The sequence below is a fragment of the Peribacillus muralis genome (assembly GCF_001439925.1).
Taxonomy (GTDB): domain Bacteria; phylum Bacillota; class Bacilli; order Bacillales; family DSM-1321; genus Peribacillus; species Peribacillus muralis.
Genome location: NZ_LMBV01000013.1, coordinates 1 through 45,289, shown reverse-complemented (window position 1 = coordinate 45,289; position 45,289 = coordinate 1). Strand labels below are relative to the sequence as shown.

Annotated in this window: 28 protein-coding genes and 3 riboswitches; of the genes, 24 read left to right on the top strand and 4 right to left on the bottom strand. The window is 42.2% G+C overall.

Translation table 11 applies throughout. The annotated features are described in order from the left end of the window. The first annotated feature begins 1,408 nt into the window (after positions 1-1,408). From ASU00_RS15815 to pbp4b, 3 genes are all read left to right on the top strand, one after another. Entirely contained in the window at positions 1,409-2,101 is a 693-nt protein-coding gene (locus ASU00_RS15815) for a coiled-coil domain-containing protein (protein ID WP_057914444.1), read from the top strand. 37 nt (positions 2,102-2,138) lie between these two features. Beyond that, positions 2,139-5,324, top strand: coding sequence for a biotin/lipoyl-containing protein (locus ASU00_RS15810; protein WP_057914443.1), 3,186 nt, complete (start codon positions 2,139-2,141; stop codon positions 5,322-5,324). Positions 5,325-5,939: 615 nt separating this feature from the next. Next, positions 5,940-7,316 carry a penicillin binding protein PBP4B gene (gene pbp4b / locus ASU00_RS15805; RefSeq protein WP_057914442.1) on the top strand — a complete coding sequence of 459 codons (1,377 nt, stop codon included), beginning with the start codon at positions 5,940-5,942 and terminating at the stop codon, positions 7,314-7,316. A gap of 348 nt (positions 7,317-7,664) precedes the next feature. On the opposite strand, the gene ASU00_RS15800 is transcribed toward pbp4b, so the two are convergent. Then, entirely contained in the window at positions 7,665-8,666 is a 1,002-nt protein-coding gene (locus ASU00_RS15800; protein ID WP_057914441.1) for an ABC transporter substrate-binding protein, read from the bottom strand. Positions 8,667-8,802: 136 nt separating this feature from the next. Between ASU00_RS15800 and ASU00_RS15795 the strand changes: the two genes are divergently transcribed. From ASU00_RS15795 to ASU00_RS15765, 7 genes are all read left to right on the top strand, one after another. Next, positions 8,803-9,843 (top strand): FecCD family ABC transporter permease, encoded by a 1,041-nt coding sequence (locus tag ASU00_RS15795; RefSeq protein WP_057914440.1) that lies wholly within the window; start codon positions 8,803-8,805, stop codon positions 9,841-9,843. Beyond that, positions 9,843-10,868, top strand: a complete 1,026-nt coding sequence (locus ASU00_RS15790) for a FecCD family ABC transporter permease (protein ID WP_057914439.1) — start codon at positions 9,843-9,845, stop codon at positions 10,866-10,868. The genes ASU00_RS15795 and ASU00_RS15790 overlap by 1 nt, the downstream gene beginning before the upstream one ends. Positions 10,869-11,264: 396 nt before the next feature. Further along, positions 11,265-11,714, top strand: coding sequence for a hut operon transcriptional regulator HutP (gene hutP, locus ASU00_RS15785; protein WP_057914438.1), 450 nt, complete (start codon positions 11,265-11,267; stop codon positions 11,712-11,714). Positions 11,715-11,828: 114 nt separating this feature from the next. Next, complete coding sequence (gene hutH / locus ASU00_RS15780) at positions 11,829-13,346, top strand: histidine ammonia-lyase (protein WP_057914437.1); 1,518 nt, start codon at positions 11,829-11,831, stop codon at positions 13,344-13,346. A 269-nt stretch (positions 13,347-13,615) separates the two neighbouring features. Next, the gene (locus tag ASU00_RS15775; protein ID WP_236712753.1) at positions 13,616-15,010 is read left to right on the top strand and encodes an amino acid permease; all 1,395 of its coding nucleotides are present in this window, start codon (positions 13,616-13,618) and stop codon (positions 15,008-15,010) included. 981 nt (positions 15,011-15,991) lie between these two features. Beyond that, positions 15,992-17,197: a quaternary amine ABC transporter ATP-binding protein gene (locus ASU00_RS15770; protein ID WP_057914436.1), complete on the top strand. Its 1,206-nt coding sequence runs from the start codon at positions 15,992-15,994 to the stop codon at positions 17,195-17,197. Positions 17,198-17,201: 4 nt separating this feature from the next. Further along, on the top strand, positions 17,202-18,929 hold the full coding sequence (locus tag ASU00_RS15765; protein WP_057914435.1) for a glycine betaine ABC transporter substrate-binding protein: 1,728 nt from the start codon (positions 17,202-17,204) through the stop codon (positions 18,927-18,929). A gap of 68 nt (positions 18,930-18,997) precedes the next feature. Here the strand turns inward: ASU00_RS15765 and ASU00_RS15760 are convergent, their stop codons facing one another. Beyond that, positions 18,998-19,180, bottom strand: a complete 183-nt coding sequence (locus tag ASU00_RS15760) for a hypothetical protein (protein WP_057914434.1) — start codon at positions 19,178-19,180, stop codon at positions 18,998-19,000. A 279-nt stretch (positions 19,181-19,459) separates the two neighbouring features. Between ASU00_RS15760 and ASU00_RS15755 the strand changes: the two genes are divergently transcribed. The 7 genes from ASU00_RS15755 to essA all read left to right on the top strand — a co-directional run bounded on the left by ASU00_RS15755 (position 19,460) and on the right by essA (position 30,898). Further along, the gene (locus ASU00_RS15755) at positions 19,460-20,380 is read left to right on the top strand and encodes a nucleoside hydrolase (RefSeq protein WP_057914433.1); all 921 of its coding nucleotides are present in this window, start codon (positions 19,460-19,462) and stop codon (positions 20,378-20,380) included. 620 nt (positions 20,381-21,000) lie between these two features. Further along, on the top strand, positions 21,001-21,291 hold the full coding sequence (locus tag ASU00_RS15750) for a WXG100 family type VII secretion target (RefSeq protein ID WP_057914432.1): 291 nt from the start codon (positions 21,001-21,003) through the stop codon (positions 21,289-21,291). Between the two features lie 98 nt (positions 21,292-21,389). Further along, positions 21,390-21,629 carry an ESX secretion system protein YukD gene (gene yukD, locus ASU00_RS15745; protein ID WP_057914503.1) on the top strand — a complete coding sequence of 80 codons (240 nt, stop codon included), beginning with the start codon at positions 21,390-21,392 and terminating at the stop codon, positions 21,627-21,629. Between the two features lie 69 nt (positions 21,630-21,698). Further along, positions 21,699-23,000: a type VII secretion protein EssB gene (gene essB, locus ASU00_RS15740; protein WP_057914431.1), complete on the top strand. Its 1,302-nt coding sequence runs from the start codon at positions 21,699-21,701 to the stop codon at positions 22,998-23,000. Positions 23,001-23,030: 30 nt separating this feature from the next. Beyond that, positions 23,031-27,512, top strand: coding sequence for a type VII secretion protein EssC (essC, locus tag ASU00_RS15735; protein WP_057914430.1), 4,482 nt, complete (start codon positions 23,031-23,033; stop codon positions 27,510-27,512). Next, positions 27,505-30,435, top strand: a complete 2,931-nt coding sequence (gene esaA, locus ASU00_RS15730; protein WP_057914429.1) for a type VII secretion protein EsaA — start codon at positions 27,505-27,507, stop codon at positions 30,433-30,435. The genes essC and esaA overlap by 8 nt, the downstream gene beginning before the upstream one ends. After that, the gene (gene essA, locus ASU00_RS15725; protein ID WP_057914428.1) at positions 30,422-30,898 is read left to right on the top strand and encodes a type VII secretion protein EssA; all 477 of its coding nucleotides are present in this window, start codon (positions 30,422-30,424) and stop codon (positions 30,896-30,898) included. Before esaA ends, essA begins: the two co-directional genes overlap by 14 nt. A gap of 777 nt (positions 30,899-31,675) precedes the next feature. Here the strand turns inward: essA and ASU00_RS15720 are convergent. Both ASU00_RS15720 and ASU00_RS15715 read right to left on the bottom strand, forming a co-directional pair. Then, entirely contained in the window at positions 31,676-32,623 is a 948-nt protein-coding gene (locus tag ASU00_RS15720) for an ABC transporter substrate-binding protein (protein ID WP_057914427.1), read from the bottom strand. Positions 32,624-32,638: 15 nt separating this feature from the next. Further along, entirely contained in the window at positions 32,639-33,172 is a 534-nt protein-coding gene (locus ASU00_RS15715; protein ID WP_057914426.1) for an ATP:cob(I)alamin adenosyltransferase, read from the bottom strand. A gap of 161 nt (positions 33,173-33,333) precedes the next feature. After that, positions 33,334-33,551, bottom strand: a riboswitch (cobalamin riboswitch). 184 nt (positions 33,552-33,735) lie between these two features. Here ASU00_RS15715 and ASU00_RS15710 point away from each other — a divergent pair. From ASU00_RS15710 to ptsG, 7 genes are all read left to right on the top strand, one after another. After that, complete coding sequence (locus tag ASU00_RS15710; protein ID WP_057914425.1) at positions 33,736-34,692, top strand: AAA family ATPase; 957 nt, start codon at positions 33,736-33,738, stop codon at positions 34,690-34,692. Then, positions 34,692-35,888, top strand: a complete 1,197-nt coding sequence (locus tag ASU00_RS15705) for a DUF58 domain-containing protein (RefSeq protein ID WP_057914424.1) — start codon at positions 34,692-34,694, stop codon at positions 35,886-35,888. The genes ASU00_RS15710 and ASU00_RS15705 overlap by 1 nt, the downstream gene beginning before the upstream one ends. Continuing rightward, complete coding sequence (locus tag ASU00_RS15700; protein ID WP_057914423.1) at positions 35,885-38,083, top strand: DUF4129 domain-containing transglutaminase family protein; 2,199 nt, start codon at positions 35,885-35,887, stop codon at positions 38,081-38,083. The genes ASU00_RS15705 and ASU00_RS15700 overlap by 4 nt, the downstream gene beginning before the upstream one ends. Positions 38,084-38,119: 36 nt before the next feature. After that, positions 38,120-38,221: riboswitch (purine riboswitch) on the top strand. Positions 38,222-38,399: 178 nt separating this feature from the next. Continuing rightward, a complete protein-coding gene (gene guaA, locus ASU00_RS15695) occupies positions 38,400-39,920 on the top strand; it encodes a glutamine-hydrolyzing GMP synthase (protein ID WP_201786304.1) in 1,521 nt (506 codons plus the stop codon). A gap of 218 nt (positions 39,921-40,138) precedes the next feature. After that, a riboswitch (purine riboswitch) is annotated at positions 40,139-40,240 on the top strand. A 99-nt stretch (positions 40,241-40,339) separates the two neighbouring features. Continuing rightward, positions 40,340-41,671: an NCS2 family permease gene (locus ASU00_RS15690; protein ID WP_057914421.1), complete on the top strand. Its 1,332-nt coding sequence runs from the start codon at positions 40,340-40,342 to the stop codon at positions 41,669-41,671. A gap of 149 nt (positions 41,672-41,820) precedes the next feature. Then, positions 41,821-42,663 carry a glucose PTS transporter transcription antiterminator GlcT gene (glcT, locus tag ASU00_RS15685; RefSeq protein ID WP_057914420.1) on the top strand — a complete coding sequence of 281 codons (843 nt, stop codon included), beginning with the start codon at positions 41,821-41,823 and terminating at the stop codon, positions 42,661-42,663. A gap of 210 nt (positions 42,664-42,873) precedes the next feature. Then, positions 42,874-44,943 carry a glucose-specific PTS transporter subunit IIBC gene (gene ptsG, locus ASU00_RS15680; RefSeq protein ID WP_057914419.1) on the top strand — a complete coding sequence of 690 codons (2,070 nt, stop codon included), beginning with the start codon at positions 42,874-42,876 and terminating at the stop codon, positions 44,941-44,943. Positions 44,944-45,289 lie beyond the last annotated feature (346 nt).

Genomic DNA, 45,289 nt, shown 5'->3' with positions numbered 1-45,289 from the left:
CTGTATATGCTTGAAACGTTTGCCCCTTTTTTGCCATACAAAAATCCCCTCCAGATTGACAGTTAAGAAAATTTTATCATGTTCTCTTTTTTCTCTGTCTACCTGAAGGGGATAATACCACTTAGGCAGCTCTTTTTTTAAAAACTAAAGGGGCAGGGAGTGGATAAAGGAATTTAGTTATGGTAAAAAGATTCATTCTTGTGAGGTTTAATACTCAGGTTATGTGGTATATGAATGATATCGGATTATAGCATTTTATTCTCCTATCGGCCTAATTTTTATGGTCGGGGTTCATTATGAAAGAGTATCGTTTCTGAATAATTTCGGCAAGTGGCTCATATTCTTCTTTTGATTATTACCAATTACTTCAGGGTGAAAAAGGAGTGATATATCATGAGGCAAATGTGTATTTTCTGTTTGAAATGGACTGACATGGATACGATGACACCAGTCTTTGAACAAGGTAGAGAGTTCGTCAATTATTATTGTGAAAATTGTGTTACTGCTGCTATGGATAATTTGTTTAAGCTCCCATCCAAACATGCATGTGAACAATCAAGAGTCCACTAGGATCAAGCAATGCAATTTAAAAGTTAAGCGATTGTGCTAAAGTATCATAACTAGAGGCCATCTCAATCGAGAAGGGCTTTTTTTGTTCGGGTTTGTCATCTTCCTAATAATGTCGCATATTAAAATTAACCTAGTATAACCCTTATCAAAATATTTAAATATTCCTATTTTGTTTAAAGGTGAATGGAGGGCATTAAGACTCCTTATAATAGGGGAGGAATGGGAACTTAGTAATGAGTGATCACCTAACATGTGATTATCTTTAAAGTTGATGGCCTCCCACAATTTACTGGTGGAGGTCTTTCTTCATGTGAGCAGGATGTCGATACTGAATGGTAAGGTACTGCAAGTGATTATCCTCACCTAGATTTGTATCCAGTAACATAGTAATTTCAACCCACTTAAACAATATGATCATATCGTATATTTTAGATATAAATAATAAAAACAATAAAGAAACTAAAGCATATAAGGGGAAGATTAACCTGTTAAAGGAATTCAATGTTTGTTATACTCTTGACGCTGATGTTAAGTGGGAGAAAATAAAAAAAGGAGTGTGCAGTAAAAAAGAGGATGTTTTACAAGAAGTTCTGAAAAGGATGGAGCACTGTGAGCATATTATTGTAAAAAGTGATAGCAAGAATCATATTATCCATACATCATTAATACGGTATATACGCATTTTTGAAAATAAGTAATCTCACTACTGCTTTATGGAATATAAGTTATGATTGTATTCTCCTAACAGTCTATCTGCGAGGGGATTTTTCTATGGCAAAAAAAAGGATACATATACAGAGTGAGAAAAGTTTTTTAACACTTTAAAAGGAGTGTAAAGATGAATAATGAATTAGATGATGGTTTTATTGAGTCATTAATGGTTTCCCTTCAAGACGAAAGGGTCATTGAAAAGATAAAAGAAATAGCAGAAGCGGATTCGTTTAGTCAATTGGGGCAATATAAGGGGCTGCTGAGAGATAAAGAAAAAGAAATAGCAAGACTCCAACAAGAGATTGAGTCGAAGAACGAGGAAATTAGCGATTACCAAATAAAGATCACCCAGCTAAATGAGAAAATGGAAGCTTATTTTACTGAATTGCAAAAGAGAAGAGCTGACTATCGGGAAGCGGAAGAACTTTACGAAGTAGTTCAACAATTATCCGAACCCACGAAAAGTTCGTTGAAAGGAATTTTCAAGGGCGGGTCGGTGCAGGACTTCATTGTTTGTGGTGTGCAATATGAAAACATTTCATCATTGTGGGATTTTATTAAAAACGAGATTATGGAAGGACGGGAGCAGGAAAGAGAGATTTTGCTTGCCCTTTTTCTGTTTTTCTTTCAAGAACACGGTAAAACATACGATTCCCCTTTATACAAGCTACAGCAAGTGAAAATGGATGAAGTCTTCAGGGAAGATTTGCACATAAGGGCCCTCAATAGCAAAGTATCTGGGGACGTTACAGATATCCTGCTGCCGGGTTATATAAGCATTAATGGTAAAACCATTAAAAAATCCGTTGTGAGAATCTAGCAGGCAAAAACGAAATGATAGTAAAGGAGAAATAACAATGACATCGATTATTATCCCAGAGATTGAAGAAGGCATTGAAAAAATCCTTCTTGTGCAGTGGTATAAACAGCCAGGCGATTATATTACGGTGGGCGAAAGCTTAGCCAAATTAAGCTGTGAGGGCATCGAATTCGACCTCTTTTCAGAAAAAGAAGGTACTCTTAAAGAATTGAACGTAGCGGAGGACACAATAGTCAGGATTGGTGATCTGATATGTTTTTTGGATTCTGGTGAAGCAATTTCAGAAGAATTATTAATGGAAGTTGAAAAAAATGAAACGATAGAAGATAAAGAGCCGCTTGAGAACGTAACAAGTTTAGCTGATGAAAACAACATAGACAGTTCCATATACTTAATGAGTAAGAACGAAGAGCAGGCTTTATTCTCACCTGATTCCCAGACCGTTCCGATCTCTGCCATTTCAATGACTTATAAAGAAGTGAGATCTTTAATCAGCCATTTATATCAGAGTGCAGAAGAAACCTTCTTCAAGGATGAAGCGAGCTTCTTTCAAGACATAAAAAAGATGCTCCGTTCCAGATGGGTTTACATGAATAACGGGAATGCTATATATGATCACAGCATCGCAGCATTATTTCCTTATAGAAAATACTATGAATTAATGGACGAGGATTTTGACTATAAAAAGCATCTGGACGTTTCCGGTTTTAAAGGTGATGTGATGACACGGGAAGAAGCTGCAAAAAGTTTCAATACAACCGATCATCCTGTATATAAGAGGATACTAGCTTTAGATGATTACTCCACGAGTAAAAATCCTTCCATATCAAGGATATTTGCTAACCAAACGGTTAACTCTTCTAAATCCATAGCATTTATATCCAATGGGTACGACATTCAAAGCTTCGATGTAGTAAATCAAAAAAACAATTTGCTGGGAAAAGGATTTTTCGTTCCCGTTTTCCGTTTAAATGGTGAAAATGCCTTTGAAATCAATGACCGAATGGCTCTCCAATTCTGGCTGGAAAACCGGTTAGTACCAAGTGGATTAAGCGCAGAACGCCAGAAGGAGTATGATTATTTGCTGGCATTGTATCAATTGAAGGGTTTAGATCAGGAAAGTTTGCTAAAGGAATTGCCATCGATCGCTATCGATTCCAAGACGTTTTATGAGAAGCTTTTAAAATCTGAAAAAGTAAGAGCTGATATTGATACATATGATGAGAAGATGTTGACAGATCCAAACCGGGGACATTGGGATCTATGGCCTGTAAACTCTCCCGAAAAACCTTTAACGATAAAACTGAACGAAGAAATAATGGCTAGAAATCCTAAAATGGATATCAGGGAGGATGGCATAGTTGGTATTGATTTTGGAACAAAAAGTACAGTGGTCGTCCATCAAGAAGAAAGTGATTTTACCCTTCCCATGCGAATTGGGGTTGGTTACCTTAACACGGAAGTCCAAGATTGGCATTATGAAAATCCAACCGTGATCGAATTTATCGATTTAGAACATTTTCTGGAGCTTTATCACGAAAAAGAAGGAAGACCAGATACAAGGTGGCAGGATGTGACGGTTTCCCACAATGCGCTTAACAACTTGATGAATGGAAAGAGTGATCATTATTATTCCATATTGAATAATCTAAAGCAGTGGGCTGGAGAAAAGAGAAACGAACTCCGATTGAAAGACAAGAGGGGATATGCCGTTGTACTGCGCTCCTTTTTGGAATTAACCGATCAGGAAATCAACCCTATTGAGTTATATGCCTACTACCTCGGATTGTATATCAATAACCAGAACAATGGAATTTACCTGGATTACACCTTATCTTTCCCGGTGACGTATGAAAAAGAAGTAAGGGAAAGAATCCTGAAGTGTTTTGAGCGCGGGTTAAAAAAGACGCTTCCTATGCCAATTCAACAGGATGAAGAATTAATGAAAAAGTTTCGTGTCACCGCTGGGGCTAGTGAACCTGCCGCCTATGCCGTTTGTGCGTTACAGGAATACGGATTTGAACCGGAAGAGGCTGAAGAAACGTACTATGGCGTGTTTGATTTTGGTGGAGGAACGACAGATTTTGATTTTGGTATTTGGCGTGAAGCGGGTTTGAAAGAAAGCAGGTATGATTATGTCATCGAGCATTTTGCAGCGGGCGGGGACCGTTATTTAGGTGGGGAGAACATGCTAGAGCTTTTGGCGTTCCAAGTGTTTAAAAACAACCAAAGATCAATGCGTGAGCTAAACATTCCTTTTACTCTCCCAGCAGAATGTGTGAAATTTCCCGGAAGTGAACCACTGATTAATGAGTCACAAGAATCCTATTTAAATACGAAACAATTGGTGGAAAAATTAAGACCGCTTTGGGAAAGGCATGAACGGTATGAAGAAGAGTTCGGAAGGGGCATGATCCGGGCAGACTTGTTTGACAAAGCCGGCCACGCAAAACTCAATGTGGAACTTTTGATCGATCAAGATGAACTGGAACAACTGATTGAGAAAAGAATTGAAAAAGGCATCAAAAATTTCTTTGAGTCATTAAGGCGCGCTTTTGCCCGGACAGAACACAACAAAATTAATAAAGTGAATATACTGCTTGCGGGTAATTCAAGTAAATCCCCGGTCGTTATGAATCTATTTAATGAATGGATTGAAAGGGAAGTGCAGAACACTCAAAACTGGGGAGAAGTATCCAGTGACCTTTTTGAGATTCTTCCGCCACTAGGGACAGAAGGCGCTTTTTTAAAGCAAGAAGAGAGAAACAGAGTGGTTAACCGCGATATATTAACCGCTCCTACAGGAAAAACGGGCGTTGCCTTTGGACTTGTACAAAGCAGGAAAGGCGGAAGCATAAAAGTTATTGATCGCGATATGGTGAATGGGGAATCAAAGTTCAAGTATTTTCTTGGAATCGGGAGAAAAGGTAAATTAAAAACGATGATTGATCAAGAAGAAGAATATAACAAGTGGCATCTTTTCATTGATGCGTCAGAAGAGGATTTTGAAATTTATTACACAAGTCTCCCTGAAGCAAGTAACAACCAGCTTGATATTAAACAGGCACAGAGGAAAAAGCTTCGAATTGAACATGTAGACGATTCAGCTTTTGTTTACATTCGAACCATAAGCCCGACTGTTATTGAATATGTTGTTGCAGACGAAGACTCCATTATAAGTGGGGAGTATTTAGGTGTAATTACTAAGGTTGAATTAAGCTAATCTTTCGATATGAAAATTCAGGAAAAGGCCTCCCGTATATACTGAGGGAGGCCTTTTTTCTGCACAGCGTATTCACTTTGGTACCGTGTAATAGTTTCCCGTGGTACTTCACAATGTTTAATACTTATTAATGCTCGAAGCTCTATGTGTTCATCCCGCTGATTTATTTCTTGTTCCTCCTGATGTACCATTATCTTGGGTCATTAATTGGACAACTATGTGTTTCAGTTCAATCTTTTTGACTTTTTCTTCTACTTTCACTTTTTTTCAGAGGCTTTTCTGATCTTTTTAGAAACTTATTATTATAAGGGTTTTCCCAATTTACAAGTAGCCTCTCCGTTGATTCCATGTTTACAACGGTTTTTCATCCTTGAACTGGGAGAGACTTATAGCTCATGGTTTGAAATATAATTTTAAATATATCAATATCAAATTGAAATAATGCTAGAAATAACATATACTGAAAATTGAGAATTATTTGTAAATACAATCCTTCTTCGGGGATTGTCCACCTTTATAAAATTAAATATGAAAAAAGAGCGTAATGAATGAGATTTATCTTTCGGTAAAGTGGATCTTTATTTTCTAAAGTGATGATTTCAAAGGGGGAATATGATGAAAATATGGAAAAGTTGCACAATGAGTTCAATTTTGGCACTTTCTTTATGTGTACCTTTCACATCCTATGCACAAGCAAATTCAAACGAAGTGAGTGATGTGAGTAAGGAAGCGGGCAGTACATATCAGGTGTTGAAAAAAGCAAAAAACCCGGAAGAGGCGGGCTTTTCATCGGAAAAGCTGGAAAAGGTCGATCAGTTGATTGAAATGGAAGTGGCTTCCGGTTTCCCGGGAGCTGCCCTGATTGTCATTAAGGACGGAAAGATCGTTAAAAATGATAGCTACGGGTACAAGCGGAAGTTTAGTGAGCATACGCCTCTAAAGCGTTTTCAAAAAATGGAAAACGATACGATGTTTGACCTTGCTTCAAATACGAAGATGTATGCGACAAATTTTGCGCTTCAAAAATTAGTCAGTGAAGGCAAGCTCGATATCCAGGCAAAAGTTCAGCAATATATTCCTGAGTTCAAAGATGCGGAAGCGGATGTGATCAAGGGAAAGGATACGTTGAGGGTAGTAGATGTTCTCCATCATACAGCCGGGTTCAAACCAGATCCGCAATATCACAATCCACTTGTTTCAAAGGAGCTTTACTCACAGGAGCGGAATAAAACGATGTCGTTCATATCGAAAACGCCGTTGACTTATGTTCCGGGAACACAGAATGTATACAGTGATGTTGACTATATGCTGCTCGGTGCAATTATAGAAAAAATAACGGGTCAGCCGCTTGATACGTATGTTGAAAATGAATTGTACAAGCCGCTTAACTTGAAAAATACAAAGTTCAATCCGCTTCAAAAAGGCTTTAAGCCTAAAGATTTTGCTGCAACTGAATTGTTTGGCAACACGCGGGATGGCGTGATTGATTTTCCTAACATTCGCACATACACCCTTCAAGGGGAGGTCCATGATGAAAAGGCCTTTTATTCGATGGGAGGCGTCTCAGGTCATGCAGGGCTTTTTTCCAATACGAAAGATATCGCTGTCCTGCTCCAGGTGATGCTGAACGGCGGAGGATACGGCAAGCATGAGCTTTTTGATCAAGAAACGATCAATGAATTCGTAGCACCTTCCGAGATGAATCGGACCTATGGCCTTGGCTGGAGACGAAATGGCGATGATAGCATGAAGTGGATGTTCGGCCCTTATGCGAGTGAAAATGCTTATGGTCATACAGGGTGGACGGGAACCGTGACGATTATCGATCCTGAAAAAGATTTAGGAATTGTTTTGCTTACAAACAAAAAACATTCACCGCTCGTAAATCCTGTAGCCAATAGCAATCAGTTCTACGGCGACCTCTTTAAAACAGGAAGTTATGGAAGTGTCGTGACGGCGATCTATGAAGCGTTGGAAATTGGTACAAAATAGAGGAATTGTACTGACTCGCATTCCAGCAGCTTCCGTTTAAAAGAGATATATCAACGGAAACTGGACTATATCAACGGAAAACCAAGATATATCGACGGAAATTGGACTATATCAACGGAAAACTAAGATATATCGACGAAACCTGGAATATATCAACGAAAAACCGAGATATATCGACGAAAATAGGACTATATCAATGGAAAACCGAGATATATCGACGAAAATAGGACTATCAATGGAAAATCGAGATATATCGACGGAAATAGGGATATATCAACGAAATCCCGAGATATGAGTTTGGTCTATTAAAAAAATCAAGGCTATCACCTGAGGTGATAGCCTTGATTTTTATTTCACTAAACTTTTTACCACATTATCAATGATTTGTTCATTAGCGACAGATCCTGTGTATAACCAGCTTTCGTCGGCAGAAAACTCATGAACATTTCCAGATTTTACAGCAGGGATGCTTTTCCATAGTGCTTCATTAAGCGCTTTTGAGCCAGTGGATGTATCACTATTGATCAAGAATAGGTGATCGGCGTCCATTTCCACTAATTTCTCTAATGAAATGGCACTCCAGTTTCCTGTTGCACTAGCGGAGATTTCCTTGACAACATCCGGTTCCTTCAAGCCTAAGTCATCATACATGACAGCTCCGCTCGATAGGTTGTCGCTTACGACGAAGAACTTGCCGCCGACTAGCCAAACGGCTGCCACGGATGGATTGTCCGTTTCTTTTTCAAGCGTTTTTTTAGCCTCTGCAGCTTTCGCCTCGTAATTGTCTAAAGCCTTCTTGGCTTCATCTTCTTTGCCAAATACTTCTCCAACGCGCTTAAGCTCATCACGCCAGTCATTGTTCACTTCGGTACCGATTACATATGTAGGGGCAATTTTATTATATTGCTCATACTTCCCGCCTTCGACCATGCTTGCAGAGTCCATGATGATCAAGTCCGGTTTCATTTTTTGAACGGCTTCGAATGGAAGGTCGTGTGGAATGGTTGGAATCCCATCAAGGTCCTCCTGTAAATATCCTTGAATGCTTGCTCCATCTTTTACACTCCATTGCGCGACAGGTTTAACGCCCAATGTGACAAGATTATCTTCAAGGTATGACGCGATGACACGCTCCGGCTTGGCCGGAATAGTGACTTTATGTCCCATTGCATCCGTTAGCGTTCTTGTCTTCACTTCTTCTTTGTTATCTTTATTGGAAGTTTGATCAGTTTTATTTGTCGAAGATTGGTTATCCTTCGCTTCTTCATCACCACAGGCAGCCAAGGAAATGGCTAGCAATCCAGCGCCCAAAAGTTGCAGCATTTTTTTCTTGCTTATCACGTTATACATTTAAATCCCCCTAAATATATGATAAAATAATTTATGCATGATAATGATTCTCGATTTCAATTAATTTAAATATAGAAATTACTCATTGTCAATCGTTATTTTTTTGGGGATTTCCCTTTGGAGAGTAGTTGTACAGATGAATTCAAAAACAAAAATCGACAAGGTACCGCTAAATACATATAAAAATAGAGTAACCAGCTTGGTCATCATGATAGTGGGCCTTGCATGCTTACTCGTTTCAATTATTGCTTCAATCAATCTCGGTGCCGCCGATTTGAGCTATCGTGATGTATATAACGCATTATTTCAATTTGATGAAAATAATCCCGCTCATACGATCATTCGCCAATTAAGATTTCCGCGGGCAATCGCTGCAGTGTGTGTAGGAGCTGCGTTAGCCGTCTCCGGGGCAATCATGCAAGGGATGACGAGGAATCCCTTGGCTGATCCTTCCATACTGGGTGTAACCGCTGGATCATCGTTTTTCATTGCGATTGCGCTTGTGGTCATGCCGGGTGTAACGTATTTGGGGTTAATGATGTTCTCTTTTGCCGGTGCAGGGTTGGGCGCGGCATTGGTGTTCGGAATCACGTCGTATTCAAGGGGCGGCATAACACCTGTCAAGCTCGCACTCGCCGGCTCTGCCATAGCATCCTTGCTTAGCTCGCTTTCAACTGCGGTCGGGATCAAATTCAATATTTCAAAAGATATTAGCTATTGGTTTGCCGGAGGGGTTTCAAGTGTGCAGCCACAACATGTTTTATTTACGCTTCCATTTATCGTGGTGGGGCTATTGGTAGCCTTGGTTCTTTCCCGCTCCATTTCCATTCTTAGCTTAGGGGAAGACGTGGCAAAAGGACTTGGGCAAAATACCGGCATCGTGAAGCTTATAGGAACGATTGCGGTGCTGCTGCTGACTGGAGCTGCTGTATCGATTGCAGGCATGATTGGTTTCGTAGGCTTGGTTATACCCCATATCACCAGGTTTTTGGTCGGGAATGATTACAGGCTGATTATCCCTTGTTCCGCCATTCTCGGTGGCGTGCTATTGCTGGTTGCCGATATCGTCGGTCGGATGGTTAATGCTCCATTCGAGACGCCTGTTGGGGCCATCACAGCCATTATTGGCGTTCCCTTTTTCCTTTATTTAGCTCGTAAGGAAGGGAGGGGATTATGATGTCGAAGCAATCTGGCCCGAATGAGGGACGCTTTAAGAAGCTGCTTGCCTTAACGAGCATTTTAACCGTAATTGTATTTTTCATCAGTATTAATGCAGGATACCTAAAGATTCCGCTGATTGATGTTATATCAACATTATTAGGAAAGGGCACTGCTGAAAATGAATTGACGATTTTCGATTTCCGTTTGCCAAGGATCGTTCTGGCGATGCTTGTAGGAATGGGAATTGCCGTTTCGGGTGCAATTTTACAGGGCATTTCCCAAAATCCATTAGCTGATCCTGGCATATTGGGAATCAATGCAGGAGCAGGATTCACAGTCGTACTTTATATGTTCTTTTTCCAGGGTACTGCATTCTTCAATGGAGGATCTTCCGTGTTCATCATGCCCGTCACGGCCTTGCTTGGTTCTTTCCTTGCCGCATTTTTAATTTATGTTCTTTCCTGGAAAAAAGGGCAGGTGACGCCTGCGAGGTTATTACTGGTCGGAATCGGCATCAATGCCGCGTTCGGCGCAGGTTTGGTCATTTTCCAGATGAAAATGGAACCGAACAATTTCATGAAGGCTTTAATCTGGTTATCAGGAACGATTTGGGGCACAAACTGGACGTTTGTCTGGGCGTTATTACCTTGGTTGGTTGTCTTGATTCCCTTGGCCATTTATAAATCAAAAGTATTGGACGTTCTTCAGTTAGGTAATTCAATCGCCATCGGCATCGGTGTACGGGTAGAAAAGGAACGCAGGCTATTATTGATGGTTTCCGTCGCACTGGCGGGTGTATGTGTTTCTGTGGGCGGGGGCATTTCCTTTTTAGGTCTGATCGCCCCACATATGGCGAGAAGGCTAGTGGGGGCGAGACATGCAAGATTATTGCCATTGACTGCAATCCTAGGTTCTTTATTGCTGTTATCCGCGGATACATTGGGACGGATCATCATGGCCCCAATGGAACTTCCGGTAGGCATCATCGTATCGATTCTAGGTGCTCCGTACTTTATTTACTTGCTTGTGAAAAACATTTAGTTATCGAAGCGGTGCATGGCAAGATCCTGCTCTTTTAAAATCTAATTTTTGAATAGACATTTCTAATAATGAAGGAGATGCCGTCTGTATTTTGCAGGCGGCTTCTTTTTTTTGTTTCAATGCAGAGTGCGACTCCAAAGGAGCAGCGCAGGCACTAAAGCACCGAGGAGGACCGCGGTGGGCGGGATTTTATCCATTGTTTTTACACTGAATGAAGAGGTAAGAGAGGTCAAATTTTAATTCCTCCACTCCAAAGGGTGTAGCCCGAATATGGAGGCGGTGTGATGAAGTATCGCAAAAAGAAATCTAAAAAAGAGGTTGACCGAACGGCTTGTACCCGCTTACAATGATAATTAGTTATTAGTCAATTTAGAAAATTGAAAAAGAGGTCCTTGCATGACAAAGGAATTCGACAGAAGAATCGGGCGCCATGCAATCATGTACGCGTTTGCGGACGAAGAGGAAGAAGCTATATTAACGAATGATTTAAAGCGGATGGATTGGCTTTACGGAAAAGGTAAGGTCGGATCGATGGAGCTGCAGAAAATAGTAGCGGCCATTGAGACATCAGCTAAAAGAATGGGATTAGTCAATTCCGATATCTATCGTGAAATGCATGCGCTGTATCATGCGATCATTGAAGCGCTTCAAGGTGTGACACGCGGCCAGGTCGAGCTTGGCGGTCTTTTGAGGACGGCGGGCCTTCGGTTTGCAATCGTCCGTGGCAGGCCGTTCAAGAACAGTGACGAGGGCGAATGGATTGCAGTAGCGGTTTATGGAACGATCGGAGCACCGGTTCGGGGATTTGAACATGAAGCGGTTGGCTTGGGAATTAACCACATTTAAATAATTAAAAGCCTATAGGTAATTAGTGAATTAGGGGGCTGTATTGATGACTGGATAAGTCTGTCAATATGGCCTCCTTTTTGTTTGGAAAAAAAGGATGAGGGGTGCAGGAAAATGATTACATTAACAGGCCAAACTTTAACGATTGAAGATGCGAAGCAAGTATTGTATGGAGGGGCATTTGTCACGGCATCGGCCGAGAGTGTCGAGAAGGTGGAAAAAAGCAGGGAAGCGGTCGAGAACATAGTGAAACAAAAGAAAGTCGTCTACGGCATTACAACTGGTTTTGGAAAATTCAGCGATGTGTTGATTGATGCCGAGGATGTAGAGCAGCTGCAGTGGAATTTGATTCATTCCCACGCATGCGGTGTTGGAGAACCGTTTCCTGAGGTGGTTTCAAGAGCGATGGTCCTGCTTCGTGCCAATGCACTATTAAAAGGATTCTCCGGTGTGCGTCCTGTGGTCATCGAACGTTTGATCGAGCTTTTGAATGCCGGGGTCCATCCGGTTATCCCCCAGCAAGGCTCACTTGGGGCGAGTGGCGACTTGGCACCGCTTTCCCATTTGGCGCTAGTATTGATGGGGGAAGGAGAAGTGTTCTACAAAGGGGAGCGAATGGAGGCGATCACGGCATTATCGAAAGAGGGAATACTGCCGCTGACACTAAAAGCGAAAGAAGGGCTGGCATTAATCAACGGCACGCAGGCGATGACGGGGATGGGCCTCGTCAATTACATCGAAGCGGAACAGCTGGCCCATCAAACAGAGGCGATTGCTTCCTTGACGTTGGAAGGGTTGCGCGGCATTGAAGATGCCTTTGATGAGGATGTGCATCTTGCCCGCGGTTACCGACAGCAAACCGAGGTCGCGGCACGAATTCGCCGCATGATCCACGGCAGCCAGCTCATCACCAAGCAAGGGGAGCTCCGGGTACAGGATGCGTATTCCCTTCGCTGCATACCGCAGGTACATGGGGCATCATGGCAAACTCTCGATTATGTTAAAGAAAAACTGGAAATCGAAATGAATGCTGCGACGGATAATCCGCTTATTTTCGATGATGGTGAAAAGGTTATTTCAGGAGGTAACTTCCATGGTCAGCCGATAGCGTTTGCGATGGACTTCATGAAAATCGCCGTTGCCGAGCTTGCGAATATTTCCGAGCGCCGCATAGAGAGACTTGTCAATCCCCAGCTGAATGATTTACCGCCATTTTTGAGTCCATCACCTGGCTTGCAATCGGGAGCGATGATCATGCAATATTGTGCCGCTTCACTCGTTTCTGAAAACAAGACACTCGCCCACCCGGCAAGCGTGGATTCGATTCCATCTTCAGCGAATCAGGAAGATCATGTAAGCATGGGCACGATTGGTTCCCGGCACGCACATCAAATCATCCAAAACGTCCGACGCGTACTGGCAATTGAGCTCATTTGTGCGCTGCAAGCTGTGGAATACCGGGGAACGGAAAAGATGGCTTTATTCACGAACGATTTTTATACGGAAGCAAGAAAGATCATTCCTAGCATTACACAAGATCGCATCTTTGCTAAGGATATTGAAGCGGCGGCCAGCTGGTTACTAGAAATGGATTGGAATTCGTTCATTGTTGGGAGCTTGCCCACCACTTAACATTGGGAAATGCTGCGATGCTCTTGAACCATAAATATATCATTCCCAAAAATCTAAAAAAAGGTCTTTTCATATAAAAGAAAAGACCTAGATACATAAAATTCGCAAGCTGAATTCGAATGAATGATTGACTTTGCTTTAGAGATTACCTATGCATGGTTGGAGGGGAATTTAATTTGGAAAATCGCCAATTGCAACTGCCCGCTAAAAATGAGCAAAACGAGCCGCCTCGTTCTTTGCAAAGAAAATTGAAAGCACGCCACCTGACGATGATTTCTTTAGGCGGCGCGATTGGTACGGGGCTCTTCCTCGGAAGTGGCCCGGCCATCCATTCTGCAGGTCCTGGAGGGGCACTGGTCGCATATGCCGTCATTGGCATCATGGTCTATTTCATTATGACCAGTCTTGGGGAATTGGCATCTTTCATGCCAGTTAGCGGCGCTTTCAGTACATATGCCACTAGGTTTATCGATCCTGCCCTTGGATTTGCGCTTGGCTGGAACTATTGGTTCACTTGGGCGATGACGCTTGCCGCGGAGCTATCTGCCGCAACGATGGTCATGAAGTTCTGGTTTCCGCACAGTCCATCATTTTTATGGAGCTCAATGTTTTTAGTTTTAATATTCCTTTTGAATTACGTATCAGTAAAAGGGTATGGAGAGGGGGAATATTGGTTTTCACTCATCAAGGTCGCGACTATCATCATTTTTATCGTAGTCGGTATATTGATGATATTCGGTATCATGAACGGAGAGGCGATCGGCTTTAAAAATTTCACGGTAGGTGACGCTCCGTTTGCTGGTGGATTTTTGGCCACTTTGGGGATTTTCATAGCTGCTGGTTTTTCCTTTCAAGGAACGGAAATCGTCGGTGTGGCAGCGGGAGAGAGTGAAAACCCGGCAAAGAATGTTCCAAGGGCCGTTCGCAGCATCTTTTGGAGGATATTCCTCTTTTATATTTTGGCGATTTTTGTTATCGGCTTGATCGTTCCCTATACGAATGAGAGCCTTCAGGGACACACGATAATGGTCAGCCCATTCACGATGGTATTTGAAAAAGTGGGACTGGCATTTGCAGCTTCAGTGATGAATGCCATCATTTTGACGGCTGTATTATCCGCAGGTAACTCAAGTCTTTATGTGACAAGCCGGATGTTGTACTCGATGGCAAATGAAGGGCTGGCACCAAAAATGTTCGGAAAGCTGAATAAGCGCGGCGTTCCCATTTGGGGACTTATCGTCACTTCACTTGTAGGCATGCTGGCATTTTTCGCATCCGTTTTTGGTGATGGAGTGATATATATTTGGCTGATGAACGCTGTCGGTGTCACAGGTTTTATATTTTGGCTTGGAATAGCGGCGAGTCATTACCGATTTAGGAAAGCATACATTGCCCAAGGGTATTCACTGGATGACCTTCCCTATCTGTCAAAATGGTTCCCTTTCGGTCCGATATTTTCCTTTGCATTGTGTTTCTTCGTTTTATTGGCGCAAAACTATCAAGCGTTCCTGGGAGACCACATAAATTGGGCAGGTGTGATGGCAGCTTATCTCGGCATCCCGCTTTTTCTAGTGATGTGGCTTGGTTATAAGTTCGTAAAGAAAACGAAAGTGATTCCGTTGGAAGAGTGCCGGATCGATTTTGATGAACATAGGAACAGTTAAATAGGTAATATGGATGAAAACCTTGGAATGGAAGTTATTTCAAGGTTTTGTTTTTATAATAAAGGGAATTAGATATGGGGTTATTAAAAGGCGGACAGAAATAAAAAAAACCCATTTTTTATGTCTTCGAAATCAACAGTGGGATTTATTGGAATACTACATAGTGAAAAAAAACTGAAAAAATTCTTGGCGGAGGGCGGGCCTTTAGTTTTGCGGCTTGCCAAAACGCTGATATATCAACGTTTTTTCAGGATTGAGGAATAAGTGCAAAGGAATGAGATATCGGGCATTTAAGCCAAGGACCTAGCCCTACATCATTTGAATTTATATTCATTGTTTGTTAAGGTAATGAAGTACTTTAGGTATGAAGGTTCAGTCCTCGTGATGGGACTGGCAAAACTTTAAATAAAAAAACCATTATATTTCAGTTGGTATACGCTGTGCCTGTTCGATTCCTCAGTTGTATTACACCTCTTTTCCCTGCTTGAAATACTCTAATTAAATTCATGGGAATCCTGTATTCATTTTTTCAATGCGTTTTGGTGTCATGCCAAGTATTATTCCACCTGATATTAGGAAAATGAAGTACTTTAGAGGGTAATCTTTTGTCCGACGCCTGGACAATATCTCTAAGTGGAAATCGTTTATATTACAGTTGGTATAGGTTGTGCCTGCTTATTTCCTCAGTTGTGATTGCACCTCTTTTTCCTACTTGAAATGCTCAATTAATCACACATGTAATCCAAGTAAAGAATTCCTTCTTGGGAATAGTAATAACAAGAAGGAGCCACTCATATGTGTCAAATCCGCTTTTTTTGACTTATATATAGTATCGAGCATATGAAAAAAGTGTAGAGGTAGAATCGTTTTTACCTTCCCGTTATTTTAAGGTGCTTGTGTATTAATCATCATCACTCGCATAAAACGGGGAATTTCAGCAAAACTGAACCATATGGGCAACTATTAGAATGAGGTGACTTGATGAAGCCGTATGTAGAAGTCAGAAAGGTCTCGAAGATCTTTGGCAAATCTCCAAAAGCAGCAACAGATTTATTGATTCAAGGCAAATCGAAAAAAGATATCCTGAAAGAAACGGGACATACTGTCGGCGTTAATAATGTGAATTTCGAGATTTACCCTGGCGAGATTTTTGTCATCATGGGTTTATCCGGAAGTGGTAAATCGACGTTGATCCGAATGTTCAATCGTTTGATAGATCCTACCCTTGGTGAAATATTGATTGGGGGAGAAGATATCGTAAAGATGAACGCCGCCCGCTTAAGAGAAGTAAGGCAAAAAAAAATAAGCATGGTGTTTCAAAACTTTGCTTTATTCCCGCATAAAACAATATTGGAAAACGCTGAATTTGGGCTCGAAATCCAGAAGGTCGATCCAGCAAAACGTCAGGAAAAGGCGATGAAGGCACTTGAGGCTGTTGGATTGAAAGGCTACGAAAATCAGCTTCCGTCCCAGCTTAGCGGCGGGATGCAGCAAAGGGTTGGATTAGCCCGGGCGCTTGCAAGTGATACGGACATTTTATTGATGGACGAAGCCTTTAGCGCTCTTGATCCATTAATCCGTAAAGATATGCAGGATGAGCTGGTTGAAATTCAAGATCAGTACAAAAAAACGATCATTTTCATTACCCATGATCTTGATGAAGCATTGAGAATCGGGGATAGAATTGCGCTTATGAAGGATGGAAGCGTGATTCAGTTGGGAACACCAGAACAAATCATGATGAATCCAGCCAATGAATTTGTCGAGAAATTCGTCGAAGATGTAGATTTATCAAAAGTATTGACAGCTTCTCATGTGATGATCCGTCCAGAGAAGATCTCAGTGGACAGAGGACCGCGGGTTGCCTTGGAAATCATGCGTAAACAGGGGTATTCCAGCATTTTTGTTGTGGATAGGAAGCAGAAGTTATTGGGAGCGGTCACAGCTGAACAGGCTCGTCAGGCCATGAGCAATAATCAATCGATTTCTGAAGTGATGACAACGGATATACCAACGGTAAAAGAGGATGAGTTACTAGGAAACCTTATGGACGTGATGGCAACATCAAACTTGCCAATCTCAGTCATTGATGATGAAAAAAGAATTAAAGGAATTCTTCTCCGCGGTGCCGTTATCGGTGCCTTGGCAGGCAATAAAGATTCCTTGAATGAAATGGAGAGTGAATAATTCAATGAATATGCCGAAAATCCCACTAGGAGCTTGGGTCGATTCTTTAGTGGATTGGATAACTATTGTATTTGCTGGATTATTTACACTCATTACGAATGTAATTGAAGGTCTATTGAATATACTTGTCGACGTAATGAGTGCCGGACCATCAATCGTGTTGATTTTAGTGCTAACCCTACTGGTTACTTATACAAGCAAATGGCCATTGGGAATCTTTACATTTATCAGCTTATTATTGATCGATAATCTTGGTTATTGGGAATCGAGCATTCAAACACTGGCTATCGTCATATTGTCTGGGTTCCTGACGATACTGATCGGGATACCGATTGGAATATGGTGTGCCCAAAATAACACGGTGCGCAAAATCGTCACTCCGATTTTGGACTTCATGCAAACGATGCCCGCATTCGTTTATCTGATTCCTTCGATATTATTCTTTGGTATAGGGGTCGTGCCGGGAATCATTGCGTCATTCATATTCGCAATCGCACCGACAATCCGGATGACCAATCTTGGGATTCAGGAAGTGCCTAATGATTTGATCGAAGCATCGGATGCTTTTGGATCGACAAGCGGTCAAAAGTTAATCAAGGTACAAATACCGTTGGCCACTCCGACGATCATGGCAGGGGTCAACCAAAGCATCATGCTCGCACTTTCCATGGTTGTTACAGCTTCATTGGTTGGTGCACCAGGACTTGGGGCAGATGTATACCGCGCTGTCAGCCAAATAAATGTAGGGCAAGGATTTGAGGCAGGGCTATCCATCGTTATCATTGCAATCATTCTCGATCGTATTACGCAAAATCTACGTAAGCCGGCTTACGAGAACTTCGTTAGCAGAAAAATCATTTTTATCGTTCTTGCCATACTCGTGGTAGGTACTGCATTATTCAGTACATTTGCAAAAGACACGGGTGTGAAAGGTGATGAAAACAGTTTTGCTGCCAAAGCCAATTATGAAATAATCGGGATTGAACCTGGAGCAGGAATAATGAAGCAGGCTAAAACGGCTATTTCCGATTATAAACTGGATGATTGGAATGTTGTGGAAGGATCTTCGGCTGCAATGGTAGCTGAACTGAAAAAAGCGATCGACAAAAAAGAACCAATCATCGTTACTGGTTGGTCACCGCATTGGATGTTCTCGAAATATGACTTGAAATATCTCGAAGATCCGAATGAAGTATTCGGCGGTTCTGAAAATATAAATTCCATTGCCAGGAAAGGCCTTGAACAGGATGCGCCAGGCGCTTATAAAATTCTGGATCAATTCTCCTGGGAAACGAAAGATATGGAAGATGTAATGGTCGATGTTGCAGATGGAACGTCTGCTTCAGAGGCAGCAGATAAGTGGATAAAAGAACATCAGGACAAAGTATCCGAATGGACTAAAGGTGCTGCGTCAGGAAATGGTGAAAAAATCAAGTTGGTTTATGTTGCCTGGGACACGGAAATTGCCAGCACGAATGTAATGGGCAAGGTTCTGGAGAAATACGGCTATGACGTAACTCTAAGCCAAGTTGAGGTGGGACCGATGTTTGCCGGAGTTGCAAACGGAAGTGCCGACGCCATGGTGGCCGCATGGCTCCCTAGCACACATAAGGATTACTATAATAAGTACAAAGCCGATTTGGTAAACCTTGGACCAAACCTAAAAGGAACGAAGAATGGTCTGGTCGTACCTGATTACGTCGATATCGATTCGATTGAAGATTTAAAATGAAGACAAAACGAGGGAATCTCAATAGAGATTCCCTCGTTTTTTAGTTTCACGGAGTGAATGAAGAAGACTCAATATATGGAAACGAACTTGCTTGATAATTCTTCTTCCGTTATTTCTATCTTCCCTTGTAAATTTTCGGCCAGTAACACATAGCTTTTGACACCTATGAATTCAGAATGTGAAATTAAAAAGAATTTTGTTCCTTTTTTGTACGCAAAAGATTCATCTTTAACTAACTTATACATCTTCATCCTTTTTCCACCTTATTACCATAAGTTCATCATTTTGCATGTAACGGATAGAACGGAATGCAGCTTTTATATATATCTTTATCTGTTTTCTTTTTATAACATTAGGATGAATATTGAGTCAACCATTATCACAAGGAGATTCATCGGGCCATCATCGATAGGAGATGAGGGCAGGTCTACCTTTGTCTGGAACTGTTTATGATTGAATGGTAAACTTCAGTTGGGAATTATAAGAAATGAAAATGAAATGCTAAAAAAATTAGGGAGGCATGCGAAAAAATGAAACCAATTATATTCGATGTCGATACAGGGATTGATGATGCCCTGGCGATGGCATACGCATTACATTCTCCAGAATTGGAGGTGCTCGGTTTTACGACTTGCTTTGGCAATGTGGCCGTTGAGGATGCGACTCGTAACACACTGGCGGTTTTAGAACAATTAAATCAGCATATCCCAGTTTACAGTGGGGCCAATCAAACCTTGAAGCGCGGGGAAAAGAAGAAATATCCGAAGCATGTCCATGGCGAAGACGGTCTAGGAAATACACTCAAGGGGCAACTTTCCCTCCAAGCAGCACATGAAAATGCAGTGGATTTCATCATCAATCAAGTGAATAGCCGTCCCCATGAAATTACGGTTATTGCAGTGGGCCCGCTGACTAATATCGCCTTGGCGATTAAAAAAGCCCCGGAAATCATGTCCCTCGTTAAAGAGGTGATCATAATGGGAGGTGCCGTGAAAGTACCGGGCAATGTAAACCCCTTTGCTGAAGCGAACATCATATCCGATCCCGATGCGGCAGATCTAGTATTATCATCAAATCTGCCAGTAACCCTGGTGGGCCTTGATGTGACCATGCAAACGTGTTTACCGAAATCGAAGCTTGATGATTGGCGTGCAACTGATACGGAATCTGCCCAATTTTTTGCGAAAATGACCGACCATTATATGAAGGCTTATGATTCCTCCCATCCAGGTTTGGGCGGTTGCGCTCTTCATGATCCACTTGCAGTCGGAGTTGCGATCGATTCTGGTTTTGTAAGTACAGAATTGATGGACGTCAAGGTGGTAACCGAAGGCGAAGAGACAGGCAGAACAATTGGTGAGCCTGATCGCAAATCCAGTATCCGTGTCTGCACGGAAGTAGATGCCGACCGATTTGTGAAACACTTTTTAGATCGGGTCATTAAAAGTTAGGCCGAAATAATTGGAGTTAGGTCGAATTAATTGAAGTTAGGCCGAATTAGTCTGGAGTTAGGTCGAATTAATTGAAGTTAGGCCGAATTAATCTGAAGTTAGGCCGAAATAATTGGAGTTAGGCCGAATTAATCTGGAGTTAGGTCGAAATAATTAGAGTTAGGCCGAATTAATTGAAGTTAGTTCGAATTAATTGAAGTTAGGCCGAAAAAAGCCGAATCAGGCCCGGATATATTAGGTAATGGCGATTTTCCGTTTGTCGGATGTCCTTCCATCCAATTATCTGAAAACGCTGGTGTTTTTCAAATATTAATCAAACGTTTGATTAATTCTGTCTAAAGTCACAATGATTTCGTCTAAAATCATATATTTGAGCAATGTTTCCAAAATAATTGGGTATATGGAACTTTTTTTATCGATAAAAAGTAAAACATTTGAAGTTCACATAAAAAAATAGTTTAGTGATTTAAAAAAACAGGTACATAGACTTTAATGATTCCATATTTAGGTTTATTTTTGTAATTATAATTTACCATTTTTCGACTTCTTCTTTATTTATATGGCAGAATTTGTATAGTTACATTAATATGTAACTATAAGATAAAAGGAGGATTTTTACTATGTCACAAATTCGCGTAACACCTTCAGAACTGAAAGATGTAGCTAGACAATATGATAATGAGAGCCAACAGGTAACGGATATCATTGGTCGTTTGGATAAAATGAGAGATCATTTAACTGGCATTTGGGAAGGTTCTTCAAGTGAAGCTTTCGTCGGGCAATACGAAGAATTGAAGCCTTCATTCATGGATATGGCAAGATTGTTGAATGAAGTTTCTCATCAATTGCATAAATCAGCGCAAATCCTTGAAGACACAGATAACCAGATTGCTAGTCAAATTCGCGGATAATCATCAGCTCAAAAGAGATAAAGAATTGTCTAGAAAAAGCGCCGCGACTCTTTTATGAAGATCGTGGCGCTTTTTTTGCTTGAAATGAGGTGGGCTATATATATATTCAACTAACGATCGATTTAAAGAGGTATACGGGGGAAGTGTTTGACTTGCAAGTGTCGGATTACCGCTCCATCAAGAAGGTAGTGGAAATAGTATGGCAGGTTAAGAATATTGCCAATACACCTAAAGAAGGCTATTGGGTGCGGGTCCAGAATAAAGAGTTCGTATGTTCAGGTTATGATACCCTGCTTGATAGCGGAATTACGACGGGGGACCGCCTTGAGATCCTCTAACGGTTAAGTGCGGCCTCATTATAGGAAAAAAGTCTAAAGCCCTTTAGCAGGGGTAAAGGAGTACATAGAATGGATGAGATGAAATCCACATATCTGGAGAAAAAAATTGCAGCACACATGGTGAAGGATGATAGTGGATATATATTCGTTTTCCAACGGGCGAATCTATCGATGCAAGATCCATTGGAATTGCAGCTTATCCATGAAGCTGATCCTGCTCTAAAGAAACATATAGAAGTGACAGAGGATGAGGTGCAGATCAGAGTAAATTCACCTGCCTCTTTTTTTGATTTTTCGAGTGCAAGAGAGAAAAATGTGCTAGTCCGATGGTTAACTTCATATCAAGTCGTGAAGAAGGTCAGATATCATCAATTGACTCGGCTGATGCTTTCCGTTTGTCCGGAAAATATCGTTTTTGATTCAAGTTTGTCCCCGCATTTCCTCCATTACGGTGTAAGAGATAGTTTGCCGCCCTATGAGCAGAATCAGGATATGTTATTTCAAGAAACGAAGGCAACGATCTCGGCGCTTGTGGATGGGCAGCAGTCATTCGAAGAGTACCTGCATTACCATCAAACACTAAAGCTATCGAACGAAGTCCAAAGTATATGGGCTGCCGGGACTTGGGATGAACTTTCCGCGGTCATCCAAACTAGAATAGATGCGTTGGAGAAGGAAGAAAAAGCATTTGTACATATCCCTGAAAAGAAGTGGAAAACGGCACGGTATTGTCTTGTTGGAATGGTGATCGCCCTTGTGCCATTGTTGTTCTTTACAATTTATACCCTATTCTTCTCCCAGCCTAGACACGCTGCTTACGTCGAAAGCGGTGAAAGCTTCCTAAAGCAGAATTATAGTGAAGTGATTGACCGCTTGGAAAACTACAATCCAAAAAAAATGCCGTATGTCGTTCAATATGAATTGGCAAAGTCTTATGTCACATATGAACCGCTGGAGGGTGCCGGGAGGAAGAATGTCGAAAATGCGATCACGTTGCAAACCGATAGTCAGTATCTCCTGTATTGGATTTATATAGGCAGGGGGGAGAATGAGGACGCGATCGATTTGGCGAGAATCATGGAGGACCGCGAATTGATTATGTATGGGCTGATCAACCAGAAAGAACAGATAAAGTTGGATGACAAGCTATCAGGAGAAGAAAAGGAAACACAGCTTAAGGAAGTCGATACTGAGTTGTCCCAATATGAAAAGGAAAAACAGGAATTAGAAAAGCAATTGAATGATCAGAACGTGGAGAAATCCGATCCTGAAGCGGAAGCTAAGCCTGCAGTAAAAGAAGAAGCAGAAAAGGAAAAAAGTGAGGGTTCCTTGAAAAAATCATCTGAAGAAAAAGAGAAAAGCAAAGAGTGAGGATATTGCCTTTTGCGGAGGTGAGATTATATGGGTTTATTATGGATTTATACGAAGGAGACCTTCCAATCTTATACGGTCAAGAGTGAGCATAACCGTCCTATCAAGATTGGACCAACAAAACAGGATGCGATCACCATCCATTCGATGTCTTTCCAACAGGGACCCATCGAACTGAGAAAACGGGAGGGGCTCGACGAATATGAGGTTTACGGAGGGGAAACGAAGCTTGGTGATATAAAGCCGTTACGGAGCTTCACCTTCCATAAAGGGGAAGATACGGTCGATATTTTTAATCTGGCAGGGGAATTGGAAGAAAGCCTTTATTATATCGGCAACTTGAAAGAAGTCACTGTATCGAACAAGACGGAAGCAACTTTCCGTAAGGAAGGATCTTTTTCGAGTGATGGCTTATCGATGCTTCTTCTTCAAGGGCAGTGGTTTCTGTTGCCCGATGAAACAAGCAAGGTTTTCCTCAACGGTGAAAGGGTGGCGGCAAAAGCACCCGTTCAAAACGGCGATCTCATTTTTTTGCCGAATATGACACTGAGGTTGATTGAAGGCGACTTATTGATGATTCATAGTGCCGAATCCTATGCAACATCCTTACCTAAAGTGAAGAAGCCGATTTCGGAAATGAAGAAAAGCTATCCGCAATATCGCCGGACTCCAAGGATGATCTATGAATTGCCGGACGAGAAAGTGAAGATCTCCTTTCCGAGCCAGGAATCGGAAGACAATAATAGAGGGCTATGGCTAATCCTGATGCCGCCATTGATGATGTTGATGGTCATGGGTGTCATCACAATCGTTCAGCCGCGGGGGATATTCATCATCATATCGATTGTGATGTTCACCACGACTTTAGTGACCTCGACGGCGCAATACATTAAAGACAAAAAGAAACAAAAATTCAGGGATGAAAAACGCCACCGTGTATACACTCGGTATCTAGAGCAAAAGCGGGAGGAACTGCAAGAGCTTTCTGAAAAGCAAAGAAATGTGCTGTTCTATCATTACCCTTCCTTCGAGAGGATGAAGCAGCTAACCGAAAGTATCAGTGACCGAATATGGGAGCGAACGTTGGAAAGTGAAGACGCACTGCACTTTAAGATCGGGACGGCGACAATACCGTCAAGCTATGAGGTCTCGGTTAACAGTAACGATATGTCCAATCGTGAAATTGATGATTTACTCGAACAGTCACAGGAACTTGTCGATGTTTACAAAAACCTGGAGGATCTTCCGTTATCCATTGATTTATCACATGGATCGATGGGGCTTGTCGGAAAGGAGTCGATCGTTAAACGGGAGCTGCAACAAATGATAGGGCAACTGGCCTTTTTTCATAGTTATCATGATGTCCGATTTGTGGCCATTTTTCCGGAAAACGATTATCGGGAATGGGAATGGATGAAATGGCTTCCCCATTTTCAACTGCCGCATGCCTATGCAAAAGGATTTATATACAATGAACAATCACGCGACCAGCTATTAACTTCGATTTATCGGCTTTTGAGGGAAAGAGATTTGGATGAGAACAAGGGGAAGGTTAGATTCACTCCTCATTTCGTCTTTATCGTCACGGATCGTCAGTTGATTGCTGAGCATGTCATATTGGAATACTTGGAAGGCAAAGCGGATGATTTGGGCATCTCGACGATTTTTGCTGCCGATGCTAAAGAAAGTTTGACGGAAAATGTCCATACACTCGTAAAGTATATAAACGATCGTCAAGGTGAAATTCTTATCCAGCAATCGAAGGCTGTCCATACTCCATTTACTCTCGATGTCCATGCTAAAGAAGGGAATGAGCGTTATGCACGTATGCTTCGCTCGCTAGATCATCAAAAGGGCATGAACAATTCAATCCCAGAAACGGTTTCCTTTCTGGAATTATTAAGGGCACGGGAAGTGGCGGAGCTGCCCATCAGCAAAAACTGGCTTACCAACCAGTCCTCCAAATCATTAGCGGTACCGATTGGTCTGAAAGGGAGAAATGATCGAGTTGAACTGAACTTACATGAAAAGGCGCATGGTCCGCACGGGTTGGTGGCTGGGACGACCGGGTCGGGGAAAAGTGAACTGCTGCAAACCTACATTCTTTCGTTAGCCGTTCATTATCATCCTCATGAAGTAGCCTTTTTGCTCATTGATTATAAAGGCGGGGGAATGGCACAGCCATTCAGGCAAATTCCGCATCTGCTCGGAGTCATTACGAATATTGAGGGTAGCAGGAACTTCAGTACAAGGGCCCTGGCCTCCATCAATAGTGAATTGAAAAAACGCCAGCGCCTGTTCGATCGGTATGAAGTCAATCATATCAACGACTACACCGATTTATACAAAGAAGGAAAAGCGGAAGAACCGCTGCCGCATTTATTTTTAATATCAGATGAGTTTGCCGAGCTTAAGAATGAGGAGCCCGATTTCATTCGTGAATTAGTCAGCACTGCCAGAATTGGCCGGAGCTTGGGTGTTCATTTAATTCTTGCCACGCAAAAGCCCGGCGGCGTCATAGATAACCAGATTTGGAGTAATGCCCGCTTCAAGATTTCCTTAAAGGTGCAGGACGCCAATGATAGTAAGGAAATTCTTAAAAATAGCGATGCAGCAAATATCACTGTCACAGGACGGGGATATTTGCAGGTAGGCAACAACGAGGTTTACGAACTGTTTCAGTCAGCTTGGAGCGGTGCACCTTATTTAGAGGATACAGCGGGGGCGGAGGATGAGGTGGCACTGGTCACGGACCTTGGCCTTGTTCAAATCTCAAGTGTTTCGGAACAGGCCGCTAATCAAAGGACGGAAAAGATCAGTGAAATTGAAGCCGTTGCAGACCATATCGTGAAGACACAGGCAGAAATGAAGATCGAGAAGCTTGCGAGTCCATGGCTTCCTCCCCTTCAAGCCCGCCTAACGAGAAGCAGTGAAAGAAGCGAAACGAGCAATCAATTCCATATCGGAATGAAGGATGAGCCTGAATTACAGAGCCAGACGAACTATAGCTATAACTGGATTGAGGATGGGAATATCGGGATATTCGGGTCTTCTGGATATGGAAAATCAACTTCGGTTTTGACACTGCTCTTTAGCTTTGCAGATCAATTCACTCCTGAAGAATTGCATTATTACTTGTTCGACTTTGGCAATAGCGCTTTGCTGCCATTGCGCCAGCTGCCTCATACAGGGGATTACTTCCGATTCGATGAGCTAAGGAAAATCGAAAAATTCATGCTATTCATGAAAGCGGAAATCGAAAGGCGCAAGCAGCTTTTTTCACATAAGGAGCTTAGTAACATCAAGCTTTATAACGCGTTAGCGGAGGAGAAATTGCCGATTATTTATATCACGGTCGACAACTTTGATTTAGTCAAGGATGAGATGCCAGACCAGGAAGCGCAATTGATCCAGTTTGCACGTGACGGACAATCACTGGGGATTTTCATGATCTTGACGGCAACTAGAATCAATGCGGTTCGCCAGCCATTAATGAATAGTCTTAAGACGAAGGTTGTTCACTATTTAATGGACAGTTCGGAGCAATATTCAGTTTTGGGCAGAACCCCTTATGAAAATGAACCGGTTCCAGGGAGAGCGCTGGTGAAAAAAGATCAAACCTATCTCGTGCAGATGTATTTACCAGCAGATGGAGCGGATGATATAGCCGTTTTGGCTGAAATGAAACAAGCTGTCGCTGAACATAAAGATACCTATCGGGTAACACCTAAGCCGCCGGCCATACCGATGTTGCCGAAGCACCTTGATGTCAGCTCTTTCAAGGATTACTGGTCACAGGCCATCAAGAAGGACTCCATACCAATCGGTCTCTCGGAGGAAAGCGTTACACCTGTTTGTGTGGAGCTGAATGTCGATCCATTCTTGCTTGTCCTTGGTCAGTCACGTAAAGGGAAAACGAATGTCCTTAAAGTGCTCCTGGATTCTTTGCTTACACAACGGACGGGCGAAATCGGTTTATTTGACGGAATCGACCGTGGATTATCCTCATATGCATCGACCGAAAAGGTACGATATGTGGAAACAAAAGATCAGATAACCGGTTGGCTAGATCATATTACGGAAATCTTTGAAGCGCGTGAACGGCATTATCTAGCGGCTTTGGAGATGAAACCGATGACGCAACCGGAATCCGAAGCGATTGTTTTTGTGATTGATAGTTTTTCGAGGTTTCAGCAGACGATCGATGGCAGGATACAGGATCGAATCGGTGGCATGATGAAGCAGTATGGTCATCTTGGGTTCAGACTGATTGTCGCTGGAAATGCTAATGATTTCACCAAGGGTTATGATTCATTGACAACTGAATTGAAGCAAGTCAGGCAGGCTATCTTGCTCCTTAAAAAATCCGACCAAAGCTTGTATACACTCTCTTATTCGAGAAAAGAAGAAGAAATTCAGCCGGGCTACGGATACTTTATACAAAATGGTCAGGAAAGTAAAATCCAAATCCCACTAAGTGAACAAAAGAGGAGAGTGCACGAGAGTGTCTGAAAAAATAAAACCGATGCTGTTAATCGGTAAAATACTTGTAATCATTGCGTTGCCAATCTTGTTTTTTTCTTATATTGGTCAAAATCCAATGAAAAAGCTGGAAACGGCATCCCGCGAGATCGCCATCGTCAACGAAGATAATGGCACCCAATTCAATGATAACCCGATCTACGTCGGTTCGGAACTTGTTACAACCTTGGACAAGGATTCCGAATATGAGTGGATCGTGGTTAACCGAAGCACGGCTGAAAGCGGGCTAGCCAGTGAAAAGTATGATGCGGTTATTTACTTCCCATCAGATTTTTCAAAGAATATTTATACGTTCGATGATGAACAGCCCATTAAGGCGGGGATTAAGTACAAGGTACAAACAAGTTTAAATGCAGAGAATATGGAAAAGGTACAAAAAGAATTAGAGAAGACAAAAAGCAAAATGAACAAGCATATTTCAACACAGTATTGGAGTTATGTTTCCCAATCTGTCGAGGACATCCGCAAGAAGTTCGATAATGTCCTTGAAAAGGAAATCGCGTTTCAAAATACGATGTATGAATTCTACACCCCTAGCTCTGAAAGTCTTGCTGGGAGTATCAAGCAGCATAAGGACATGCTTGAAGGCGTATTCGCCGAAACGAAGAATGCTGGGAAAACGAGTAATGAAACAATGGATGAAATGAGTCAGACAAAAGCCCAAATGGCTTCCTTCGTAAAGGATGTCGTGTCTTTTGAGGACTATCAAAAAAACCAAAGCAAACTATTTACGGATGCTTCTAACCAAAATCAGCAGCTCGTCAAGGATAGTGTCCAAACATATGACAAGGTGTTGAATGAGGGAAACGAACAGGTTCCAGAGATTCAGCAAGGGATGGCTACTAAGTACAGCCTGAATGACCAAGGCTTTAATGAAAATGTCGGGGTCGTGAAGGATAGGCTTGAAACCAGCAATGCTGAGTTGGATAACTTTGCAACAAGCATGAAAGGCAAACAAGTCGAACAAATTTCGAAAATTTCTCAAGATCAACAAAGTTCGATTGAACAATTCAAACAAACGGAAGAGCTTGATCTTGATAAGCTTCAGGCCGCCATGCTTGCGCAAAGAGCAAACCTAGCAAGCGGTTCTGGTGATGGGACGGATGTCACTGGAGGGGATGAGGCACAGATAGAGGAAATCGAGACCGAAACGGGTATCGGTGAATCGGCTGGTGCCCCTTCAAAGAAGGATCCAATCGATGAGCTCTCGCTACAGGCACTACTGGACCAATTAACTGGCATTCACACAGCTCTTGAAGCGTTGGTGCCAGCTGAGGGGAGTGAAGGAGCTGCTGAGCAAATCAATATTCTTACAGCACAACTTCAAGATGAAATAAATAATCTCAACGGAACGGTGAGCGGCAGAACCGAAAATTACAATCAAGTGATTACCGAGTTCAATACACTAGTAGATTCATATAATGAACTGCTGGCACAGCACACACAGCTTCAAGCTGATTATAATGAACTTGGCGCCAATTATAAAAATCTCGGTGACGAATGGGAAAAGTCACAGAAGGATATCGAAGAACTGCAGAACCTCCAAAACATGACCATCGACGAGGCCATTACGGAGATCAAGAGTTCCGAACAGGCACTCCTTGAAAAAGTGGGGGGAGAAAGGCGAGCGGTGTTAGTGGGGATTTTCAATCATGCTATCACGAACCGCAATTCAAAAGACCTTCTTGCCTATTATGGAGCACTTTCATCGTACGGAGAATTGGCTGAAAGAGTCACGGAAGCAAATGTAGATAAGGTATTTGCAGCTAATATAAAAGAATTGGAAAACTTGAAAAATGGAGTTTCCCCAAACGTAGATGAGGATGCGAAACTCGTTAAAGCCAGTTTAGCGGGAGTTAATGAGAACTTCGGGATGTTCTCGGACTCCATTCTAGGTTATATGAAGGAATATGATGCAAATGTAAAAGCGGGGCAGGAAGCCACATTAGCTGAAATGGCGGAAATTTCAGCACGTGCTCAAGAAGTATCTAGCAATCTGTCGGATCATATGGAGGTACCCGAAGTAGAACCCGAACCACCGGTGAACCTTGACGGTGATATGTTTATATCGCTACAAGATAATACCGCGACAACTGTCGGCTTCATTTCTGAACTCGTCAATTCCGTGGCCGAGCGTCAAGACACGGTTGCGAGGGATACCGCCGACCTGCAAGTGAAAGTGGGTTCCGTACAGGAAAGGGCCGATCAGCTTAATGATAATTGGTCAAAAAATGTAGACTCGACCGTTCAAATCAAGACGGACGTATATAGTGTCTTGAATAACACGCTAGTCGATGATCAGCAGAACGGGTATGTATACGAATACTTAGCGAATCCCGTTCAAATCAGCGGTGAAGTCCTTCATCAGGAAAAGGTGAATATCCCGCCGATCGTCATGTTGGTGATCATACTCATTTCCGGACTATTAATTGGTTTCTTCCTGCATCATTATGGAACACTTCCAATGATGGTTCATGCAGCATTGTTTACCTTGTTGAATCTGATCGTAGGGTTAATCATCAGCATATATGGTTTGAAGATATATCCGCTGGGAGATATGCAGGAGATTAAATGGACCGTTTTCACCGTCTTGCTTTTATTCTTCTGTTCAGCGTTTACAAGACTTGCCTTCTCGATTGGGCCGTTTGTCGGTGCTATCCTTGTGATTGGTTTGATCAGTTTCTTTACGATTCCATTATTGGATTTAATCATGCCTAATTTCAACGTCGATCACCCGGTGGCAGACGTTTACATGTCCATACAGTTCGGTGATCAGTCGGCATTCATTCCGGCTATCATCATCTTGTTGATACTGACGCTCATCGGATCGATCATTTCCTATATAGTGAAGCGTTTTACCGAAAGAAGAGAAATGGCCCATGAAGCGGAATAAATATGTATTCGTTATTTTGTTCATCTTGTTTTTTAGCCTTAGCCCCCATGGTCACGCCGAGGATCCGATGGTGGAGCCTAACGAATATCAAGAAAAGGATATTGATATTCAAACGGAGTACTTCCATGAGGAGGACTTGCTGGAGCAAAAGCAGAGACTGCCTGAAGAGCAAAAGGACCTTACCTTTGAACGAGGGAAATATGATGTCCTGGATTCAGTGAAGGACACCCTGTTTCTATCTCCGGTAGCAGGGAATGATAATACAATTGCTTCTAAAGCCGATCAGCTTGGATTATTTTCAGAAGTCAGCATTCGAACGAGAAGTGAAGAAGAAACAGAGCCTCTCTTTAATTTTGATCTGACGATTTTGCTTGGAGTTATTGTAGCGCTTTCGGTCGTATGTTTGTTTTTTATTCTGATCCCGAAAATGGGAAAGCTGAATGGAGACGCTAAGCGAAAATGAGAAAAAGGCTTTAGCCTGACTAAAAAGTACCCTACAGGAAGACACTTTGAAAAAAGTCTATCCTGCAGGGTACTTTTGTTTGTAAAATTTAAGAGGTTAATTGCATTTTGCGTGAAAACGAAGATAGGTTTTCCAATGCCTACAGTTTTGGAGAATTGTACTATGCCCGTTTCATTTCACTGCAGGCACTCGCTTTCCGCGGGCGGTCGGGGAGCCTCCTCGGCATTTAGCTTGTGGGGTCTCCCCATAACCGCATTTCCCTCAGGAGTCTCGCTGCCTTCCGTTTCATTCCACTCTGCGTGGAAACGATAATAGAACCTCCATAGCCTGTGGTTTGATGTAGCATTCAGCATTAGAACCGAACAAAAGCTAGCAATTCTGTTGGGTTTCGATTTCGATCGTTGCATTCCACTGTGCTTGGAACCCGAAGATGGAATTCAGATTACCCACAGTGCATTGGAGCTTAAATAAGTTTAAGGAGACAGTTGAACCTAAAAAAGATGCCGTCTCGTATAATTCAGACAGCATCTCCTTTTAGTTGTCTAGCGTTTTTGCTACAGGTCCATGATGGTTTTAAGAATCCCTAAAAGGAGGGCGAGTGCCAAGACCCAAATGAAGAATTTTTTATACATGTTCAATACCTCGGAAAGTCATTTGATTGGATTTCATTCATTTTAGCATAAACATAGGAAGAAAGGCAGAGGTCCATGCCACCACTAATGAGCGGAGAAAAAAAGGAAAGGATGCTCCGATGGACCGGAGCATCCTTATACCATATTATTTAAATAAGTCAGGGTAAACGGTTTTAGCAGCAAGTTCTACCGCTTCACCGATCCTTGGTCCGGGACGGGACATAACACTTTCATCTAGCAGATGGACGTCATCGTTTTTCACGGCATCGATATCTTCCCATCCTTTACGTGATGTTATTTCCTTGACGGCATCTTTTACATAGGTGGCAGTCGTAAGGATGGTTTCAGGGTTGCGCTTGACAATTTCTTCACCGGATATTTTAACCCAGCCCTTTTGGTCGTCAAAGACGTTTTTAATGCCAGCGGTTTCCAGGATTTCTTGTTGGAAGGTTTCGTCGCCTGCTGTATAGATTTCCGGAGCAGGACTAATTTCGAAATATGTTTGCTCTTGTTCATCCAGGGTTCCCACTTTTTCTTCGACACTGGCAATTTGGGATTTGATATCCTTCACCAATGCATCGCCATCATTGGTAACTCCCATCACTTTGGCAATCTGCTCAATATCCCCATATACGTCATCGAAGCTGGCTGCGGATTTAATGATGAATATCGGAATGCCAGCATCTTCAAGTGGCTTTAGCTTCGTTTCATCGCCAATCGTATAAGCGATGATGGCGTCTGGCTTCAGGGCAATGATTTTTTCTGCATTGATATTCACGGAATCTGAAACATGTTCTATTTTTTTGGCTTCCTCGGGATAATTATCGAAGTCCGTCACGCCAACGACTTTCTTCCCCTGTCCTAGGGCAAATAAAATTTCCGTATTGCTTGGCTGTAGTGAAACGACTTTTTCTGGTGCTTTATCGAATGTTATTTTCTTTCCAGTATCATCTGTAACTGTATAGGCCTTAGCCTCTTTCGCTTTGTCCGAACTTTTATCATCTTTTGCTGATTGATCCGTTACTCCGCATCCTGTAAGGAAAAGGGTAAGCATTAGCACGGAAATCCAGCTGAATTTTTGGGTGATTTTCATTATTTATTCCTCCGTCTATTTTTTCATCGGTTTAGTAGGATAAGATTTGCTGATAAAAGGTATTTCTTCGATGCATTGTTGCTTGTTGATGTAGACTGCCATCACGAATAAAACGTTTGCAAGCAAATGGGCGTAATCGAAAAGGATGCCTGGAACTTCCCTTTCCAGACTGATTTTGTGCAGAGCGCGGACGGACTTTTTGGCTTCGCTGCGGCAAGCATGCAGGACACAGGCTGCCGTTGACCCCTGGGGGAGAACAAATGTCTCGATTTGCTCTTTAACTTCTGCAACATACCGGTCATAAATCGAACTTAAATGATCCAAATCCTCGATGGTGATGGCTAGTTTTCCACGGACAGAGCCATTTAGATGGTAGGCCATGGGCAGTAGCTCCATTAAATCCCGATGAACGTCAGGAATATCCTTCGTCAGTGATGCGGCCATGCCGATTTGCGTCGTCAATGAGTCTGTTCGTATTTCAAAATCAACTGTGGAAACCGATTCGCGCATGTATGGGTAGCAAATAAAACGAAGGTCTTTCTGTGCCATAACTTTTCCTCCTTTATGTGGTTTGGTGAATGAATTTCGTATCGCTTTTCGCATCAAAACAAAAAGCCGACCAAGAGGTTTGGTCGGCATCGAGCATCCATGTATCCCTAATAGAAAAAAAGATGGAAGACTGCCGTACAATCTCCTATCTTCCGAAGAGCATGATACGATAAAAAAAGGCAGGTCTCCTGGCTTGTGCGTCATTTTACTCTAAGAACCTTCCCATTTGAGCTATAAGATGGAATTTAATGTTTTATCCATCGTCAAATAGTGGTAATCATCTTATTTCATTAGCACTTACAGTTGCGGAAACAGCTTCGGTTTTGAACCGAATTCCCTATTAGGCTGGCAAGGCAGCACCCTTTTCTGCAAGGTTCATATTCACTTAGGAATAGTTTACCATATCTTTTTCCTTAAGCTGCAATAATATTTTTAGAGAAATTCGTTTATGGTTTACGGATTATCTAGTAAACTTACAATGTGAGGGTTAATTGGATGTTACTGTAAGTTAAACTTGGATGTGGACATGAAATAATTGTGATAGATTTCCCGGGAGGTAGAGAATGATTTATAAGCAGGCAAATCAAAAACTGGAGCAGGTTCTAGGGAATATTGAAAAGGTGATTATCGGAAAACGGAATATTGCAGAACTGAGCATCGTTGCACTTCTTTCCGGTGGACATGTTTTATTGGAGGATGTTCCGGGAGTAGGAAAAACAGTCATGGTCCGGGCACTGGCAAAATCGATAGGTGCAAGCTTTAAGCGTATACAATTCACGCCTGATTTACTGCCTTCTGATGTAACCGGTGTTTCGATTTTTAACCCAAAGGAACAAGCGTTCATTTTTCGGCCAGGGCCAATAATGGGCCATATTATTTTGGCAGATGAAATTAACCGGACCTCTCCGAAGACGCAGTCTGCCTTGCTTGAAGCGATGGAAGAGGCAAGCGTGACCATCGATGGTGTCACAAGGGGATTGGAGAAGCCCTTTTTTGTCATGGCGACGCAAAACCCCATCGAGTACGAGGGAACATACCCGCTTCCAGAAGCTCAATTGGATCGATTCCTTTTAAAAATGAAAATGGGCTATCCGAGTGCTGCCGAAGAAATCGAGGTCCTGCAAAGAGCTCAATACATGGCTCCGCTTGAAGAACTGGAATCAGTCATCACCTTGGAAGAATTGAAAGCTTTGCAGGCAGAGGCTAAAACGGTGATAGTGGACGACACGATAAAAGGCTACATTGTTGAACTGGCTAATCAAACCAGGAGACATCAGGCGGTCTATCTAGGGGTGAGCCCGCGTGGATCGATTGCCTTGATGAAGGCAGCCCAAGCGTATGCACTGCTCCAGGGCAGGGATTATGTCCTGCCGGATGATGTTCAATATTTAGCTCCGTTCGTGTTCTCCCACCGCCTGATTTTAAGTCCAGAAGCGAATTATGATGGCTTTGATGCTGAAATGGTCATTCATGAATTGGTCGCGAAGACTCACGTGCCTGTGAAGCGGGCTCTGACATAATGCGCCGTTTCATTCATCTTCTAAAGAAAAATATGAATGCGGTCGGACTGGTAATTCTTATGGCCATTTCCTTTTGCTTTGCGATGTTTCAAGGCGGTTTTGTCAGTTGGTTCATTTTTTATTCGTTTTTGCCTTTCGCCGCGTACGCCGCGATTTTGCTGTTTTATCCTCTTCACGCCATTACGGTTGAAAGAAAGGTGAGTAAAAGAGAATGCCAGGCAGGTGAATCCGTTGAAATAGATCTGACGTTCACCCGTAAAAACCGGCTGCCCCTTTTATTTCTGGTGATGGAGGAGAAGTTGCCAAGGGAATTGGAAGATAGGGAAATTCATAGGAAAGTTGTGATCTTCCCTGGATTCAGGCGTACCATCAGTATGTCTTATGTTTTGGAAAACCTGCCCCGTGGTGACCATAGGTTTCAATCGATTAGCTTTTGGATAGGTGATTTTTTTGGACTCGTTGAAAAGAAAGCAATATTTGATTCTCCATTGAAAATAACCGTTTTCCCCCCATATCAGGAGCTTACTTCCCTATATCTTGATCGATTGTTCAATCAGGGACAAGCAGGCTCGACAAAGAAAACACAGCGGGAACATTCGGTGGTAGCTGGGGTAAGGGCATATCAGCCAGGTGATCAGCTGTCATGGATTAACTGGAAGGCGACGGCTAGAACGAGTGAGATCATGACGAAGGAATTCGAAGTGCAAAAAAATCGGGATGTATGGATCATCTTGGATAATCAGCCATCGATATTTTTTGAGCAAACCATAACCGTGGCGGCTTCCTTTGTACACAGCATGATAAAAAAAGGCATGAAGGTTGGGTATGCGAGTACCGGTTCGGGTCTAATCCTTCCTGTCGGGGCAGGAAGGGTTCATAGACGGAAGATTTTTACCCGTCTTGCCAAAGAAGGACCGAGTGCCAAAAACGCATTAGCCGAGAATGGAAGAATGGGAAATTTGCCGGCAAACGCTGCCGTGATTTTCATCGTATCCGAAATAACCCGGGAAAAGGTGGACACATTGCATACTTTCCGTGCTAATCAGGGAGTAACGATTTTATGTATGAAGAATCAGGCAAATCTATCGGATGAGGAAAAAAGGGCAAAATCTACAGCTATAACAAAGGGTATCAAGGTTAGCTTTATTGAACAGGGGCAACTGCAATTCAGTAGAACGGAGGCGATGGCAAAATGACTGCCACTTCCGAAAGGCTGCAAAGGTTCATGCATATCATCCTGTATGTTTTTGGACTGATTTTGCTTACTGAGTGGCTAAGGCCTGTCGATAAACTTACGGATACAGGTAATATTTATATTTTTGTCTTATTTTTAATTTTTTCATTGCTGCTGCATTATTTCCTGATTCATTGGTCAATCCGTTTAATCCTCATCACCGCTTATATCATGTTGTCCTTACAGCTCCTTTATTCAGATAATGCATTGTCATGGATGAAAGGTTTTCTAATGGATTTCACGGCTAATTTTTGGGTTATATACGATGGGAATTGGGAGTTGATCACAAACCCGTTTCGAACGTTGCTATTTTTTGTGCTTCTTTGGCTAGTAACGTATTTGATTCATTACTGGGTGATGGTGAGGCAAAGCATTTTGTTCTTTTTCATTTTAACGGTGATTTTTGTATCAGTCCTTGATACATTCACTCCCTACGCGGGGAACATGGCAATGATAAGGATCATCATGATTGGATTTTTGATGCTCGGGCTGCTGTCCCTGCTGCGTCTGATGATACAGGAGCAAATTGCATGGTCGGCGGCATCCATCAAAAAGTTTGGCTTGGTGCTGTTTGGAATGATAGTGGTAAGTACTCTCGTTGGCTTCATGGGCCCAAAGCTCTCTCCTCAGTGGCCAGACCCAGTTCCTTATATCACATCTTATTCAGTTAGGGCGATGCAAGAAGATGATGGTTCAAGGGACAAAAGCGTCGGATACGATGAAGATGATTCGAATCTCGGTGGTTCGATAGAGCCGGATAACACTGTCGTTTTTTTAAACACTGCACCTGAGGGGCATTACTGGAAAGTGGAAAACAAAGATGTGTATACAGGAAAGGGGTGGGTTTCCATTGAGGAGCCAGAGGTTGCCTCTTTTTCTATCGGCCAGGATTTGGGTGAATTAGATATTTTCCAAGTTCCTGAAGTGGTGAAAACGAAGGAAATGACAGCGAAAGTGTCCATGAAAGAAATGTATCCACATATCCTGCATCCTCAATCCGGGTATTTAAAAAAGATTGAAGGCAATACCGACACGAAAATGGATTTTATATATTATCTAGGTATGGACAAAATCATTACCGAATATCAAAATGGCGAACCTCAGTTAATGGAAGATTATGAGTTGACCTATGACATGCCGAGTTTTGATATAGCTGAGCTAAGGAAGGTCACGGAAGCCGATGTGTCGATGGATCTGTTAATGGAAAACAATACACAGCTTCCAGAGGGTTTGTCTAACCGGGTCTATGAATTGGCATCTCAGCTTACGAGAGATGAAACGAATTGGTACGATAAGGCAAAGGTCATTGAGAATTATTTTGATCGTCCTGAATTCATTTATTCCAAAGATGATATTCCCTATCCAGATACGAGTCAGGATTATGTCGATCAATTTTTATTCGAGACAAAGATAGGGTATTGCGATAATTATTCAACATCAATGGTCGTTTTACTTCGTGCCGCGAATATACCTGCCAGATGGGTAAAAGGGTACACCGAAGGGGAGAAAACGATTTTTCAAGGTGAATCCGTTTATAAGGTCACCAATAATAATGCACATTCCTGGGTCGAGGTTTATTTCTCGGGGATAGGCTGGGTGCCGTTCGAACCAACAAAGGGATTCAATGGGGAAGTCGAATTTTATGACTCGGAATTGAAACAGGAAGAAATTAAAAAGAGTGAGGAAGCTCCCGCTAATGCAGAACAAATAAAAAAAGAGGCCAGGGAACGCCGGGATACACCTGACCAGGAAGCCAGCTCGATCGGGGAAGCTGGAGAACAAAGGCTGGCAGGGCAGTGGAAATGGATAGCCATCACCCTTATGAGTGTCTTGATTGTCACGTCGATCAGCTATTTCTCCAGAAGGAAATGGTTGCCCCATTTTCACATCTTTATGTTTAGGCGTAAATCCGGCCTTCATTTCACGTCTGCCTATCTCGTATTATTAAAACAATTAAAACGGGCTCGGTTAAATCGGCCAAATGGGCAAACTTTAAGGGAGTACGCAGCTTATGTCGATGCAGTATACGGTACTAATGAGATGAGCGAATTGACGGTTATATACGAATTAATGATATATCGTGGAGACGTTGAAGATGGCGAATGGGAGCACTTTCAAAGGGTCTGGGAAGGCTTGATGAAAAAAACTAGCTCTTGACCAGGTTTTTATTATATTGATACAATAACAAAAACTAACTTAAACTAATATATCCTTCATATATCCTCGATAATATGGATCGAAAGTTTCTACCGAATCACCGTAAATGATTTGACTATGAAGGCGGATTTTAACAGGAAAGCTGAAAATCTGCCTTCGTCTGTACTTTTTGTGTATTTTTGAGGGTGGATTTTTAGTTTTTCTTTTTTTATGATAATATTTTTTATACGAAAGTATCACTCGATTTTACGGGTGAATTACATTAATAGAGGTGACGTTTGTGCCGGGGAAAACAGAATTGCAAAAGAACCAGGAAATGATCGTAGTACTAGATTTCGGAAGCCAATATAATCAATTGATCACTCGTCGTATCCGTGAATTCGGTGTGTACAGTGAGCTTCATCCTCATACAATCACGGTAGAAGAAATCGAGAAAATGAATCCTACCGGAATTATTTTCTCAGGAGGCCCTAACAGTGTGTATGATGCTGCGGCATTTGGCTGCGATGAGCGCATTTTTGAAATGGGTCTGCCGATTTTCGGCATTTGTTATGGCATGCAGCTTATGACAAAACATTTTGGCGGAAAAGTGGAACCAGCGAAAAACCGTGAATACGGAAAAGCCACTCTTGCCATTCAAAATGAATCTAAGCTATTCAGTGACCTGCCGCAAGAGCAAATCGTCTGGATGAGCCATGGCGATTTAGTGGTGGAGGCACCTGAAGGCTTTACCGTTGATGGGACGAACCCATCATGCCCGATTTCGGCAATGAGTGACGAGTCACGTAAATTGTATGCCGTGCAATTCCATCCGGAGGTCCGCCATTCGGTTTACGGAAATGACATTTTGAAAAATTTCGTATTCGGCGTTTGCGGTTGCAAAGGCGACTGGTCCATGGAGAACTTCATTGAAATCGAGATGGAGAAAATCCGTCAAACGGTCGGAGATAAAAAGGTGTTATGTGCACTAAGCGGCGGGGTCGATTCTTCCGTTGTAGCTGTATTGATTCATAAAGCGATTGGCGATCAGTTAACCTGTATTTTCGTTGATCATGGATTACTTCGTAAAGGTGAAGCTGAAGGAGTAATGAAAACATTCAGTGAAGGCTTTAATATGAACGTAATCAAGGTAGATGCATCCGAGCGTTTCCTATCGAAACTAGCAGGCGTATCCGATCCGGAGCAAAAACGGAAAATTATCGGTAACGAATTCATCTACGTATTCGATGACGAAGCTACGAAGCTTGAAGGTATCGATTTCCTAGCACAAGGAACGCTTTACACAGATATCATTGAAAGTGGTACGGCCACTGCACAAACCATCAAATCGCATCATAATGTCGGCGGTCTGCCGGAAGATATGCAATTTAAATTGATCGAACCTTTGAATACGCTATTCAAGGATGAAGTGCGTGCACTTGGTAGTGAAATGGGCATTCCAGATGAAATCGTTTGGCGCCAACCATTCCCAGGTCCAGGTTTAGGTATTCGTGTATTGGGTGAAATCTCCGATGAAAAACTTGAAATCGTTCGTGAATCTGACCATATCCTCCGTGAAGAAATTAAAAAGAATGGCTTGGAACGTGAAATCTGGCAGTATTTCACGGTACTACCTAACATCCGCAGTGTTGGGGTCATGGGCGATGCCCGTACGTACGATTACACGATCGGCATTCGTGCGGTTACATCCATTGACGGAATGACTTCGGATTGGGCACGTATTCCGTGGGATGTACTTGAAATCATCTCAACAAGAATCGTTAATGAAGTTAATCATGTAAATCGCGTCGTGTATGACATTACGTCCAAGCCACCTGCAACGATCGAGTGGGAATAGAAGAAGCAAGTAATCAGTGAAGGGTGACCTTCACTGATTTTTTTTTTTGAAATAACGAAACAGTAAGTGATGTGGTTTGGTTTTGCGTATGTTGGTGAACGTATACCCATAATTAGTAAGGAATTTAAGCTGAAACGCGAACATTTCCTGAAATTACATAAAAAATATTCGTAAGATGTATTGACGATTATTTTGGTGACTGGTACACTATACCTATATTAATAAAAAAACATAATTGTCGTATAATATTGGGGATATGGCCCAAAAGTTTCTACCAAGCTGCCGTTAACGGCTTGACTACGATGTGAATAAATTGGCCAAAAGGCTAATCCTTTACATAACAGTAGTCAAGTCCCGTTCGGAAGCGAATCGGGCTTTTTGTCTTTCGGTTTACGATTTTATGATAGGGGAGACTCATAATGAAGAATTATTTTCGTTTTAATGAATTGGGAACGAATTATCGCCGTGAGATACTTGGCGGTCTAACGACGTTTCTTGCTATGGCATATATCTTGGTTGTTAATCCTGTTATTCTAACTTTACAGAGCATAGAGGACGTACCCGATGAATTGAGAATGGACTACGGTGCAGTTTTTGCTGCTACAGCTCTAGCTGCAGCAATTGGTTCAATATTGATGGGACTCATCGCCAGGTATCCTATTTCGCTTGCGCCAGGGATGGGTTTGAATGCTTTCTTTGCTTTTACCGTTGTGCTTGGTTTTCGAATTCCTTGGCAGACGGCTTTAACTGGTGTTTTGATATCAGGGATCATTTTCGTTTTACTCTCCTTATCAGGAATACGTGAGAAAATTATCAATGCAATACCGGTTGAGCTGAAATATGCAGTTGGAGCGGGTATCGGTTTATTCATTACGTTCGTAGGGTTCCAAAACTCAGGTATCATTACGAATGATGACAGTGTGCTTGTAGGTTTAGGTGATTTAACGTCAGGAAATACTTTATTGGCAGTCTTCGGAATTGTCGTTACCGTGATTTTGATGACAAAGGGCGTCAAAAGTGGCGTGTTCATAGGAATGGTCATTACGGCCATCGCGGGAATGATCTTTGGCCAAGTACCTGTGCCTGAGAAAATTGTCGGACCTGTCCCGAGTTTAGCCCCTACATTCGGAGTTGCATTCGATGCCTTCGGAAACCCGGGTGATCTCTTCACTGGACAAATGTTAATCGTAATATTGACCTTCTTGTTCGTTGCTTTCTTCGACACTGCGGGTACGTTAGTGGCTGTAGCGCAACAAGCAGGCTTGATGAAAGATAATGTTCTTCCTAGGGTGGGAAAAGGATTGCTAGCAGATTCATTATCCATCGTTTCAGGTGCAATTCTTGGTACATCAACAACTACATCTTATGTTGAGTCAACATCAGGTGTGGCAGCCGGAGCTCGAAGCGGATTTGCGGCTGTGGTGACAGGGCTGCTGTTCATCCTATCCCTTTTCTTCTTCCCGCTTCTTTCAGTCGTAACATCGGCTGTTACAGCTCCAGCATTGGTCATAGTCGGAGTGCTTATGGCATCTTCGCTTAAGAATATTGATTGGCACAAATTCGAAGTTGCCGTACCAGCCTTCTTTACGGTTATCATGATGCCTATGACTTATTCCATTGCCACGGGGATCGCTTGTGGATTCATCTTCTATCCGATCACGATGTCGATGAAGGGAAGAGCTAAAGAGGTTCATCCAATCATGTGGGGCCTTGGAGTCGTCTTCCTTCTATATTTTATTTTCTTGAAGTAATGATAAGCATTGTTAAGAAGAGCCCTGTTTTAGGGGCTCTTCTTTCTGTTGTAAGAGAAAGGATATATCGTGTATAGTAAAGGGACAAAATACTAAGTACTTTATCCTGAGGGCATAAGGATGACTTTGTGAAAAAATGAGGGAGAAAAATGAGCGGTTTTATCGTCGAAAAGGTATTGAACAATAACGTGGTGATTGCCACGCATCCGTCATATGGTGAAGTGGTTTCCATTGGAAAGGGCATAGGCTTCAACCGGAAGAAAGGCGAGGAGTTAAGTCCACAACTTTTTGATAAAACATTTGTTCTAAAAGATATGAAGGAACAGGAAAGTTACAAAAAACTTTTGCCGGAGATCGACCAGAATCTTCAAGCTGCCATAATAGAATCCATTCATCTTATTAGTAATCGAGTGTCAGGTAAACTCAATGAACATATACATGTCGGATTAACTGATCATCTATTGTTCGCCCTTCAGCGTGTTTCACAAGGAATGACTATAAAAAACCCATTTTTGAAAGAAACGATAACCCTCTATCCTTTTGAACATGATATCGCAGTCGATGTTATCGATTTAATTCAAGACAAGACAGGCATCGGCCTGCCGCAAGGGGAAATCGGTTTCATAACGCTTCATATTCATAGTGCAATAACCAATAAGGATTTATCGGAAGTCAATCAGCATTCGCAGTTAATCTATCATCTCATCCAAGTGGTCGAAGAGCAGCTCGGCATACAAATAAATAAGGACAGCATCGATTATTCCCGTTTGGTCCGTCATTTAAGATTCATGATAGATAGGGTCCTGTCCGGGGAAACAGTAGATGAACCAGAAAAAATCGCTTTGCTATTGAAAGAAGAATATCCTTTGTGCTACAATATCTCATGGAAGCTAATAAAAATTATGCAAAGGAATTTAGGCAAGCCGGTATGTGATGCGGAAGCTGTCTACTTAACGATGCATATCCAACGATTACAAAAGAAAATTAGATAAAAAACATTTCTTACGTGTAACTGATTCGATCAGGCATAAGTGAGGAGAATGATTGTCATGAAAGAGGGTAGTATATACCTGATTCCATTTCAATACTCTCTTTGCTTATGCCTTTTTTGTATTATAAATCTGTTGCGTGGGAAGATGCATTCAATCACCATATGTAACCGTTTTTATTAGTCTGAAAATTATTAAAGAGGAGGAAAATATATGTTTAAGAAGTTGTTTGGTGTGTTGCAAAAGATCGGTAAAGCTTTGATGCTTCCTGTAGCCATTTTACCAGCGGCTGGAATCTTGCTTGCGTTTGGTAATGCATTGCAAAATGAGACTTTGTTGGATATCGCCCCGTTTTTAGCGAGTGGCGGAGTTGAAATGGTCGCATCCGTCATGGAGAATGCCGGGAATATTATATTTGGCAATCTTCCCTTGCTGTTTGCCGTTGGGGTCGCGATTGGTTTAGCTGGTGGGGAAGGCGTTGCCGGACTTGCTGCAATTATCGGATTTTTGATCATGAATGTAACGATGGGCACAGTTCTTGGAATTGATGCCGTTGACATTAAGAACAATGGTGCGATGTATACGAATGTTCTTGGTATCCCAACGTTGGGAACAGGTGTCTTCGGAGGTATTATTGTCGGTGTCATGGCTGCTTTTATGTATAATAAATTTTATGAAATTGAACTTCCTTCTTATTTAGGATTCTTTGCGGGTAAACGGTTTGTACCGATTGCAACAGCTGTAAGTGCAGTTGTTCTTGGGTTGTTGATGATTTTGATTTGGCCGACGATACAGTCTGGTCTAAATGCCTTCTCTGAAAATATGTTAGGTGCCAACTTAACGCTTGGAGCATTTATATTCGGGGTAGTGGAACGTGCTTTAATCCCGTTTGGCTTGCATCATATCTTCTATTCTCCGTTTTGGTATGAATTTGGCAGCTATGTCAATTCAGCTGGAGTAGAGGTTAAAGGTGATCAACGTATTTTCATGGAACAAATTAAAGATGGTGTACAGAATCTAACGGCAGGTACCTTCATGACTGGTAAATATCCATTCATGATGTTCGGTTTACCGGCTGCGGCTTTAGCCATTTACCACGAGGCTAGAACGGAACGAAAGAAAATCGTCGGTGGTTTGATGGCTTCTGCCGCGCTTACGTCGTTCTTGACTGGGATTACAGAACCACTTGAGTTTGCATTCTTATTCGTTGCACCTGTACTTTTCGGGATCCACTGTGTGTTTGCAGGTTTATCTTTCATGACGATGCATTTACTTGATGTTAAGATCGGGATGACCTTCTCTGGTGGTCTAATCGACTACGTTTTGTTCGGTTTGATTAATCCGCAAACGAATGCGTGGATTGTCATTCCAGTCGGTTTAGTCTTTGCTCTTATTTACTACTTCGGATTCAGATTTGCCATTCGGAAGTTCAACTTGAAAACGCCAGGCCGTGAAGTAGAAGAAGATGAAGACGCTGAATCTACTGGAACTGCAAGTACAGCAGGAAGCCTCCCTGGAGATATTCTTGATGCAATGGGCGGTAAAGAAAATATCTCTCATTTAGATGCTTGTATCACCCGTCTTCGCGTATCTGTAAATGATATCGGAAGCGTCGATAAAAATAGGTTGAAGAAACTAGGAGCTGCTGGGGTTCTTGAAGTGGGCAACAATATCCAGGCTATTTTCGGACCTCGTTCGGAAACGATCAAGGGGCAAATGAAAGATATCATGGATGGGAAAAAACCTCGTAAGGTTGAAGCGTCTCCTGAAAAGGGTGTCGAAAATCAAATCGAGGATATCGTTCCTGCACCTTTACGCACGGAAGGAGTATCCGAGCGCTTCGTTTCACCAATTAAAGGGGAATTGAAATCGATTACGGAAGTGCCTGATGCAGTCTTTGCCGAAAAAATGATGGGTGATGGGTTTGCCATCTTACCGCTCGAAGGATTGGTCGTTTCTCCAGTAGACGGTACGATTGTTAATCTGTTCCCAACAAAACATGCAATAGGCATTGTCTCGGAAGCTGGACGTGAGATTTTAATCCATGTCGGGATTGATACAGTTAAGCTAGAAGGCAAAGGCTTCGAAGCGCTTGTAGCTCAAGGTGATAAAGTGACAAGCGGACAACCGTTGCTTAAGGTTGATTTAGAATATGTTAAAAACAATGCGGCATCTATCATTACGCCGATCGTCTTTACTAATCTTTCCGAGGGAGAGAGTGTAAAGATTGAAAAGAACGGAAATGTAGATAGGGAAGAAGCGGACGTTATTTCCATCAATTAATAATATTATAAAAAGGAGGGCAGCTCTCGTGAGCTGCCCTCCTTTTTATATTGGGTTCGATTTCTCAGAATGATGCCTTATAATAGAAGAAGACGGCATTTTTGAAAAAAAAACGAAAAAAATCAAATTTTAAATTGACTTGTCTTAGGCCAGGTGATAGTATATTAAATACACCGCTTGAGACATTAATTGCAAACAAGAACTTAATGAAACTTGTTGTTGACATGTTATGATGATGGTGCTATAATAATAAAGTTGCTAAAGTAGCGACATAAAGATTGCTCTTTGAAAACTGAACAAAACAAAGCGCCAACGTTAAATTTTAAGTGAGCACACACTATTAAAA

Bases quoted from the DNA above. Each gene is read 5' to 3' on its own strand.
- hutP (WP_057914438.1), top strand. From the start codon at position 11,265: ATGACAAAGGAATTCGACAGAAGAATCGGGCGCCATGCAATCATGTAC.
- ASU00_RS15800 (WP_057914441.1), bottom strand. From the start codon at position 8,666: ATGTATAACGTGATAAGCAAGAAAAAAATGCTGCAACTTTTGGGCGCT.
- guaA (WP_201786304.1), top strand. From the start codon at position 38,400: ATGATCGTAGTACTAGATTTCGGAAGCCAATATAATCAATTGATCACT.
- ASU00_RS15765 (WP_057914435.1), top strand. From the start codon at position 17,202: ATGAATATGCCGAAAATCCCACTAGGAGCTTGGGTCGATTCTTTAGTG.
- ASU00_RS15810 (WP_057914443.1), top strand. From the start codon at position 2,139: ATGACATCGATTATTATCCCAGAGATTGAAGAAGGCATTGAAAAAATC.
- ASU00_RS15700 (WP_057914423.1), top strand. From the start codon at position 35,885: ATGACTGCCACTTCCGAAAGGCTGCAAAGGTTCATGCATATCATCCTG.
- essA (WP_057914428.1), top strand. From the start codon at position 30,422: ATGAAGCGGAATAAATATGTATTCGTTATTTTGTTCATCTTGTTTTTT.
- ASU00_RS15775 (WP_236712753.1), top strand. From the start codon at position 13,616: ATGATTTCTTTAGGCGGCGCGATTGGTACGGGGCTCTTCCTCGGAAGT.
- glcT (WP_057914420.1), top strand. From the start codon at position 41,821: ATGAGCGGTTTTATCGTCGAAAAGGTATTGAACAATAACGTGGTGATT.
- ASU00_RS15815 (WP_057914444.1), top strand. From the start codon at position 1,409: ATGAATAATGAATTAGATGATGGTTTTATTGAGTCATTAATGGTTTCC.
- essC (WP_057914430.1), top strand. From the start codon at position 23,031: ATGGGTTTATTATGGATTTATACGAAGGAGACCTTCCAATCTTATACG.
- ASU00_RS15790 (WP_057914439.1), top strand. From the start codon at position 9,843: ATGTCGAAGCAATCTGGCCCGAATGAGGGACGCTTTAAGAAGCTGCTT.
- ASU00_RS15705 (WP_057914424.1), top strand. From the start codon at position 34,692: ATGCGCCGTTTCATTCATCTTCTAAAGAAAAATATGAATGCGGTCGGA.
- essB (WP_057914431.1), top strand. From the start codon at position 21,699: ATGGATGAGATGAAATCCACATATCTGGAGAAAAAAATTGCAGCACAC.
- ASU00_RS15720 (WP_057914427.1), bottom strand. From the start codon at position 32,623: ATGAAAATCACCCAAAAATTCAGCTGGATTTCCGTGCTAATGCTTACC.
- ASU00_RS15795 (WP_057914440.1), top strand. From the start codon at position 8,803: ATGAATTCAAAAACAAAAATCGACAAGGTACCGCTAAATACATATAAA.
- ASU00_RS15770 (WP_057914436.1), top strand. From the start codon at position 15,992: ATGAAGCCGTATGTAGAAGTCAGAAAGGTCTCGAAGATCTTTGGCAAA.
- ASU00_RS15760 (WP_057914434.1), bottom strand. From the start codon at position 19,180: ATGAAGATGTATAAGTTAGTTAAAGATGAATCTTTTGCGTACAAAAAA.
- ASU00_RS15750 (WP_057914432.1), top strand. From the start codon at position 21,001: ATGTCACAAATTCGCGTAACACCTTCAGAACTGAAAGATGTAGCTAGA.
- ptsG (WP_057914419.1), top strand. From the start codon at position 42,874: ATGTTTAAGAAGTTGTTTGGTGTGTTGCAAAAGATCGGTAAAGCTTTG.
- ASU00_RS15715 (WP_057914426.1), bottom strand. From the start codon at position 33,172: ATGGCACAGAAAGACCTTCGTTTTATTTGCTACCCATACATGCGCGAA.
- pbp4b (WP_057914442.1), top strand. From the start codon at position 5,940: ATGAAAATATGGAAAAGTTGCACAATGAGTTCAATTTTGGCACTTTCT.
- hutH (WP_057914437.1), top strand. From the start codon at position 11,829: ATGATTACATTAACAGGCCAAACTTTAACGATTGAAGATGCGAAGCAA.
- ASU00_RS15690 (WP_057914421.1), top strand. From the start codon at position 40,340: ATGAAGAATTATTTTCGTTTTAATGAATTGGGAACGAATTATCGCCGT.
- ASU00_RS15710 (WP_057914425.1), top strand. From the start codon at position 33,736: ATGATTTATAAGCAGGCAAATCAAAAACTGGAGCAGGTTCTAGGGAAT.
- ASU00_RS15755 (WP_057914433.1), top strand. From the start codon at position 19,460: ATGAAACCAATTATATTCGATGTCGATACAGGGATTGATGATGCCCTG.